The sequence below is a fragment of the Aeromonas diversa CDC 2478-85 genome (genome assembly GCF_000819805.1).
In the GTDB taxonomy this organism is placed as follows: Bacteria; Pseudomonadota; Gammaproteobacteria; order Enterobacterales; family Aeromonadaceae; genus Aeromonas; species Aeromonas diversa.
This window is the reverse complement of record NZ_CDCE01000027.1, coordinates 74,598-131,417: the sequence shown is the minus strand read 5'-3', so window position 1 is coordinate 131,417 and position 56,820 is coordinate 74,598. Positions and strand designations below refer to the sequence as shown.

General features: G+C 61.8%; 54 protein-coding genes, 1 tRNA gene and 1 pseudogene (1 of these 56 cut by a window edge). 34 read left to right on the top strand and 22 right to left on the bottom strand.

Annotated elements, in window-relative coordinates:
• The 4 genes in view from BN1121_RS19015 to BN1121_RS19005 are tightly spaced (at most 38 nt apart) and all read right to left on the bottom strand, a layout consistent with a single transcriptional unit that may run on beyond the window.
• Positions 1–683, bottom strand: partial view of a sensor histidine kinase, YfiR-like protein-associated gene (locus BN1121_RS19015; RefSeq protein WP_005351532.1) — the 5' end (the start) only. It extends 1,216 nt beyond the left edge of the window; the window shows 683 of its 1,899 coding nt (coding positions 1–683); the start codon lies at positions 681–683; its stop codon lies beyond the left edge, outside the window.
• Positions 680–1,213, bottom strand: a complete 534-nt coding sequence (locus tag BN1121_RS09140) for a TOL_0243 family YfiR-like periplasmic protein (RefSeq protein ID WP_043157386.1) — start codon at positions 1,211–1,213, stop codon at positions 680–682. The genes BN1121_RS19015 and BN1121_RS09140 overlap by 4 nt, the downstream gene beginning before the upstream one ends.
• Before the next feature lie 9 nt (positions 1,214–1,222).
• Entirely contained in the window at positions 1,223–2,245 is a 1,023-nt protein-coding gene (locus BN1121_RS19010) for a TonB-dependent receptor plug domain-containing protein (protein ID WP_161624297.1), read from the bottom strand.
• 38 nt (positions 2,246–2,283) lie between these two features.
• Positions 2,284–3,063 (bottom strand): TonB-dependent receptor plug domain-containing protein, encoded by a 780-nt coding sequence (locus BN1121_RS19005; protein ID WP_161624296.1) that lies wholly within the window; start codon positions 3,061–3,063, stop codon positions 2,284–2,286.
• Positions 3,064–3,386: 323 nt separating this feature from the next.
• On the opposite strand from BN1121_RS19005, the gene mioC reads away from it, so the two are divergent.
• The 15 genes from mioC (at position 3,387) to glmU (ending at position 17,140) form a co-directional block, all read left to right on the top strand.
• A complete protein-coding gene (mioC, locus tag BN1121_RS09130; protein WP_005351527.1) occupies positions 3,387–3,836 on the top strand; it encodes an FMN-binding protein MioC in 450 nt (149 codons plus the stop codon).
• Between the two features lie 510 nt (positions 3,837–4,346).
• Positions 4,347–6,236, top strand: a complete 1,890-nt coding sequence (gene mnmG / locus BN1121_RS09125) for a tRNA uridine-5-carboxymethylaminomethyl(34) synthesis enzyme MnmG (protein ID WP_005351524.1) — start codon at positions 4,347–4,349, stop codon at positions 6,234–6,236.
• Between the two features lie 8 nt (positions 6,237–6,244).
• Complete coding sequence (gene rsmG, locus BN1121_RS09120; RefSeq protein ID WP_005351521.1) at positions 6,245–6,868, top strand: 16S rRNA (guanine(527)-N(7))-methyltransferase RsmG; 624 nt, start codon at positions 6,245–6,247, stop codon at positions 6,866–6,868.
• Between the two features lie 28 nt (positions 6,869–6,896).
• The gene (locus BN1121_RS09115) at positions 6,897–7,700 is read left to right on the top strand and encodes a ParA family protein (protein ID WP_005351518.1); all 804 of its coding nucleotides are present in this window, start codon (positions 6,897–6,899) and stop codon (positions 7,698–7,700) included.
• On the top strand, positions 7,697–8,608 hold the full coding sequence (locus BN1121_RS09110; protein WP_005351515.1) for a ParB/RepB/Spo0J family partition protein: 912 nt from the start codon (positions 7,697–7,699) through the stop codon (positions 8,606–8,608). The genes BN1121_RS09115 and BN1121_RS09110 overlap by 4 nt, the downstream gene beginning before the upstream one ends.
• Positions 8,609–8,812: 204 nt before the next feature.
• Positions 8,813–9,205, top strand: coding sequence for an ATP synthase subunit I (locus BN1121_RS09105; RefSeq protein WP_005351514.1), 393 nt, complete (start codon positions 8,813–8,815; stop codon positions 9,203–9,205).
• A gap of 8 nt (positions 9,206–9,213) precedes the next feature.
• Positions 9,214–9,993 (top strand): F0F1 ATP synthase subunit A, encoded by a 780-nt coding sequence (gene atpB / locus BN1121_RS09100; RefSeq protein ID WP_005351512.1) that lies wholly within the window; start codon positions 9,214–9,216, stop codon positions 9,991–9,993.
• Between the two features lie 46 nt (positions 9,994–10,039).
• Positions 10,040–10,267 carry a F0F1 ATP synthase subunit C gene (gene atpE / locus BN1121_RS09095; protein WP_407921509.1) on the top strand — a complete coding sequence of 76 codons (228 nt, stop codon included), beginning with the start codon at positions 10,040–10,042 and terminating at the stop codon, positions 10,265–10,267.
• 62 nt (positions 10,268–10,329) lie between these two features.
• On the top strand, positions 10,330–10,800 hold the full coding sequence (gene atpF / locus BN1121_RS09090) for a F0F1 ATP synthase subunit B (RefSeq protein WP_005351507.1): 471 nt from the start codon (positions 10,330–10,332) through the stop codon (positions 10,798–10,800).
• Positions 10,801–10,813: 13 nt separating this feature from the next.
• Positions 10,814–11,347, top strand: a complete 534-nt coding sequence (atpH, locus tag BN1121_RS09085; protein WP_005351504.1) for a F0F1 ATP synthase subunit delta — start codon at positions 10,814–10,816, stop codon at positions 11,345–11,347.
• A 15-nt stretch (positions 11,348–11,362) separates the two neighbouring features.
• Positions 11,363–12,904, top strand: coding sequence for a F0F1 ATP synthase subunit alpha (gene atpA / locus BN1121_RS09080; RefSeq protein ID WP_005351502.1), 1,542 nt, complete (start codon positions 11,363–11,365; stop codon positions 12,902–12,904).
• A gap of 45 nt (positions 12,905–12,949) precedes the next feature.
• Positions 12,950–13,816 carry a F0F1 ATP synthase subunit gamma gene (gene atpG / locus BN1121_RS09075; RefSeq protein WP_005351500.1) on the top strand — a complete coding sequence of 289 codons (867 nt, stop codon included), beginning with the start codon at positions 12,950–12,952 and terminating at the stop codon, positions 13,814–13,816.
• A gap of 34 nt (positions 13,817–13,850) precedes the next feature.
• Positions 13,851–15,239: a F0F1 ATP synthase subunit beta gene (atpD, locus tag BN1121_RS09070; protein ID WP_005351498.1), complete on the top strand. Its 1,389-nt coding sequence runs from the start codon at positions 13,851–13,853 to the stop codon at positions 15,237–15,239.
• 18 nt (positions 15,240–15,257) lie between these two features.
• Positions 15,258–15,683, top strand: a complete 426-nt coding sequence (locus tag BN1121_RS09065) for a F0F1 ATP synthase subunit epsilon (RefSeq protein WP_005351496.1) — start codon at positions 15,258–15,260, stop codon at positions 15,681–15,683.
• 95 nt (positions 15,684–15,778) lie between these two features.
• Positions 15,779–17,140 (top strand): bifunctional UDP-N-acetylglucosamine diphosphorylase/glucosamine-1-phosphate N-acetyltransferase GlmU, encoded by a 1,362-nt coding sequence (glmU, locus tag BN1121_RS09060; protein WP_005351493.1) that lies wholly within the window; start codon positions 15,779–15,781, stop codon positions 17,138–17,140.
• Positions 17,141–17,195: 55 nt separating this feature from the next.
• On the opposite strand, the gene BN1121_RS09055 is transcribed toward glmU, so the two are convergent.
• The 9 genes and pseudogenes from BN1121_RS09055 to BN1121_RS09015 all read right to left on the bottom strand — a co-directional run bounded on the left by BN1121_RS09055 (position 17,196) and on the right by BN1121_RS09015 (position 25,731).
• Positions 17,196–17,969, bottom strand: coding sequence for a glycosyltransferase family 2 protein (locus BN1121_RS09055; protein WP_005351490.1), 774 nt, complete (start codon positions 17,967–17,969; stop codon positions 17,196–17,198).
• A gap of 83 nt (positions 17,970–18,052) precedes the next feature.
• A complete protein-coding gene (malZ, locus tag BN1121_RS09050; protein ID WP_005351487.1) occupies positions 18,053–19,879 on the bottom strand; it encodes a maltodextrin glucosidase in 1,827 nt (608 codons plus the stop codon).
• 2 nt (positions 19,880–19,881) lie between these two features.
• Complete coding sequence (locus tag BN1121_RS09045; RefSeq protein ID WP_005351484.1) at positions 19,882–20,712, bottom strand: HDOD domain-containing protein; 831 nt, start codon at positions 20,710–20,712, stop codon at positions 19,882–19,884.
• 197 nt (positions 20,713–20,909) lie between these two features.
• A complete protein-coding gene (locus BN1121_RS09040; protein WP_005351481.1) occupies positions 20,910–21,323 on the bottom strand; it encodes an META domain-containing protein in 414 nt (137 codons plus the stop codon).
• Positions 21,324–21,417: 94 nt separating this feature from the next.
• A complete protein-coding gene (gene yegD / locus BN1121_RS09035; protein WP_005351478.1) occupies positions 21,418–22,776 on the bottom strand; it encodes a molecular chaperone in 1,359 nt (452 codons plus the stop codon).
• Between the two features lie 65 nt (positions 22,777–22,841).
• Positions 22,842–23,831 carry a 2-hydroxyacid dehydrogenase gene (locus tag BN1121_RS09030; protein WP_005351476.1) on the bottom strand — a complete coding sequence of 330 codons (990 nt, stop codon included), beginning with the start codon at positions 23,829–23,831 and terminating at the stop codon, positions 22,842–22,844.
• Positions 23,832–23,908: 77 nt separating this feature from the next.
• Positions 23,909–24,366 (bottom strand): annotated as a pseudogene (locus BN1121_RS09025) (CreA family protein).
• Between the two features lie 78 nt (positions 24,367–24,444).
• Positions 24,445–25,299, bottom strand: a complete 855-nt coding sequence (locus BN1121_RS09020) for a hypothetical protein (RefSeq protein WP_005351470.1) — start codon at positions 25,297–25,299, stop codon at positions 24,445–24,447.
• Between the two features lie 45 nt (positions 25,300–25,344).
• Positions 25,345–25,731 carry a TraR/DksA family transcriptional regulator gene (locus tag BN1121_RS09015; protein ID WP_005351467.1) on the bottom strand — a complete coding sequence of 129 codons (387 nt, stop codon included), beginning with the start codon at positions 25,729–25,731 and terminating at the stop codon, positions 25,345–25,347.
• Between the two features lie 406 nt (positions 25,732–26,137).
• On the opposite strand from BN1121_RS09015, the gene BN1121_RS09010 reads away from it, so the two are divergent.
• The 9 genes from BN1121_RS09010 (at position 26,138) to BN1121_RS08970 (ending at position 35,126) form a co-directional block, all read left to right on the top strand.
• Positions 26,138–27,469, top strand: a complete 1,332-nt coding sequence (locus BN1121_RS09010; protein ID WP_005351463.1) for a glutamine synthetase family protein — start codon at positions 26,138–26,140, stop codon at positions 27,467–27,469.
• A 71-nt stretch (positions 27,470–27,540) separates the two neighbouring features.
• Entirely contained in the window at positions 27,541–28,899 is a 1,359-nt protein-coding gene (locus tag BN1121_RS09005) for an aspartate aminotransferase family protein (RefSeq protein ID WP_005351458.1), read from the top strand.
• A gap of 46 nt (positions 28,900–28,945) precedes the next feature.
• Positions 28,946–30,043, top strand: coding sequence for a polyamine ABC transporter substrate-binding protein (locus BN1121_RS09000; protein WP_152424664.1), 1,098 nt, complete (start codon positions 28,946–28,948; stop codon positions 30,041–30,043).
• A gap of 75 nt (positions 30,044–30,118) precedes the next feature.
• Positions 30,119–31,210: a polyamine ABC transporter substrate-binding protein gene (locus BN1121_RS08995; protein WP_005351455.1), complete on the top strand. Its 1,092-nt coding sequence runs from the start codon at positions 30,119–30,121 to the stop codon at positions 31,208–31,210.
• 93 nt (positions 31,211–31,303) lie between these two features.
• Entirely contained in the window at positions 31,304–32,458 is a 1,155-nt protein-coding gene (locus BN1121_RS08990) for an ABC transporter ATP-binding protein (RefSeq protein WP_005351454.1), read from the top strand.
• Positions 32,455–33,351 (top strand): ABC transporter permease subunit, encoded by an 897-nt coding sequence (locus tag BN1121_RS08985; protein WP_005351453.1) that lies wholly within the window; start codon positions 32,455–32,457, stop codon positions 33,349–33,351. The genes BN1121_RS08990 and BN1121_RS08985 overlap by 4 nt, the downstream gene beginning before the upstream one ends.
• The gene (locus BN1121_RS08980; RefSeq protein WP_005351452.1) at positions 33,348–34,199 is read left to right on the top strand and encodes an ABC transporter permease subunit; all 852 of its coding nucleotides are present in this window, start codon (positions 33,348–33,350) and stop codon (positions 34,197–34,199) included. The genes BN1121_RS08985 and BN1121_RS08980 overlap by 4 nt, the downstream gene beginning before the upstream one ends.
• A 40-nt stretch (positions 34,200–34,239) precedes the next feature.
• Positions 34,240–34,938 carry an MOSC domain-containing protein gene (locus tag BN1121_RS08975; protein ID WP_005351449.1) on the top strand — a complete coding sequence of 233 codons (699 nt, stop codon included), beginning with the start codon at positions 34,240–34,242 and terminating at the stop codon, positions 34,936–34,938.
• 111 nt (positions 34,939–35,049) lie between these two features.
• Positions 35,050–35,126, top strand: a tRNA-Pro gene (locus BN1121_RS08970).
• Positions 35,127–35,174: 48 nt separating this feature from the next.
• Here BN1121_RS08970 and BN1121_RS08965 read toward each other — a convergent pair.
• Complete coding sequence (locus BN1121_RS08965) at positions 35,175–36,083, bottom strand: LysR family transcriptional regulator (RefSeq protein WP_005351447.1); 909 nt, start codon at positions 36,081–36,083, stop codon at positions 35,175–35,177.
• Between the two features lie 274 nt (positions 36,084–36,357).
• Between BN1121_RS08965 and BN1121_RS08960 the strand changes: the two genes are divergently transcribed.
• Entirely contained in the window at positions 36,358–39,663 is a 3,306-nt protein-coding gene (locus tag BN1121_RS08960) for an alpha-L-rhamnosidase-related protein (RefSeq protein ID WP_005351445.1), read from the top strand.
• A 51-nt stretch (positions 39,664–39,714) separates the two neighbouring features.
• Here BN1121_RS08960 and BN1121_RS08955 read toward each other — a convergent pair whose 3' ends face one another.
• The 4 genes from BN1121_RS08955 to kefF form a co-directional block, all read right to left on the bottom strand.
• Positions 39,715–40,692 (bottom strand): helix-turn-helix transcriptional regulator, encoded by a 978-nt coding sequence (locus BN1121_RS08955; RefSeq protein WP_043597701.1) that lies wholly within the window; start codon positions 40,690–40,692, stop codon positions 39,715–39,717.
• A 194-nt stretch (positions 40,693–40,886) separates the two neighbouring features.
• Entirely contained in the window at positions 40,887–41,273 is a 387-nt protein-coding gene (locus tag BN1121_RS08950) for a SirB2 family protein (RefSeq protein ID WP_005349295.1), read from the bottom strand.
• Complete coding sequence (locus BN1121_RS08945; protein ID WP_005349297.1) at positions 41,270–43,126, bottom strand: monovalent cation:proton antiporter-2 (CPA2) family protein; 1,857 nt, start codon at positions 43,124–43,126, stop codon at positions 41,270–41,272. The genes BN1121_RS08950 and BN1121_RS08945 overlap by 4 nt, the downstream gene beginning before the upstream one ends.
• Positions 43,126–43,722 carry a glutathione-regulated potassium-efflux system oxidoreductase KefF gene (gene kefF, locus BN1121_RS08940; RefSeq protein WP_005349299.1) on the bottom strand — a complete coding sequence of 199 codons (597 nt, stop codon included), beginning with the start codon at positions 43,720–43,722 and terminating at the stop codon, positions 43,126–43,128. Before kefF ends, BN1121_RS08945 begins: the two co-directional genes overlap by 1 nt.
• Positions 43,723–43,857: 135 nt before the next feature.
• Here kefF and BN1121_RS08935 point away from each other — a divergent pair, with 135 nt between their 5' ends.
• The 3 genes from BN1121_RS08935 to BN1121_RS08925 all read left to right on the top strand — a co-directional run bounded on the left by BN1121_RS08935 (position 43,858) and on the right by BN1121_RS08925 (position 47,006).
• Positions 43,858–44,181 (top strand): hypothetical protein, encoded by a 324-nt coding sequence (locus tag BN1121_RS08935; protein ID WP_005349301.1) that lies wholly within the window; start codon positions 43,858–43,860, stop codon positions 44,179–44,181.
• 56 nt (positions 44,182–44,237) lie between these two features.
• Positions 44,238–44,672, top strand: a complete 435-nt coding sequence (locus BN1121_RS08930; RefSeq protein ID WP_005349302.1) for a DUF411 domain-containing protein — start codon at positions 44,238–44,240, stop codon at positions 44,670–44,672.
• A 210-nt stretch (positions 44,673–44,882) separates the two neighbouring features.
• On the top strand, positions 44,883–47,006 hold the full coding sequence (locus tag BN1121_RS08925) for a S9 family peptidase (RefSeq protein ID WP_005349304.1): 2,124 nt from the start codon (positions 44,883–44,885) through the stop codon (positions 47,004–47,006).
• 51 nt (positions 47,007–47,057) lie between these two features.
• On the opposite strand, the gene BN1121_RS08920 is transcribed toward BN1121_RS08925, so the two are convergent.
• Positions 47,058–47,405, bottom strand: a complete 348-nt coding sequence (locus BN1121_RS08920) for a RidA family protein (RefSeq protein ID WP_005349306.1) — start codon at positions 47,403–47,405, stop codon at positions 47,058–47,060.
• Between the two features lie 15 nt (positions 47,406–47,420).
• Positions 47,421–47,666, bottom strand: coding sequence for a sulfurtransferase TusA (tusA, locus tag BN1121_RS08915; RefSeq protein WP_005349308.1), 246 nt, complete (start codon positions 47,664–47,666; stop codon positions 47,421–47,423).
• A gap of 171 nt (positions 47,667–47,837) precedes the next feature.
• Here tusA and BN1121_RS08910 point away from each other — a divergent pair, with 171 nt between their 5' ends.
• Positions 47,838–48,023: a hypothetical protein gene (locus tag BN1121_RS08910; RefSeq protein WP_005349310.1), complete on the top strand. Its 186-nt coding sequence runs from the start codon at positions 47,838–47,840 to the stop codon at positions 48,021–48,023.
• A 24-nt stretch (positions 48,024–48,047) separates the two neighbouring features.
• On the opposite strand, the gene BN1121_RS08905 is transcribed toward BN1121_RS08910, so the two are convergent.
• Positions 48,048–48,248: a hypothetical protein gene (locus tag BN1121_RS08905; RefSeq protein WP_005349312.1), complete on the bottom strand. Its 201-nt coding sequence runs from the start codon at positions 48,246–48,248 to the stop codon at positions 48,048–48,050.
• 149 nt (positions 48,249–48,397) lie between these two features.
• On the opposite strand from BN1121_RS08905, the gene BN1121_RS08900 reads away from it, so the two are divergent.
• Positions 48,398–49,243, top strand: coding sequence for a substrate-binding periplasmic protein (locus BN1121_RS08900; RefSeq protein WP_005349313.1), 846 nt, complete (start codon positions 48,398–48,400; stop codon positions 49,241–49,243).
• Here the strand turns inward: BN1121_RS08900 and ilvY are convergent.
• The gene (gene ilvY, locus BN1121_RS08895) at positions 49,240–50,124 is read right to left on the bottom strand and encodes an HTH-type transcriptional activator IlvY (protein WP_005349314.1); all 885 of its coding nucleotides are present in this window, start codon (positions 50,122–50,124) and stop codon (positions 49,240–49,242) included. The two genes, BN1121_RS08900 and ilvY, sit on opposite strands and share 4 nt — an antisense overlap.
• 121 nt (positions 50,125–50,245) lie before the next feature.
• Between ilvY and ilvC the strand changes: the two genes are divergently transcribed.
• From ilvC to BN1121_RS08875, 4 genes are all read left to right on the top strand, one after another.
• Positions 50,246–51,724, top strand: coding sequence for a ketol-acid reductoisomerase (ilvC, locus tag BN1121_RS08890; RefSeq protein ID WP_005349316.1), 1,479 nt, complete (start codon positions 50,246–50,248; stop codon positions 51,722–51,724).
• A gap of 126 nt (positions 51,725–51,850) precedes the next feature.
• Positions 51,851–52,222, top strand: coding sequence for a hypothetical protein (locus tag BN1121_RS08885; RefSeq protein ID WP_043597699.1), 372 nt, complete (start codon positions 51,851–51,853; stop codon positions 52,220–52,222).
• 69 nt (positions 52,223–52,291) lie between these two features.
• Entirely contained in the window at positions 52,292–53,761 is a 1,470-nt protein-coding gene (locus BN1121_RS08880) for an efflux RND transporter periplasmic adaptor subunit (protein ID WP_005349320.1), read from the top strand.
• A gap of 2 nt (positions 53,762–53,763) precedes the next feature.
• Positions 53,764–56,820: efflux RND transporter permease subunit (locus BN1121_RS08875; RefSeq protein ID WP_043597696.1), on the top strand; the 3,057-nt coding region annotated here is incomplete at its 3' end.

Below are 56,820 nucleotides of genomic sequence, written 5' to 3'. Positions count from 1 at the left end.
GACAACATGTTATTGAAGGCATCGACCAAGTAGCCTATCTCGTCGCTGGTCGTTTTCTCGGCGCGCAGTCCATAGTCGTGACGTTCGATCACTTGGCGTGCCAACTCAGTCACCTCCAGGACGGGACGAGTAATTCTGGACTGGATCCAGAAAGAGAGGACTGTGGAAGCCACCAGAGCCAGCACTGTGACACCGAAGGCTATCATCACCACTTGAGCGGCCCGCTCCTCCAGACCCGACTCGGCGGCGATGAAGACGGTTCCCTGGATCTCGCCGTTCGAGCGAACTCGCTGGAACAGCCGGATTTTATCGCGCTCGATCAGCAGGCTGTCCGGCGACGGGGAATCAGGTAACTCATCGGCATGGCGATCACTATTGAAATAGCGGGCAAAGGGCTTGCCTTGGGCATCATAGATAACGGCGGCATCTATCTCAGGACGCAGTCGCAGCAGAGACAGGGTGTCGTTGGCGGCTTCGGAGTCCTGAAATTGCAGGGCCGCCACACTCCCTTGACCGATCAGCTTGGCCTGGGTGATCAATTCCGTCGATACCCGGGTTTGGTAGTTATCCAGATCGTTGGCGATAAAGCTAAAGCCCGAGATGAACAAGGCCATCACCGTCGTCATGAGCATGCCAATCATCAGCTTGTGACGAATGGAGCGCACGCCTAGCGCCATGATCATCTTGCTGCCTCCTTAACTTGGCGAGCGACCGCCAACAAGCGTGAACTAATCTTGAGCCGGTTTGCCTCGGCGGCAGCCAGCGAAATATCGAAACGAACCCGGTTGTCATCAAGGCTAAAGTTGATACTGCTGCCTTGGCTGAGACCATCTGGGTTATCCGAAATAATCAAGACGGGCGTCCCCTTGAGACGCTGCGACAACCCTCTGTGGGCATAGTCCGCAGGACCCAGGTAGAGAACATGAACCCGCTCTGGAACCTGCGCTGCCGAGAACTCGTGAACCTCGATGGGGCGCTCGACAACGCGGCGCCCCTCGACAGTCTCTCGAAGCCGCCTGATCATGTCGGGATCGCTGTCGATGGCCCCGATTACAATGGGGCTGTCCGAGGTGGGAAAGGTGCCGGGTGGCCACTCCACATAGCTACAAAACTTATACATAAAGGCGGCTTTGACACTCAGGGCCAGATCATCGGCGCGAACAAAACCCGGCGCCAGCATGACCAACGCAATAGACAGGAGCCAGGCTCTCATCATTCCCCCTTAGAACCGATAGCGCGACTGCAGATACAGGCTGCGCCCGAACTCGCTGCAGCTCCCCTGGGTGCCAAACTCGCAGTGTCCCGGCCCCACCAGATTGCGCCCCACGAGTGAAAGATCAAACGCATCGAAGGGGCGCCAGTTCAGATTCATATCCAGTGTGGTATAGGCAGGAATGTCAGGAGTGGAGAGAGCCCCAACATGCCGTAGGGAAAGATCCAGATCGTGAGTGGGGCTTAAAGCCCCACTCACGCGCAACTGCCACTGCCAACCGGGATCGTTGACACCTCCTGTTCCCTTTCCTGCGTCGGCACTGTCCGGCTTCAGGCGAAGATCCTCATCCATCAGCAGCCCCCCTGTCATCAGTTGCCAGTCTTGGGTGAGTCTATATTGGGTCCAGGCCTCAACTCCCTTGATGGTCGCCTCCATCCCGTTGCTTATCACCAATGCGCCGTTTCTGGGCTCAGTGGTACGCAGATCGTCATACTCGCTGTAGAAGAGGCTCAAGGAGTAGCTGGCCCGACTGCCGGCCTGCCCCCTGTATCCCAGTTCCATGGTATTTACCGTCTCGGAAGAAAAATCGGCACCACCGTCCAACAGGTGAGGTATATAAAATTCCCGGTCCAGACGCGAAGGGGTGCGGACTCCACGCGCCAATGAGGCCCACCAGAGATGCTCTTCATCCAGGTGCCATGCCAATCTGGCACTGGGCATCCACTCCATTCCGGTGTAGGTGTTATCCTCCAGACGCATTCCAAGAGTCAGACGCCAGGTCGGCGAGAGCAGGATCTCATCCTGGACGAACAGACTGCTCCAATGCAGGCGACGATCCGCGGGCAGAAACTGTAGTAGTGGTCCATTTTCGACCGAATCCCATGCCATCCGCTGCCCGACACCCCAAACAATCGCCTGCCGCTCACCCCATCCCAGATTGTGTTGGAGTTCGATGTCCAGTATGTCCAGCGCTTCCTCGAACAATCCGGGCAACTCCCGTTCGCGGCGATCGTAATAGGCTTGCAGTTGCAACCGGGAATCCTCAGTCAGAGTGTGCTGCCAGCGCCCCATCAGATTGACCCCCCGAATGCGACCATCGTCCAGCCCCCCCTATCCAGTCGTCCCTGGTAGGCACCGCCCAGCATAGTCAAAGAGCCCGTATCCACCCGAAAGCCAGCCCGACCTGAGCGCCAGGCATCTCCCCTGTCGTCTCCACTCTCTCTTTGAGTCTGATTCTGATGGGCTCCCTCACCATAGACACGGTAATAGCCATCCGACACTGACCCTCCATACCTCAGCGCGGCCCCCTGCTCTTCTCCCCCCCCACCCGCCATGAGCAGACCGCCCTGGGTTGCCGCAGCGGAGCGGGTAATCACATTGATAACTCCGTTCACCGCATTGCTCCCCCAGAGAGTCGCGTTGGCACCTCCGATAACCTCGATGCGTTCGACGTCCTCCAGCAGCAGATCGTGGGTGTCCCAGAACACGCCAGAGTAAAGGGGGGTGTAGGCGATACGCCCGTCGATCAATACTTGCAACTTATTGGCGATATTGGAATTGAAGCCGCGGGCACTGATGGCGTAAGTCTGGGCGTCGATGCGGGCAACCTGCAGATTGGGGGCCAATCGCAACGCCTCAGGCAGCGTTGTCGCCCCGCTACGGCGGATGGCTTCCCCCGTGATCACATAGACACTCGCTGGCGTGTCACGAAGGCGCTCCGTCTTTCGTGAGACACCGCTGACTTCAATGTCAGCCAGCTGCTCCAGACTAAGCTCAGCCAGATCTTCATGCCCATAATCATCAGCCCAACAAGATGACGAGGCGGAGCAACCCGCCAGCGCCAGCAGCAAGAGATGCCTTCGATGCCGGATTGTCATGAACCATTCAGCTCCAGAGGTTGCTGTCGATGGCAGAAGTATAGATAGAAGGGTTCAAGAAGCCATTCGGCACCACCCCGTATGACCAGGGTGCTGTCGATGCCATTTTGCTGCGAGTATCGGCGCTCACTCCTTTCCCATTCTGCCCAGCAACCTCATTTTTGAAGCGATGGCTCGAATCATTCCATTTTGCAGAAAATCACATGCACCATCCTTTCTCCCCAGACTTTATCCATATTTATCCACATGAGTAGGGAGTAGAATTCGCCCACACTCACTGTAAACAGGATCTACCCATGGCTCATGTCCATCTGGTGATCGGCTCCATGCTGGGGGCTGCCGAGTATGTCGCGGAACATGTATGCGGCTTGCTGGAAGAGGCCGGACACCAGGCCACCGAGCACAATCCGGCTCGGCTCGACGAGGTGCTCGCCGATCCCGACGGCATTCTTCTCGTGGTCACCTCCACCCACGGTGCTGGAGACGTCCCCGACAACCTGCAGCCCTTCACCGAGGATCTTTCCCTTAAAAAACCGGATCTTGCTGGTCGTCGTTACGGCGTGATCGCGCTTGGAGACAGTAGCTACGATACCTTCTGCGGCGCCGGCCGAACGCTGGACACCCTCTTGTCGAGCTGCGGTGCCAGCCGGATCGGCGAGCGCTTGGAGATCGATGTGACCCAACACGAGATCCCCGAAGACGCCGCCGAGATCTGGATCCGCGACTGGATAACACTGATCGCATGATCAGTGGTTGGGGATCGCCCGTTTTGGCGCGATCCCCACCGTGCCCCCGCCGATCCACTGTCCACTCAGTTATCAACAGATCCGCTGCGGATCAGTTTTCATATGTTTACCCACAACAAAACCCACATATGTGGATAACCATGATGTAAACCTCTTAAAAACCTATAGTTATCCTATGATGAACTCGATGGACGGATTTGCCATGTGCATAAAATGGCAGGTTGTCCCCTGCTCCCCCCCTCTTGGATCCAAGCTTTTCCACAGCTCACGATCGCGCTTAACGCAATGATCTTTCTGATCAAAAAGCCCTTATCAACAGATCTCGTCGGATCTAATAAAAGATCCAATAAAAGATCGATCTAAAGATCCTTTAAGATCTATTCGACGGATCCTGGATCTATATTGGACACCAAGTAGACGTTCCCCTGAGGCATCGAAACGGCTAGAATGTCCCGCCTTTTTAACCGGGCAGAACAACGATCTTCAGGCGTGCAGATCAAGGTGATCCAGATGCAATACCATGAACAATTTGATGTGATCGTCGTCGGTGGCGGTCACGCCGGCACCGAGGCGGCCACTGCGGCAGCCCGTATGGGGATGAATACCCTGCTGCTGACCCACAATATCGATACCCTCGGCCATATGTCGTGCAACCCGGCAGTGGGTGGGATCGGTAAAGGACACCTGGTCAAGGAGATCGACGCACTCGGCGGGATCATGGCGCGCGCCATCGATCTTGGCGGGATCCAGTTCCGCACCCTCAACTCATCGAAGGGACCTGCGGTACGTGCCACTCGCGCCCAGGCGGATCGTCTGCTCTACAAGGCAGCGGTGCGCCAGATGCTGGAGAACCAGCCGAATCTGAAGATCTTCCAGCAGGCCTGCGACGATCTCATCATGGACGGCGACCGAGTGGTGGGGGTAGTCACCCAGACCGGGATCCGCTTTACCGCCAAGGCGGTGGTGCTGACCGTTGGCACCTTCCTGAACGGCCTGATCCACGTTGGCCTCGAGAACTACCGCGGTGGTCGCGCCGGTGATCCTCCCTCGATCGCCCTGGCTCAACGTCTGCGCGAACTGCCACTGCGCATCGATCGCCTCAAGACCGGCACGCCGCCACGCATCGATGCCCGCAGTGTCGACTTCTCCGTGATGCAGGAGCAGCCTGGTGACACGCCGACCCCGGTCTTCTCCTTCATCGGTGACGCCAGCCAGCACCCGCGTCAGATCTCCTGCTTCGTGACTCACACCAACGAGCAGACCCACGACGTGATCCGCGGCAACCTGGATCGCAGCCCCATGTACGCCGGGGTTATCGAGGGGATCGGCCCCCGTTACTGCCCCTCTATCGAAGACAAGATCATGCGGTTTGCCGACAAGACGTCGCATCAGATCTTCGTCGAGCCCGAGGGGCTGACTACTCACGAACTCTATCCGAACGGCATCTCTACCAGCCTGCCGTTCGATGTGCAGGTACAGATCGTTCGCTCGATCCGTGGCTTCGAGAACGCCCACATCACTCGCCCTGGCTACGCTATCGAGTACGACTTCTTCGATCCGCGGGATCTCAAGGCCAACATGGAAAGCAAGTTCATCCCGAACCTGTTCTTCGCCGGCCAGATCAACGGTACCACCGGCTACGAAGAAGCCGGTGCCCAGGGGCTGCTGGCCGGTCTTAACGCAGCCCTGCGCGCCCAGGGCAAGGATCCCTGGCATCCTCGTCGGGATCAGGCCTACATGGGCGTGATGATGGACGATCTCTCCACCCTGGGAACCCGCGAACCCTATCGCATGTTCACCAGCCGTGCCGAGTACCGCCTGCTGCTGCGTGAAGATAACGCGGATCTGCGCCTCACCCCGGCCGGCCGCGAGCTGGGCCTGGTCGATGACGAACGCTGGGCCAAGTTCAACGAGAAGCTGGAACAGGTCGAACAGGAGCGTCAGCGCCTGCGCAGCACCTGGATCCACCCGCAGCACCCGTCGCTGGCGGCGATCAACGAGCTGGTTAACACCCCGCTGTCACGCGAACACTCGCTCGAAGAGCTGATGCGTCGCCCCGAGGTCACCTACGACGGCCTGATGGCCATCGAGGGGGTTGGTCCCGGTCTCGAGCACGCCCAGGCCGCCGAGCAGGTGGAAATCCAGATCAAGTACGCCGGCTATATCGAGCGTCAGCAGGACGAGGTGGAGAAACAGCTGCGTAACGAGCACACCTTGCTGCCGCTGGATCTCGACTATCGCGATGTGAACGGCCTCTCCAACGAGGTGGTGGCCAAGCTCAACGATGCCAAGCCGCAGACCATAGGCCAAGCCTCGCGCATCTCCGGCATCACGCCGGCGGCCATCTCGATTCTGCTGGTTCACCTGAAAAAACACGGTCTGCTGCGCAAGACCGCCTGAGGATGCCCATGCTGGAAAGATTGAACGGCCTGCTCGTGCAGGCCGGTATTGTTATTACCGATCAACAGAAGAGCCAACTGGTTCAGTTGGTTGAGTTGCTGCACAAGTGGAACAAGGCTTACAATCTGACCTCGGTGCGCGAGCCCGAGGCCATGCTGGTCAAGCACATCATGGACAGCCTGGTGGTCAGCCCCCATCTGCAAGGGGAGCGTTTCATCGACGTGGGAACGGGTCCGGGGTTGCCTGGGTTACCGCTGGCCATCATCAATCCGGACAAGCAGTTTGTACTGCTCGATAGCCTGGGAAAGCGGATCCGCTTTATTCGCCAGGTGATCCTGGAGTTGGGGTTGACCAATGTCACACCGGTGCAGTCTCGGGTTGAGGATTACCATCCCGAGCAGGGATTCGACGGGGTGCTGAGTCGTGCCTTCGCCTCCCTGGAGGACATGCTGACCTGGTGCCACCACCTGCCCGCCACCGATGGCCGCTTCCTGGCTCTCAAGGGGATTTACCCCGCCGAGGAGTTGGCCAGTCTGCCAGCCGGCGTCTCTCTCATCGCCTCTCATGCCCTCAAGGTGCCTGAGCTGGAAGGGGAGCGCCACCTGCTGGAGTTTAATGTCACCCGTCCCTAGTGGGCACACTATCGAGTTAGGGGAGAGCGTGGGAAAAGTCATCGCCATAGCCAACCAGAAGGGAGGCGTAGGGAAGACCACCACCTGTGTCAATCTGGCCGCATCGCTGGCTGCCACCCGACGCAAGGTGCTGGTGATCGATCTGGATCCCCAGGGCAATGCCACCATGGGTAGCGGGGTCGACAAGTACGACGTCGAGCGTACCGCCTATGAGCTCCTCATCGAAGAGGCGCCGGTCGGCGAGGTGATCATCCGTGAGACCACGGGTGGCTATCACCTGATCGCCGCCAATGCGGACGTGACCGCGGCCGAGATCCGCCTGATGGAGTTCTTCGCCCGCGAGATCCGGCTGCGTAATGCCTTGGCATCGGTGCGGGACAAGTACGATTACATCTTCATCGACTGTCCCCCTTCCCTCAACATGCTCACCGTCAACGCCATGGCCGCCGCCGATTCGGTGCTGGTGCCCATGCAGTGCGAGTACTACGCGCTGGAGGGGCTCACCGCCCTGGTCGACACCATCAGCAAGCTGGCCGCCGTGGTCAACCCGGACCTGCGGATCGAAGGGGTGCTGCGCACCATGTTCGATCATCGCAATCGTCTGGCCAATGATGTGTCCGATCAGCTGAAACAGCACTTTGGCGACAAGGTCTACCGCACTATCATTCCCCGCAACGTCCGGTTGGCCGAGGCTCCCAGCTTCGGAGCGCCGGCCATGCACTATGACAAATCTTCGGTAGGGGCCAAGGCCTACCTGGCGTTGGCCGGCGAGATGCTGCGTCGTCAGGAACAAGAGCGACAGGCCGCTGCTATAGAACGAGAAACCCTATGACCCCGAAGAAACGTGGCCTCGGCAAGGGCCTCGATGCCCTGCTGAGCACCAGTTCTGCGGCCCGCCAGAAACAGGTTCAGAGCGATCTGCGTACCGAACAGGCGATGCAACCTGTCATCCCCCAAGGGGAGCTGCGCAAGCTGCCGGTAGAGTGGCTGCAATCCGGCAAGTATCAACCGCGCAAGGACATGTCTCAGGAGGCGCTCGAAGAGCTGGCCAGTTCAATCCGTGCGCAAGGGGTGATCCAGCCCATAGTGGTCCGCACCCTGGGGGAGCAGCACTTCGAGATCATCGCCGGTGAGCGCCGCTGGCGTGCCGCCCAGCTGGCCCGCCTCGAGGTGGTGCCCTGCCTGGTCAAGGACGTACCGGACGAGGCCGCGGTCGCCATCGCGCTCATCGAGAACATCCAGCGTGAGGATCTCAACGCCATCGAGGAAGCGGTGGCACTGCAGCGCCTGCTGACCGAGTTCGAGCTGACCCACCAGCAGGTGGCCGATGCGGTTGGCAAGTCCCGTACCACGGTCACCAACCTGCTGCGTCTGAACCAGCTCAATGACGACGTAAAGCGTCTGGTGGAGCATGGCGATCTCGATATGGGCCACGCCCGCGCCCTGCTGGCGCTGAGTGGCGAGGCCCAGTCAGAGCTGGCCCGTACCGTGGTTCAGAAGGGCCTGACGGTGCGCGAGACGGAGCGTCTGGTGCAAAAGAGCCAGGAGCCTGTCGTGGCCAAGGAGACCCGTGCCGCCGATCCCCAGTTGGAATACCTGGAGCGCCAACTGGCCGAGGCGATTGGTTCCAGAGTCCAGATCCAGACCGGTAAAAAAGATAGCGGCAAGTTAGTGATAAGTTACGGAAGCTTGATGGAATTGGACAAGATATTGGGCCATTTTGGCGTGTCTGGATCGTGATTTTTGCGCTTTTTGTAGTAATAAAACATGCATTACATTGCATATGAAAGGAAGCTGAATATGCGCCTCAACACCGCAGAAAATAAGGCTTTCTGTCGTGTTGCAATGGCCCTCTTCACGGGTATAATTTGACCGGCTTTTAAGCTGTGTGAATAGGGGGGTAAACCTCCTTTTTTTACAGTTTAGCTACATTCGGGGAGTTTGATGGTTACAGTAAAACAGACTTGGCAGGGGCTACGGCTCGGCTTGGTCCTCCTTGTTATCCATCTCTTCCTGATACTGGTGAGCGGTGCTGTCTGGTACCATTTTTCGGGACTGCTCGCCGGGTATTCCGCCCTCATAGGGGGAGGAATATTCTGGTTCCCGCAGTTGCTCTACAGCCTCTGGGTCTTGGGACGGGATGCTTCTCGAACCAGCCCGGGCGTGGTGCTGTGGGACTTCTACGTTGGAGCAGGGATTAAGCTTCTCTGTACCGTGATGCTGTTTGTCATGGTGCTGGTTGAAATGGAGACGGATCACCTTCCTCTCTACGTCACCTATGCCCTATCTCTGTTTTTCCAATGGGTCATTACGATCATTCTCAATAACCGCTACTAGGAAAACTCATGGCTGCAACCGGAGAAGCCCTGACTACTCAGGGGTACATCTCCCACCACCTGCACCATCTGCAAGTGGGTTCGGGGTTCTGGGCGGTAAATATCGACTCCATGATATTTTCCGTTGTCCTCGGCGCGCTGTTTATCTGGATCTTCCGTAAGGTTGCCGTTTCGGCTACCAGCGGCGTTCCGGGTAAGCTGCAGTGTTTTGTAGAGATGGTTGTCGAGTTTGTGGATGGAACCGTCAAAGGGATCTTTCACGGCAAGAGCCGCCTGATTGCCCCTCTGGCCCTGACAGTTTTCATCTGGGTATTCCTGATGAACCTGATGGACCTCATCCCGGTCGACTATCTGCCCTACACAGCACAAGCGTTGGGTATCCCCTACTTGCGAGTAGTTCCTTCCGCCGACGTTAACATCACCATGTCCATGGCCCTGGGTGTCTTCGCCTTGATCATCATTTACAGCATCAAGATGAAGGGTGTCTCCGGGTTTGTGAAGGAGTTGACTCTTCAACCCTTCAACCACTGGGCACTGATCCCCGTTAACTTCGTGCTGGAGTTGGTTACCCTGCTGTCCAAGCCCATCTCCCTGGGTCTGCGACTGTTCGGTAACATGTATGCTGGTGAACTGGTCTTTATCCTGATCGCCGGCCTGCTGCCGTGGTGGTCCCAATGGCTCCTTAGCGTGCCTTGGGCGCTGTTCCACATTCTGGTAATTACTCTGCAAGCCTTTATCTTCATGGTTCTGACCATCGTATATCTCTCGATGGCTAGTGAAGATCATTGATTTTATTAAATTTTTTATCAACTGCCTCTGTTTGGAGATCTTAAAGATGGAAATGATTTACTTCGCCGCTGCAATCATGCTGGGTATGGCCGCCGTAGGTGCCTCTATCGGCATCTCCCTGCTGGGTGGCAAGTTCCTGGAAGGCGCTGCTCGTCAGCCGGACCTGATGCCGATCCTGCGCACCAACTTCTTCATCGTTATGGGTCTGGTTGATGCTATCCCGATGATCGTTGTGGGTATGGGTCTGTACCTGATCTTCGGTGTTTCCGCCTAACTCTCGAGTGACTGTTCAGCGAACACCACTTTTTTTGAACTTCACATAGAGAGGAACTGGTTGTGGATATCAACGCCACCCTCCTTGGCCAGACACTTGCCTTCGTCATCTTCGTCTGGTGCTGCATGAAGTTTGTATGGCCGCCGCTCATGGCTGCCATCGAGGCTCGCCAGAAAGCAATTACTGACGGCCTCTCTTCTGCAGAACGCGCGAAGAAGGATCTGGAACTGGCCCAGGCTAATGCTTCCGATCGTCTGAAAGAGGCTAAACAGCAGGCTGCTGAAATCATTGAACAGGCCAACAAGCGTAAGGCCCAGATCATTGACGAAGCGACCACTGCTGCCCAGGCCGAGCGGGAGAAAATCCTGACTCAAGGCCGTGCCGAGATCGAAGCCGAACGTCATCGTGCTAAAGAAGAGCTGCGCAAGCAGGTTGCTGCCCTCGCCATCGCCGGCGCAGAGAAGATCCTGGAGCGTCACATCGATCAGGCTGCCAACAACGACATCGTCGACAAGCTGGTAGCGGAACTGTAACGGGAATGGGGCCATGTCTGAACTGACTACCATTGCTCGCCCCTACGCCAAGGCTGCTTTCGACTTTGCCGTCGAGCAAAAGGCGATCGCCCAGTGGCAGGAGATGTTGGAGTTTGCGGCCTTGGTGGCCGAAAACGACACCGTCGCCGCCCTGATCAGCGGCGCCATGGCTGCCGACCAGCTGGCAAACGTGTTTGTCGGTGTCTGCGGTGAGCAACTCAACGAGCACGGCCAGAACCTGATCCGGGTGATGGCCGAGAATGGTCGCTTGAGTGTACTGCCGGCTGTGGTTGCCGAATTCCACCTCCTCAAGGCCGAACTCGAGAAGAGTATCGAGGCCGAGTTGGTATCGGCGGTCGAGCTGACCGAACAGCAGAAAGCCAACCTTCAGGCTTCTCTGGAAAAACGTCTCGCGCGCAAAGTGAAGCTGAATTGCAGCACAGATGCGTCCTTGATGGCCGGAGTGCTCATCAAGGCCGGCGACCTGGTTATCGACGGTTCCCTCCGCGGTAAGCTGGATCGGATGGCCGACGCGCTGCAATCTTGATTGGGGTATTAGAGCATGCAACTGAATTCCACTGAAATCGCCGAGCTGATCAAGCAGCGCATTGCGCAGTTTGAGATCAAGAGCGAAGCGCACAACGAAGGTACTATCGTCTCCGTGAGCGACGGTATCATTCGTATCCACGGCCTGGCCAACGCCATGCAAGGTGAGATGATCGAGCTGCCGGGCAACCGCTACGCTCTGGCATTGAACCTGGAGCGTGACTCCGTCGGTGCCGTGGTCATGGGTCCCTACGCCGATCTGGCCGAAGGGATGAAGGTCAAGGGTACCGGTCGTATCCTGGAAGTGCCGGTCGGCCGTGGTCTGCTGGGCCGGGTGGTCAACACCCTGGGTCAACCTATCGATGGTAAAGGCCCGCTTGAGCACGATGGCTTCTCTCCGGTAGAAGTGATCGCTCCGGGTGTTATCGATCGTAAGTCTGTTGACCAGCCTGTCCAGACCGGTCTGAAAGCCATCGACGCCATGATCCCCATCGGTCGTGGCCAGCGTGAGCTGATCATCGGTGACCGTCAGGTGGGTAAGACCGCCATCGCCATCGACACCATCATCAACCAGAAAGACTCCGGCATTAAGTGTGTCTACGTTGCGATTGGCCAGAAGGCCTCCACCATCGCCAACGTGGTGCGCAAGCTGGAAGAGCACGGCGCCCTGGCCAACACCGTCGTGGTCGTGGCTTCTGCCTCCGAAGCGGCTGCCCTGCAGTTCCTGGCTCCCTATGCCGGTTGCTCCATGGGTGAGTACTTCCGTGACCGTGGTGAAGACGCGCTGATCATCTATGATGACCTGTCCAAGCAGGCCGTTGCCTATCGTCAGATCTCCCTGCTGCTGCGTCGTCCGCCTGGACGTGAAGCCTACCCGGGTGACGTCTTCTATCTGCACTCCCGTCTGCTCGAGCGTGCTGCTCGTGTCAACGTCGAGTACGTTGAGAAGTTCACCAATGGCGCCGTCAAGGGCCAGACCGGTTCGCTGACCGCCCTGCCGATCATCGAAACCCAGGCCGGTGACGTATCCGCGTTCGTTCCGACCAACGTGATCTCCATCACCGACGGCCAGATCTTCCTGACTACCCAGCTGTTCAACTCCGGTATCCGTCCGGCCGTTGACCCGGGTATCTCCGTATCCCGTGTGGGTGGTGCGGCTCAGACCAAGATCATCAAGAAGCTGTCCGGTGGTATCCGTACCGCGCTGGCCCAGTACCGCGAGCTGGCTGCGTTCGCCCAGTTCTCCTCCGACCTGGATGACGCGACCCGCAAGCAGCTGGATCACGGCCAGAAGGTAACCGAGCTGATGAAACAGAAGCAGTATGCCCCGATGAGCGTTGCTCACCAGGCGCTGGTGCTGTTCGCAGCCGAGAAGGGTTACCTCAACGATGTCGACCTGAGCAAGGTAGTCGACTTCGAAGCCGCTCTGGTCTCCTACGCCAATACCCAGCATGGCGAGCTGATGGCTGAAATCAATGCCAAGGCCGACTACAACGACGCGATCGTTGGCAAGCTGACTGCGTTGCTCGATACCTTCAAGGCAACCCAGACCTGGTAAGCGTGTGTGTGGCAGCCCCAGGCTGCCACCTGATGGAGAATAGAGATGGCCGGCGCAAAAGAGATACGTACCAAGATCGGGAGTGTGAAGAACACTCAGAAGATCACCAGCGCTATGGAAATGGTGGCAGCGAGCAAGATGCGCCGTGCGCAGGATCGCATGTCTGCCAGCCGTCCATACGCTGAAACCATGCGCAAGGTGATCGGCCACATCGCTCAGGGTAACTTGGAATACAAGCACCCCTACCTCATCGAACGTGAGGTCAAGCGTGTGGGCTATATCGTCATCTCCACCGACCGTGGCCTGTGTGGCGGCCTGAACATCAACCTGTTCAAGGCAGCCATCAACGACATGAAGCAATGGAGCCAGCAAGGCGCCAAGATTGATTTGGCCCTGATTGGCAACAAGGCGTCCGGCTTCTTCCAGAAGTACGGCGCCAAGGTCGTTGCCCAAGTGTCCGGCCTCGGGGATGCCCCGAGTGTCAATGACCTGATCGGTTCCGTGAAGGTCATGCTGAAGGCCTATGACAACGGTGAGATTGACCGTCTGTATCTGGTGTACAACAAGTTTGTGAACACCATGGTGCAACAGCCCAAGGTCGATCAACTTCTGCCTTTGCCCATTACAGAAGACAGCAAGCTCGCCAAGAAACACCACTGGGATTACCTCTATGAGCCGGATCCCAAGCAACTGCTCAACACCCTGCTGGTTCGCTACGTCGAATCCCAGGTGTACCAGGGCGTGGTGGAAAACTTGGCTAGTGAACAGGCAGCCCGAATGGTTGCCATGAAAGCCGCGACTGACAACGCCGGCAACCTGATTAACGATCTGCAACTGGTGTACAACAAGGCCCGTCAGGCCAGTATCACCCAGGAGCTTAACGAGATCGTGTCCGGTGCTGCCGCGGTGTAAGGCAAGGGTTACCTAAAGGTTTAGAGGATTTGACATGAGTAATGGTTTCATCGTCCAAATCATCGGCGCTGTGGTGGACATCGAGTTCCCGCAGAATGCCGTGCCCCAAGTGTACGATGCACTGCAAATCATCAGCGAGGGTCAAGGCCAGGGTCTGGTGCTGGAAGTTCAGCAACAGATCGGTGGCGGGATCGTTCGTTGTATCGCCATGGGTTCCTCCGACGGCCTGCGCCGTGGGATGGAAGTGACCAACACCGGCAAACCGATCCAGGTGCCGGTCGGCAAGGCCACTCTGGGCCGTATCATGAACGTGCTGGGTGAGCCGGTTGACGAAGCCGGTCCCATCGGTGAAGAAGAGCGTTGGGCTATCCACCGCGAAGCCCCGAGCTACGAAGAGCAATCCGGTTCGACCGATCTGCTGGAAACCGGCATCAAGGTTATCGACCTGGTATGCCCGTTCGCCAAGGGTGGTAAGGTCGGTCTGTTCGGTGGTGCCGGTGTAGGCAAAACCGTAAACATGATGGAGCTGATCCGTAACATCGCGATCGAGCACTCCGGCTACTCGGTATTTGCCGGCGTGGGTGAGCGTACTCGTGAGGGTAACGACTTCTACCACGAGATGAAGGACTCCAACGTACTGGACAAGGTTGCTCTGGTGTACGGTCAGATGAACGAACCGCCCGGAAACCGTCTGCGCGTGGCCCTGACCGGTCTGACCATGGCCGAGAAGTTCCGTGACGAAGGTAAAGACGTTCTGCTGTTCGTCGACAACATCTATCGTTATACCCTGGCCGGTACTGAAGTATCCGCACTGCTGGGCCGTATGCCCTCCGCAGTAGGTTACCAGCCGACCCTGGCCGAGGAGATGGGCGTTCTGCAGGAGCGTATCACCTCCACCAAGACCGGCTCCATCACCTCTGTACAGGCCGTATACGTGCCTGCGGATGACTTGACCGACCCGTCCCCGGCGACCACCTTCGCCCACTTGGACGCGACCGTGGTACTGTCCCGTCAGATCGCCGCCCTGGGTATCTACCCGGCCGTTGATCCGCTGGACTCCACCTCCCGTCAGCTGGATCCGCTGGTGGTTGGCAAGGAGCACTACGAGACCGCTCGTGGCGTGCAGACCGTTCTGCAGCGCTACAAGGAGCTGAAGGACATCATCGCCATCCTGGGTATGGATGAACTGTCAGAAGAAGACAAACTGACCGTTGCCCGTGCCCGTAAGATCGAGCGTTTCCTGTCCCAGCCCTTCTTCGTGGCCGAAGTATTTACCGGTTCTCCGGGCAAGTACGTGCCGCTGAAGGAGACCATTCGTGGCTTCCAGGGCATCCTGAAAGGCGAGTATGACGATCTGCCCGAGCAGGCGTTCTACATGGTTGGCGGCATCGACGAAGTCGTCGAGAAGTCCAAGAAACTGTAAGCCTCGATAGGAGGGCTCATGGCTGAGATATCCTTTCACCTGGACGTCGTAAGCGCCGAAGGCAAGCTGTTCTCCGGTCGCGTTCAGAGTGTCGCGGTGACAGGTGCGGAAGGTGAGCTGGGTATTCATCATGGTCACACGCCGCTGCTGACCTCCATCAAACCGGGCCTGGTCCGACTGGTGAAGCAGCAGGGTGGCGAAGAGGTGATGTACATCTCCGGCGGCATGCTGGAAGTACAACCCGAAACCGTGACCGTGCTGGCGGATACCGCCATTCGTGCCGACGATCTGGACGAGGCGAAAGCCCTCGAAGCCAAGCGTCGTGCCGAGGCGAGGATCCACAGCTCCCACGGCGATATCGACTATGCCCAGGCCTCTGCCGAGCTGGCCAAGGCATTGGCCCAGCTGCGGGTCATCGACATCGTCAAGAAGCACTACCGCTGATAACGGTGATGTAAAAAGCGACCTTCGGGTCGCTTTTTTTTGGCCTGTTGGATAGACTCCGCCGGGTATTTCCACACGAATTCAAGGCAGAAATCATGTCTCTCAACGTCGTCATCCTGGCTGCGGGCAAAGGCACCCGCATGCGCTCTCCCCTGCCCAAGGTGCTACATCCGGTTGCCGGCAAGGCCATGGTCTCCCACGTCATCGACACCGCTCGTCAGGTGGGAGCCGGCAAGGTGCATCTGGTGTATGGCCATGGTGGCGAGCTGCTCAAAGAGCTCATCCAGGCGGACGACCTGAGCTGGGTGTTGCAGGCGCAGCAGCTGGGGACCGGTCATGCTGTGGCTCAGGCGAGCCCGTACTGGAACGACGAAGACGACGTGCTGGTGCTGTACGGCGACACTCCGCTGATCCAGCCCGAGACTCTGCAGCGGCTGCTGGCCGCCAAGCCGGCCGATGGCATGGCGCTGCTGACCGTGATACTGGACAACCCCACGGGTTACGGCCGCATAGTGCGCGATCAGGGACGAGTGGTCGGCATCGTCGAGCAGAAGGATGCGAATGCCGATCAGCTGGCGATTTGCGAGGTAAACACAGGCGTGCTGGTGGCCATGGGGGCCCATCTGCGCGGCTGGTTGTCGCGTTTGGATAACAAGAACGCCCAGGGCGAATTCTATCTCACCGACGTCATCGCCATGGCCCATGCCGATGGTTGCCCCATCGTCGCCGTTCACCCCGATTCTGCCGCCGAGGTGGAGGGGGCCAACAACCGGGTACAACTGGCGGCGCTCGAGCGCAGCTACCAGAAGATGCAGGCCGAGAAGCTGATGATCGCCGGGGTGAGCATGATGGACCCGGCCCGCTTCGATCTGCGCGGTGAGTTGAGCGTCGGGGAAGAGGTGGTGATCGACGTCAACGTCATCATCGAGGGCAAGGTCACCCTGGGCAACCGGGTGGTGGTGGGCGCCGGCGCCATTCTCAAGGATTGCACCATAGGCGACGACACCGAGATCAAGCCCTACACCGTGGTGGAAGGGGCCCAGGTGGCTGAGCAGTGCTCGGTCGGCCCGTTTGCCCGTCTGCGTCCGGGTGCCGTGCTGGAGCAGGACGCTCACGTCGGCAACTTCGTCGAGATGAAGAAGGCGCGCCTCGGGGTTGGCTCCAAGTGCGGTCATCTGACCTATCTCGGGGATGCGGAAGTGGGTGCCAAAGTGAATATCGGGGCCGGCACCATCACGTGTAATTACGACGGGGTGAACAAGTTCCAGACCATCATCGAGGATGATGTCTTCGTCGGCTCCGATACCCAGCTGGTGGCGCCGGTGCGCATCGGCAAGGGCGCCACGCTGGGGGCCGGCTCCACCATTACCAAGGACGTGGCCGAGAACGAGCTGGTCATCACCCGGGTGCCCCAGCGCCACATCAAGAACTGGGCCCGTCCGGTGAAGAAGAAGTGATAACCGATCAACCATAACGACAAGGCCCCTTGATGGGGCCTTGTGCTTTCTGGCGTTACTCGGGGCGCCCCGGCTGGTGACGGATCCAGAGATCGGCGTACTTGATGAAGGTCGAGTGGGCCGAGAGGATGGCCAGCAACAGCCCCTGACGACCGTCGAGGAAGCCGGCCTTGAGCAGGTACATCTTCACGAAACAGCCGATCGCATGCAGCAGCCCCTGACTCAGGGAGCTCTTCTTGCCGCGAGCCTGACGCTGATCGGCCCAGGCGCGGCCGTAGCCGGCCGATTTCACCAGATAGTGCTCGAGATCCCGATAGGTGTAGTGGAGCAGATCCCCCTTGAGATCCACCACCTTCATGTTGGCACGTACCTCTACCTTCTCGTGCACCAGGGCGTCGTTGTAACCGGTCAGCGCCCTGGGGTAGAGACGCAGCACCCGATCCGGGTACCAGCCGCTGTGGCGGATGAAACGGCCAAACACCCAGGAGAGGCGCGGCAAGGTGTAGAGGGTATCTACCGGTGGGTTCTCCAGCACGTCGCGGATGTTGTGGGCCAGCTCAGGGGTGAGCCGCTCGTCGGCGTCCAGCCACAGCACCCAGTCGGAGCGAACGTGAGACTGGGCGAGCTGACGCTGGCGACCAAACCCGGGCCATTGGTTATTCACGAAGAAGCGGGCGCCAAACTCGGCGGCGATGGCGGCGGTCTCGTCCTGGCTGCCGGAGTCCAGGATGACGATCTCGTCGACCACTCCCTGCAATGTGGCCAGGCAGGCTCTCAGGTTTTCGGCCTCGTTCTTGACGATCAGCACGGCGGCCAGAGTCGGTTTCATGGGTCTTTCCATCGGGAATTACAGGGTCCCCATTCTAGTGAGATGAGGGGGCAGGCGCCACCGCAGCGAGGCGCCTGCCTGACTCAGGTCGCGATCAGTACTCGGGCGCTGCAGGGGGGCAGGGTCAGCTGCAGCTCCCCCTGAACCAACTCGAAGCGCTCACCGGTGAGGGCGTCGCAGAAGCGGCTGGCCGGGGCGCCGGTCTGCCACAGAGGAAGGGTGAGGCTGCGCGGGTTGTCCGGGTGGCGGTTGCAGGCCACCACCACCTGATCCCGCTCCAGGGTGCGGACATAGGCCAGCGTGTGTTCACCGGCATAGAGGGTCAGCAGATCCCCCCGGCGCAGGGCCGGACGCTGGCGACGCAGCCGAATTAGGCGGCGGTAGTGGTCGTGCAGGGCGTGATCCCACTGGGTGCTCTCCCAGGGGAAGCAGCGGCGGCAATCCGGGTCGTTACCGCCGCGCATCCCCACCTCGTCGCCGTAATAGACGCAAGGGGCGCCGATGTAGGTCATCAGCAGGGTGACGGCCAGGCTCATGCGCTCCCGGTTTCCCCCCAGCAGCTCGAGGAAGCGGGCGGTATCGTGGCTGTCGAGCAGGTTGAATTGGGCCAGCTGGTTGGCAAACGGGATGTGGGCGCGGGCCAGCCGCAGCCAGCGGTCCAGCTCGGCGGCGCTGATCCGGATCGGTTGGTAGGCGATGTCCTGACCGGCTAGGAAGGCGCGCACCGGGTGGGCGAAGCCGTAGTAGTTCATGGCGCCGTCTTCCTGATCGCCCTGCAACCATTGGCTGGCCTCGAAGAAGTGCTCGCCAAGCACGTAGGCGTCCGGATTCTCTTGCTTGACCGCGCCGCGCAGGGCGCGCACGTGGTGACGGTTACCGCTCGCCGATCCCTGCTCTCCCAGCATGTGGATGACGTCGAAGCGCCAACCATCGATCTGGTAGGGAGGACGCATCCAGTGGCGCACTATGGCGTCGTCGGCACGATAGATGGTGTCCTGCACCTTGGGGCTGGCGAAGTCGAGCTTGGGCAGGCTGCGGATCCCCTTCCAGCTCACGTAGTCCCCGTCTTCACCGAAGGTGTAGAAGCTGCGCCAGGGGGAGTCCGGGTTACCCTGGGCCCCCTCGGGAGGGGCAAACCAGGGGTGCTCGGTAGAGGTGTGGTTGACCACGGCGTCGAGCACGATGCGCATGCCGCGCTGACGCAGGTTGCGGGTCAGTTGGGCAAATTGCTCGTTGCTGCCGAAGTGGGGATCGACCCGGTAGTAGTCCTGGGTGTCGTACTTGTGGTTGCTCGGCGAGGCGAAGATAGGGTTGAGATAGAGCGCCGTCACCCCGAGGGAGTGCAGGTAGTGCAGCTTCTGATCGATGCCGGCCAGATCGCCGCCATAGAACTCGCTCGCCTCGTCACCGCTGCCACGCTGGCTGACCGGCTCGCCCCAGGCCTTGCTCAGCACGGGGCGGCCACGATAGTCGTACTCCCCCTCTTGCACGCTCAGGCTGGGATCACCATTGCAGAAGCGGTCCGGGAAGATCTGGTAGAAGACCTGATCCTGCACCCAGGCGGGCGGCTGGTGCTGGGGGTTATAGCGAAAATGGGTGGCACGGGGTGGCATGCTGGAGTCTATGCCACCCCCGTGCAGCCACCACTGGGTCTCAGCGGTGAGCCCCTTGAAGCAGTAGAGGATCGGCTCATGAGTGCGCGGCAGGGGCAGGGTGAACTGCCAGATCTGCAGGCGGTCGCGAGCTTCGACCAGGGTCATGGGGTGCAGCTCCTCCTCATTGTCGGGTTCGATACGCAGTAGCACCTGATTCAGGTTGGCGGCGCGATCGACAAAGAGGGTGAGCAGCAGTGCATCGTGGGTCGCCCTGAACCAGGGCGACGCTTGGGGGTGAAACAGGAAGGGGATCATCTTTATCCAGTCAGGATCTCGGCCAGGGCATTGCCCTGATCGTGCAGGGATTCGAGTTGCGTGGCGAGCTGCTCCGGCTGCAGGCCGAGGTGGCTCGCCAGGGGTTTGGGGAAGCGGGCTATGATCGCCTGGGCCGGCACACCGGCATTCCAGGCGAAAGAGACAAACATGGCGAGGCGGATCAGCACCGCCTCCTTGCTCACCGGCTCGTGTTCCAGCGGGTCGAGCTGCTGGGCGATAGCGATGACGAAGGTCTCGGCCAGGCTCCAGCGTCGGGCCAGCTCGGCGCCGAGCTGGGCATAGTCGTAGCCAAGCATCTCGCGCTGGGCCTCGACCCGGCTCGCCCCTTTGGCCATCGCCAGACTGATGAGCTCGGCCTCTTCCGGCAGAGTGCTCTGGATGAGCAGCTCGCCGATGTTGTGGATCAGGGCGCAGGTGAAGGCGGTCTCGGGATCGACGGTGCCACACTGCTGGGCCAGCGTCTTGGCGATGGTGGCGACCTGGAAGGTCTCGGTCCAGAACTTGTTCTTGTCGAAGCTGGGAGGCGCCTTGAAGCTGCCGATGATGCCGGAGGCCACCACCACGGAGCGCAAGCGGTTAAAGCCGAGGCGGATCACCGCCTGCTCGATGGAGGTGACATCCTGACCGCGTCGGAAGGCCGCCGAGTTGGCCATGCGCAGCACCTTGACGCTGATCACCTGATCCATGGCGATCTTGCGGGCGATCTCGTCGATGCGGGCATTCTCGTCGTTGAAGCTTTCCATCAGCTCGTGCAGCAGCTTGGGGATGGTGGGGAGCTGCTTAATCTTGTCAAACAGGCGATCCATCGACATGGCAGTGGTGGCCTCCCTGGTCCTTACTCCTGTTTATTGTGCCACAGGGGCGGGGGGTGTGCCTGCAAATATGCCTGCCGTGTTCATAAGGGGTTCACTCTGCGGGTGACACTCTAAGTCCCAGTAGAGCTCTCGCTCTCTCAGCACTGTGTGGAACACCTGTTGTTTCTTTTGACCGGCTTTACCAGCCGGTCTTTTTATTTCCAGTCCTCCAACCGGTAGCGCAGGGTGTGCCGTTTTCCTGCCAGATGCAGGGCTTCGGGCGTCAGCGTCAGGCTGGCCCCCTCTTGCAGGGTCAGGAGCACCGCCTGCTCTATCTCGCCAAGGGGCTCCAGGCACGCCATCTCCGTATTGCCCATGCTGGTGACCCAGAAGCGCCCGGCCTCCAGATTGCCCATGCCGAAGTAGCGGTTGCAGCCGGCGATGCCGTTGACCGTGAAGTTTTCCCCGATTTCCAGATCTGGCTCCTGTCCGCGCTCCGCCTGCACGGGACGGCCGTCCAGGCTCTCCAGGACCCAGTGGTGGTGCATCAGATCGCTCTGGTTAGGATGGATGCTGCTACAGGCGGTCAGCAGCAAGAGGCTGGCGAGGGTCATGATCGGGCGGTTCATCGCTATGGCTCCTTGGTTGAGGCCAAGGATAGAGGCTAGCCATACCCGATGACAGGGCACGGGGGCGGCCAACCGACCGCCCCTGTCGCTTCGCTTAGCCGAACAGGCGCTCGGCGTAGCGGGCGAGTCCCGAGGCCACCGAGCCGAGATCGTCCCCTCCCGCTACGGGAACCCCGGGCAGGCGCGCCCGGATAAACTGGCCGATCAGGGGGGACTTGGCACTCCCCCCCGTGATGAAGACCCGATCCGGTTGACAGCCGGCCTGGGCGATGGCCTCGTCCATCAGCTCGCCAATCTTCTCGAGCAGCGGGGCGGCGGCGTTGGCCAGTTGGGGGCGGGTGAGGGGGGCGACCAGCTCCCGTTCCAGCTCACCGAGGGGCTGCACCGCGCTCTCCTGGCTGGAGAGGGCGATCTTGCCCTGCTCGGCGCGCCACACCACCTGATGACTCAGCTTGTGCTCGCGCAGGCGGATCAGCCGGGTGAGATGGCTGCCGCTCGGGCAGTCGAGCAGCATGTCCTGCAGCTGACGACCGGTGGCCAGGCTGTAGAAGCGACTCTGGGCGGCCACGTCGTTGATGGCGGCGGCGTCCCAGAACAGGGGGTGGGGCAGGGGCTTGCCGGTCTTGAGCCGCTCGTGCATGCCGAGCAGGGGCATGATCCCTTCCACCGTCAGGCGGATGTCGAAGTCGTTGCCACCGATGCGCTGGCCACTGTGGCCCAGCATCTGGGCGCTGCGATCGAGCAGGGCGCGGTAGCTTGGCCCCATGCGCAGCATGGAGCAGTCGGTGGTGCCGCCGCCGATGTCGACCACCAGCACGGTGCAGTCCTCGTCGAGGCGCGCTTCGAACTCGAAGCCGGCGGCCACCGGCTCATAGAGAAACTCCACCTGCTCGAAACCGGCCAGACCGGCCGCTTCGGTCAAGATGGCGATCGCCTGGCGGTTGCTCTCCTCCCCGGCCAGTCCCTGGAAGTTGACCGGCCGGCCGATCACCGCCTTGTCGATGGGGGCGCCGGTGAGCGCCTCGGCGCGCCGCTTCACCAGCAGCATCATGGCGCAGACGATGTCCTCGAACAGGGCAATCTGGGGCGGCTTGAGGCCGAAGGCGCCGAGGAAGGACTTGGGCGACTTGATGTAGTAGCCCTCTTCCGGCTCCTCCAGGTAGGCGCTGAGGGCGGCCTCGCCGATGGCGAGGGCGTCGTCGAGCCCCTCTTCGCGCAGCTCGCGGCGCAGGCTCTGGGCCCGTTGCACCTGGGCGGCACGCAGCCCCAGGTAGCGGGCGCGTTGGGATTCGGGCAGCAGCTCGGCGAGCAGGCCGGGAATGGCGTCACGATGGGGGGCGTGCAGGGTGGAGGGGAGGTAGGCACCCCCGCTCAGGGGTAACAGGCGCGGCACCCCCTGCTCCATCACGGCGATGGCACAGTTGGAGGTGCCGTAATCGAAACCGACGTACATGGGCAGGTTCTCCCGGCAAAAAGGGAGAGCCTACCCAAAGCGCCGGCCAGGCTCAAGCGGCGGGTTTATTCCACCTCGTTGCCGCTGGTGTGTCCCTCGCGCACCGCCTTGACGTTGGCCAGGGTGGTGTCGGCGATGGCGTGCAGGGCCTCACGGGTGAGGAAGGCCTGGTGGCCGGTGAACAGCACGTTGTGACAGGCCGACAGGCGGCGGAACACGTCATCGGTGATCACCTCGTTGGACTTGTCCTCGAAGAAGAGCTCCTCCTCCTCCTCGTAGACGTCGAGGCCCAGGGCGCCGATGCGTCCACTCTTGAGTGCCTCGATGGCGGCGTTGGCATCGAGCAGGCCACCCCGGCTGGTGTTGATGATCATCACCCCGTTCTTCATCTTGGCGAAGGCGGCACCGTTGAGCAGGTGGTAGTTCTCCTGGAACAGCGGGCAGTGCAGGGAGATCACATCGGACTCGCGATACAGGGTGTCGAGGTCCACGTACTCGGCACCGAGATCCTGGGCTGCCTGGTTCGGGTACGGGTCGCTCACCAGCAGGCGCATGCCAAACCCCTTGAGGATACGCAGGGTGGCGATGCCGATCTTGCCGGTGCCGATGACGCCGGCGGTGCGGCCGAACATGTTGAAGCCAACCAGACCCTCGAGGGAGAAGTTGGCGTCCCGGGTGCGTTGGTAGGCCTTATGGATGCGGCGGTTGAGGGTCATCATCAGCCCCACCGCGTGCTCGGCCACCGCCTCGGGCGAGTAGGCGGGCACCCGCACCACTGTCAGCCCCAGCTCCTTGGCGGCGGCCAGATCCACGTTGTTGTAGCCGGCGCAGCGCAGGGCGATCACCTTGGTGCCGAACTGGGCCAGCTCGGTCAGGATGGCGCGGTCGGCCTCGTCGTTGACGAACAGGCAGACCACGGGAAAGCCGTGGGCCAGCCGCAGTGTCTTGGCCTCGAGGCGCACGTCGAAGAACTCCAGCTCGAAGCCGTAATTGGCATTGGCCTGCTGGAAATACTCCTTGTCGTAACTCTTGCTGCTGAAGAGGGCAATTTTCATGGTGTGAACTCTTGATGATGCGTGGTCACACCTTACACCAAAGCGTAATCCCTATCACCCTCGCCTGACCGTGGGCATTAGCCCCAGGGCATGATGGGGACGGCACTCATCGCACTCTTGTAGGAGCCGTCGACCAGCCGGGTGCTGTAGGTGAGGTAGACCAGGGCGTTGCGCTTCTTGTCGTAGAAGCGCACCACTCGCTGCTCCTTGAAGACCAGGGAGGTGCTGACGTCGAACACCTCCTCACCCCCTTGAGTTCGGCCGGTACCCTGATGGGGCCCACCTGATGGCAGGAGAGGGTGGCATGGGAGGGATCTTCGGCCAACCCCAACCCGCCCTTGATGCCGCCGGTCTTGGGTCTGGCCAGGTAACAGGTGACCCCGTCGATGCGGGGATCGTCGAACGCCTCGATCACTATCTTGTGGTTGGGGCCAAGCAGCTTGAAGGCGGTGCTCACCTCGCCGATCCGGTCGGCGCCCGTGGCCTGAGCGAAGGCCGTCAGCAGGGGCAGGGTGAGCAGCAGGGCATATTTCATGAAAACCTCGTATCAATGGGGAGTGAGTGGGGGCGGCCAGGGGGCGTTACGGTTATCAGATCGTGATGGCGCCCCGAGTCAGGGCTGTGGCGACTCCCAATAGGCAGCAGGGACTGCCTTGAGTGCGGGGGTCAGATCTGGGTTGACCAGATCAAGAGTGACCTGTGGGGTCAGGCTGGTCTGCGCCAGGGCCTCGCGCACCAGGGGATTGTCCCGAAAGAAGCGCAGAAAGCTGCCATCGGCATAGAGTCGCTCCAGCCCGGTCCGCAGTGCCTCGGCCAGCGCCTTCTGGTCGTGGCCCACGAAGAAGAACTGGGCGTAGGGATAACGCAGTTGCAGATGGGGAACGATCATCAGATTGGGGTACTGCGCGGCCAGCTCCCGCTGCTCCGCATAGGCCTCTATCATCCCGCGCGGGAAGAAGTCGACCTCTCTGTGGTCGTTGATGAGATGAAACAGGGTGTGAAAGCGTCCCGCATAGGTGGGAATACCTGCGGTTTCGAGAACCCGGTTATCACCCCAGCCCACCCCCTGTGCGGCCTTGCGCTGGCGCAGCTCATCCAGATTCTTGATGCGGGTGAAGGCCTCCTGATCATCGCGATGAATGATGGCCACCCGCACTCCCTCCAATCCCCTGAACAGGGGGATGGGGATAGCGGTGAGGCGCCGCTCCAGATCGCTCGAGGTCCCCATCCAGAACAGGTTAAACAGCTTGCCATTTTCGAGCTCGCGGCTGATGGAGTCCTGGGTGAGAGTGGTGGGAACCTGGATTATCTTGAAGGGGATCCCTGACTTCTCCAGCGCCATCCTGAGCAGGGGCAGCTGGTACTGTTCGGCCATCTGGTTGACCGGCAGGCGGGGGACCTTGATCGTGAGCGTCTGTGCCTGTACCAGCAGGGGAAGGTACAGGCACAACCAACCTAGCCATCTCATGGGACCGGACTCCGTATAGAATCTGGCCCGATTCTAACAGAAATGTCAGGCGACGCGGCGATAGACGTGGGTGTCGTTGAATTCCTTGGTGCTCTGACACTCGACGCAGAAGCGTGACTCGGGGCGTGCCTGCAGGCGCTTGATGGCGATCTCGTCACCACAGGACTCGCAGTAGCCGAAGTCCCCTTCGACGATGCGCTTGAGGGCGGCCTTGAGCTTGCGCAGGTGGAGTTTATCGTGCTCGATGCGGTTGAGTTCGAGGCGACGCGCCTCTTCGACGCTGGCGCGATCGATCTCGTCGGCCATCTCGTTGGTATCGGTGGCGATGGCCTGGCTGGCCTGAGAGCTCAGACGCTCCTCGATCTCGGCGATCTGGTTTTCTATCTGGCTTTTGTAGAAGCTCAGTTGGTCTTCAGTCATAAAGTCACACATGTGTTACTACCCGTGTATTCAAACCCGAATTATCAGTATGGATAGGGGCGGTCTGTGACCAGACCAATTCCCGGTGCTCTGTCTCGTGTGTTAGCACGAAATCAGGGCCGGCCTTTTATCAGATATTGTTCGGATAGCAAAGGGGATGGTCGTTAATTTGTGCACTTCTTCGGGAAAAGGTGGGTTCCAAGTGAGTTTTTGCGTCTATTTTGGCCTCATTGAGCCTGGTGCCACCCCTCGAATGGAGTGTTTAATATTTGCTATCGCAAAGCTGTTTTTTGGGTGAATCTTTTTATTTTTTTAAACACCCTCCCTTGACAGTCCTTCCTATAACCGGCTTAGATGGTGACAAGTTACATTTCGGTAACATCGCTCCGGACGGGGCTGATTCACAGTCGGGGTTAACATGGATCGCATCAAGGGTTGGATGGATGCCAACCGTATCACTGAGGTGGAGTGCCTGATTCCGGACTTCACGGGTAATGCCAGGGGCAAGATTCTTCCCGCCAGCAAGTTCCTGCGCGAGGGGGGGATGCGGCTGCCCGAGGTCATCTTCATTCAGACGGTCACCGGGGACTATCCGGATGACGACAGCATGGTCGATCCCCTGGAGCGGGACATGCTGCTCTACCCCGACCCCAACACCATCCGCTTCGTACCCTGGGCCCTGGAGCCGACCGCCCAGGTGATCCACGACTGCTTCGATGCTCATGGCCAGCTGGTGGACATAGCGCCCCGCTCCGTGCTGCGCCGGGTGCTCTCCTTCTATGATAAGCAGGGCTGGAAGCCGGTGGTGGCGCCCGAGCTGGAGTTCTATCTGGTCAAGCGCAACGAGGATGCCGATTATCCCCTGGCGCCGCCCATTGGTCGCAACGGGCGTCCCGAGACCGCCCGCCAGTCGTTCAGCATCGATGCGGTCAACGAGTTTGATCCCATCTTCGAGGACATGTACGACTACTGCGAGGCTCAGGAGCTCGAGGTGGATACTCTGATCCATGAGTCCGGCGCCGCCCAGATGGAGATCAACTTCCTGCACGGGGATGCCATCGATCTGGCCGATCAGGTGTTCCTGTTCAAGCGCACCATGCGTGAAGCCGCTCACCGTCACGGCATCTACGCCACCTTCATGGCCAAGCCCATGAGCAACGAGCCCGGTTCGGCCATGCACATCCACCAGAGCCTGGAGGATAGCGAGGGGAACAACCTGTTCGGGACCGATAATGGCGGCCATACCCAGCTCTTCATGCATTTCATCGCCGGGTTGCAGAAGTACACGCCGGCGGTCACCGCCCTGCTGGCCCCCAACGTCAACTCCTATCGCCGTCTCACCTTCGGCGAGAGTGCGCCGCGCAACGTGCAATGGGGGGTGGAGAACCGAACCTGCGGACTGCGCGTGCCCCACTCGGATGCCTCTGCCCGGCGAGTCGAGAACCGCTTCGCCGGCGCCGATGCCAACCCCTATCTGGCGCTGGCCGCCACCCTGGCGTGCGGCTTCCTCGGCATTCAGGAGAAGCTGGAACCCCTGCCCGAGATGAAACACAGTGCCTATGAGCTGCCATACAGCCTGCCGCGTACCCTGGAGGAGGCACTGAGCCACCTCGAGCACTGCGAGCCCATCAAGGAGATGCTGGGTGAGCGCTTCATCCGCGCCTTCGTGGCGGTCAAGCGCAAGGAGTATGAGACCTACTTCGGCGTCATCAGCTCCTGGGAGCGGGAGTTTCTGCTGCTTAATGTCTGATCCTGACGGGCCGCAGCGTGGCGGCCCTTTCCCACTGAGGGCGGCGTGTCCGTCCGCGCAAGGAGCGAAAGATGCAATTCGATACCCGTGAGTGGCAGCGTCTGGATGCGAGCCACCACCTGCACCCCTTTACCGATCATCAGCAGCTGCGTCAGAAGGGGTCCCGTATCATCACCCGGGGCGAGGGGGTCTACCTCATCGATTCCGAGGGCAGGCGTATCCTCGACGGCATGGCAGGGTTGTGGTGCGTCAACATGGGTTATGGCCGCGAGGAGCTGATCGAGGCGGCCGAGCGCCAGATGCGCGAGCTTCCCTACTACAACCTCTTCTTCCAGACCGCTCACCCGCCCGCCATCGAACTGGCCAGCCTGCTGGCCGAGGTGACGCCGGCAGGCATGAACCAGGCCTTCTTTACCGGCTCGGGTTCCGAGTGCAACGACACAGTGCTGCGCATGGTGCGTCACTACTGGGCCAGCCAGGGCAAGCCGGAGCGCCAGGTGATCATCAGTCGCCACAACGCCTATCACGGCTCAACCGTGGCCGGTGCCAGCCTGGGGGGCATGAGCGGGATGCACGAGCAGGGCTCCCTGCCGATCCCGGGTATCGTCCACATCGACCAGCCCTACTACTTCGGCGAGGGGCAGGGCATGAGTCCCCACGAGTTTGGTCTGGAGCGGGCACGCCAGCTCGAGAAGAAGATCCTCGAGCTGGGGCCGGAGAAGGTCGCCGCCTTCATCGGCGAGCCGATCCAGGGGGCCGGCGGGGTCATCATACCGCCCGAGAGCTACTGGCCCGAGATCCAGCGCATCTGCGATCACTACGGCATCCTGCTCATCGCCGACGAGGTGATCTGCGGCTTTGGCCGTACCGGCTCCTGGTTTGGCTGCGATACCTTCGGCATTCGTCCCGACTTCATGTGTCTGGCCAAGGGGATCACCTCGGGTTATGTGCCACTCGGTGCCGTGATGGTGAGCGATCGGGTGGCTCGGGTGGTCGAGAAGGGGGGCGAATTTGCGCACGGCTTCACCTACTCAGGCCATCCGGTCGCTTGCGCCGTAGCGATCGCTAACATAAAGCTTATGCAAAAAGAGAGCATAGTTAATCGAGTGCATGATAGAATCGCCCCCTATCTTCAGCGGCGCTGGTCGGAGCTCTCCGATCTGCCTATCGTCGGCGAGACCCGGGGAAAGGGCATGGTGGCCGCGCTCGAGATAGTTCAAAACAAGCAGGACAAACGCCGTTTCCCGACTGCCGCCAAAGCGGGTCTGACATGCCGGGAGTTCTGCTTTAACAATGGCTTGGTGATGCGTGCGGTAGGGGATACGATGATCATATCCCCGCCCTTGGTCATCACCGAGACGGAGGTGGATAACTTGGTCAACTTGGCCAGACGGAGTCTGGAGCTGACCGCCGAAGGCCTGCTCGGCTGAGTCTGTTGCCCGGTTGACGTATGCAAACTTGAAGGAGACAAGGATGATGTCTTTTAAGAAGGGTGTGCTCGCCGCCTGTGTGGTGTCCGCCATGCTGGCCACCAATGCGGTCGCCGCAGACAAGGTGCTGCATGTCTACAACTGGTCTGACTATATCGCCCCGGACACCATCGCCAAGTTCGAAAAAGAGACGGGCATCAAGGTGGTGTACGACGTGTTCGATAGCAACGAGGTGCTGGAAGCCAAGTTGCTGGCGGGCAAGTCGGGCTATGACGTGGTCGTCCCCTCCAACCCCTTCCTGGCCAAGCAGATCAAGGCTGGCGTCTTCCAGAAGCTGGACAAGTCCAAGCTACCCAACTGGAAGAACCTGGATACCGATCTGCTCAAGGCACTGGAGCCGAGCGATCCGGGCAACCTCTACTCCCTGCCTTACATGTGGGGCACCATCGGCTACGCCTACAACGTGGACAAGGTGAAGGCCGTGCTGGGTGACAAGGCGCCGGTCGATTCCTGGGATCTGGTGTTCAAGCCGGAAAACATGACCAAGCTCAAGGAGTGCGGTGTCTCCTTCCTGGATTCCCCGACCGAGATGCTGCCGGCAGCCATGCACTATCAGGGCCTGCCCAGCAACTCCGAGAAGGCTGCGGACCTGAAGAAGGCCGAGGCGCTGTTCCTCTCCATTCGCCCCTATACCGCCTACTTCCATTCGTCCAAGTACATCGGCGACCTGGCGAACGGCAACCTCTGTGTGGCCGTGGGCTACTCCGGCGATCTGCAGCAGTCCAAGTCCCGTGCCGTCGAGGCGAAGAATGGGGTGAATATCGTTTACACCATTCCCAAAGAGGGGGCGGGCAGCTTCTTTGACATGCTGGCCGTACCGGCCGATGCCAAGAATGTGGAGGAGGCCCACGCCTTCCTCAACTTCCTGATGAAGCCGGAGATCATTGCCGAGATCACCAACGCCGTGCAGTTCCCCAACGGCAACAAGGCCGCCACTCCGCTGGTGGATGAGGCGATCCGTACCGATCCGGGTATCTACCCGACTGCGGACACCCTCAAGAAGATCTACACCTTCCCGGATCTCCCGGCCAAGGTGCAGCGGGCCATGACCCGCAGCTGGACCAAGATCAAGTCCGGTAAGTAATGCCGTATCGCCCCTCCGGTTCGCCGGAGGGGAATTCGCCGGAGTGTGAGGGGTTCTCTAACCCAAGATACGAGGATGGATTCTGTGCATAGCAAACTGTTGACCGCGACCCTGCTGCTGGGAGCCTCTTCCCTGCTTCAGGCTGCTCCGACCGTACACATCTACAACTGGTCCGATTATATCGGTGAAGAGACCTTGCCCTCTTTCCAGAAGGTGACCGGGATTCGACCCGTCTATGACGTGTTCGATTCCAACGAGACTCTGGAGGGGAAACTGCTCACCGGTAATACCGGTTATGACGTGGTGGTGCCCTCCAACAACTTCCTCGGCAAGCAGATCAAGGCCGGTGCCTTCCAGAAGCTGGACCGTAGCCTGCTGCCCAATTGGAACAATCTCGACCCCACGTTGCTCAAGCAGCTGGAGGTCAACGATCCCGGCAACCAGTACGCGGTTCCCTACCTGTGGGGGACCAACGGCATTGGCTACAACGTCGAGAAGGTGAAGGCGGTGCTGGGGGTGGATCACATCGACTCCTGGGCGGTCATCTTCGAGCCACAGAATATCCAGAAGCTCGCCAAATGCGGCGTCGCTCTGCTCGATTCGGGGGATGAGATGCTGCCTCTGGCGGCCCTCTACCTTGGGCTCGATCCCAACAGCAAGGACCCGGAGACCTTCAAGCAGGCCGAGGCGCGTCTGATGACGATCCGCCCCTATGTCACCTATTTCCACTCCTCCAAGTACATCGGCGATCTGGCCAACGGCGACATCTGCGTGGCGGTCGGCTATTCGGGTGACGTGATGCAGGCTGCCGCCCGTGCAAAAGAGGCGGGCAAGGGGATCGAGATCGCCTACTCCATCCCCAAGGAGGGGAGCAATCTCTGGTTTGACATGATGGCCATCCCGGTGGACTCCAAGAACGTCAAGGAGGCCCACGCCTATATCAATTATCTGCTCGATCCCCAGGTCATTGCCGGGGTCAGCAAGTACGTGGGGTACGCCAATCCCAATACCAGGGCGGTGCCCTATATGGATGAGGAGATGCTCACCGACAAGAGCATCTACCCCGCTAAGGAGGTACTTGGCCGGCTCTATATTGCCGCCGAGCGTACCCCAAAAATCCAGCGACAATTCACGCGCAGCTGGAGCCGGGTCAAGACCGGAAAATAACGAAAGTGAGGCAAGGCCGGCAGGCCTGCCTCTTTGTCTCAGTAGCCAGGACACGGCCGTGAGGGGCAGTGTGCATTGTTTGGGAGTTTGGTGATGGCAATAGCCTCCAGTGCCTACAAGAAAGCCCTAGAAGGGAGCCAGCAGCCGAAAGAGGTGCTGGTCAAGATTGACAGGGTGAGTAAACAGTTTGACGAGACCCTGGCGGTCGACAACGTCTCCCTCAACATCAACAAGGGCGAGATCTTCGCCCTGCTCGGTGGTTCGGGCTCGGGTAAATCGACCCTGCTGCGGATGCTGGCCGGGTTTGAGCGCCCGACCGAAGGGCGCATCTTCCTCGACGGGGTGGACATCACCGATATGCCCCCCTATGAGCGCCCCATCAACATGATGTTCCAGTCTTACGCCCTCTTCCCGCACATGACGGTGGCCCAGAACATCGCCTTTGGCCTCAAGCAGGATGGTCTGCCCAGGGCGGAGGTCGATGCCAGGGTCGAGGAGATGCTCAAACTGGTACAGATGACCCAGTATGCCAAGCGCAAGCCGCACCAGCTCTCCGGCGGCCAGCGTCAGCGGGTGGCCCTGGCCCGTTCTCTGGCCAAGCGTCCCAAGCTGCTGCTGCTCGACGAGCCCATGGGGGCGCTCGACAAGAAGCTGCGCTCCCAGATGCAGCTCGAGCTGGTCGAGATCATCGAGCGGGTCGGCGTGACCTGCGTCATGGTGACCCACGATCAGGAAGAGGCCATGACCATGGCCGAGCGCATCGCCATCATGCACCTGGGTTGCATTGAGCAGATCGGCAGCCCGATGGACATCTATGAGACCCCGGCCAGCCGCCTGGTGTGCGAATTTATCGGCAACGTTAACCTGTTTGACGGCGTGCTGGTGGAAGATGAGCTGGACCACGCGGTGATCGCCTGTCCCCATCTGGATTTGCCCATCATGGTGGGCCACGGCATCAGCACCCGGGCCGAAGACAAGCGCGTCACCTATGCCCTGCGCCCCGAGAAGCTGCTGATGAGTATCCAGAAGCCGGACGATCTGGAACACCCGAATCACAACGGCACCTGGGGCAAGGTGTATGACATCGCCTACCTGGGTGGTCACTCCGTCTACTTCATCGAGTTGCCTTCGGGCATGGTGGTTCAGGCCTTCATCGCCAATGCCGAGCGCCACGGCAAGCGGCCCACCTGGGACGATCAGGTGTTCCTCTACTGGGAAGATGACAGCGGCGTGGTGCTGCAATCATGAAGACGATGAATCTTGCCATCGGGCGCCGGTTGGTCATCGGTGTGCCTTTCATCTGGCTGTTCCTGTTCTTCCTGCTCCCCTTCATCATGGTGCTGAAGATCAGCTTCGCCGAGGCGGATGTGGCGATCCCGCCCTACACCGACGTGATGACCTGGGCCGACAATCAACTCACCATATTGCTCAACCTCGGCAACTACCTGTTGCTCGACGAGGATGAACTCTATCTGTCGGCCTATCTGGGCTCGCTCAAGATGGCGGCCATCAGCACCCTGCTCTGCCTGCTGATCGGCTACCCCATGGCCTATGCCATCTCGCGGGCCGAGAAGCACATGCAGACCGTCTACCTGCTGCTCATCATGATGCCCACCTGGACCGCCATCCTGATCCGGGTCTACGCCTGGATGGGCATCCTCAGTAACAACGGCCTGCTCAACAGCGTCTTGATGGGGATAGGTCTCATCGACCAGCCGCTGCAGATCCTCAACACCAACGTGGCTGTCTATATCGGCATCGTCTACTCCTACTTGCCGTTCATGGTGCTACCGCTCTATGCCAACCTGGCCAAACACGACGACAGCCTGCTCGAGGCCGCCTCGGATCTGGGGGCGCGCAACCTGACCCGTTTCTGGCAGATCACTGTGCCCCTCTCCAAGAACGGCATCATCGCCGGCTGCATGCTGGTGTTCATCCCTGTGGTGGGGGAGTTCGTCATTCCGGAGCTGCTCGGTGGCCCCGAGACCCTGATGATCGGCAAGGTGCTGTGGCAGGAGTTCTTCAACAACCGTGACTGGCCGGTGGCCTCGGCCCTGGCGGTGGTGATGCTGGCTATCCTGATCATCCCCATCATCCTGTTCAACCGTAACCAGGCCAAGGAACTCGAGGGCAAGGTATGAAACAGCACAACTTCTCCCGCATCATGCTGTGGGCCGGCCTGGCCTTCATCTACCTGCCCATGGTCATCATGGTGATCTACTCCTTTAACGCCTCCAAGCTGGTGACTGTGTGGGGGGGCTGGTCGCTCAAGTGGTACTTCGGGCTGCTGAAGAACACCCAGCTCATCAACTCTGTGCTGCGTTCGCTGGAGATCGCCTGCTACACGGCGATTGCCGCGGTGGCGCTCGGTACCCTGGCGGCCTTCGTGTTGACCCGGGTGCCCCGCTTCCGTGGCCGAACCCTGTTCGGTGGCATGGTGACCGCGCCCCTGGTGATGCCCGAGGTGATCACCGGTCTCTCCCTGCTGCTGCTGTTCGTGGCCATGGCCCAGCTGGTGGGCTGGCCGGCGGAGCGGGGCATGCTGACCATCTGGATAGCCCACACCACCTTCTGTTCGGCCTACGTGGCCATAGTGGTGTCGGCGCGCCTGCGTGAGCTGGATCTCTCCATCGAGGAGGCGGCCATGGATCTGGGGGCCCGTCCGTGGAAGGTGTTCTTTCTCATCACCATCCCGATGATCGCCCCCTCGCTGGCGGCCGGCGGCATGATGTCGTTCGCCCTGTCGCTGGACGATCTGGTGCTGGCCAGCTTCGTGGCGGGCCCTGGCTCGACCACCTTGCCGATGGAGGTCTTCTCCGCCGTACGTCTCGGCGTCAAGCCGGAGATCAACGCCATCGCCAGCCTGATCCTGCTCTCTGTGTCCCTGTTTACCTTCTTCAGCTGGTACTTCATGGCCAGGGCAGAGAAGCGCCGCAAGGCGGAGATCGCCCACATGCAGCAGATGCAATCGGTGCTCGACAGCCATTGATGATAAAATCCGCATTCTCTCGTCAATCAGGAGGATGAGAATGCGGATTTCCCTCTTTACCGGCAGCCAGGCTGCACTGTCCCCCCAGGTCGCTTCCGCCATCGCCAAGCAGCCGGCGACGGCACCGCTCTGGTGCGGTTCAACCGGATTACAGGGCGACCAGCAGGCCGATACTCGCCACCATGGCGGGGTGGAACGGGCGCTGCACCACTACCCGGCCGATCACTATCTCTTCTGGCACAGCTGGCAGCAGAGCCTGGGGTTACCCGATCCCGCCACTCCCTGGTTGCCCGGCGCCTTCGGTGAGAACCTCTCTACCCTGGGATTGACCGAGGAGCAGGTGCATGTCGGTGATCTGTTTCGCCTCGGCGAGGCCCTGGTGCAGGTGAGCCAGCCACGTTCTCCCTGCTTCAAGCTCAACCTGCGTTTCGGTTACCCCAACTTCTCTCTGACGATGCAACTGAGCGGCCGCTGCGGCTGGTTGCTGCGGGTGCTGGAAGAGGGGTGGGTGGCGCCGGATGCCGAGCTGACCCTGGTCGATCGCGGCTCGACCTTAAGCGTGAAGCGCTGCGCCGACATCCTCTACAACCAGCCGAGGGTGGAGCAGGACCTGCGCCTGCTGGCCGAGCTTTCCACCCTGTCGCCAAATTGGCGCAAGCATGCCAGCGACTGGCTGGAGCGAGGCACGCCGGCCAACTGGCGACATCGTCTGCTCGGGCCTGAGGACATTTCTGCCTAAAAAACCGGCATCTCGGTGATTGGGTGAACAGACACGCGTTTTTTCCAAAAAAAAGTGAAAAAAACCTTGTCATGGGGAAGGGGTTTAGGTAAATTCACGCCCCGTCGACATCGGTGTGTAGCGCAGCTTGGTAGCGCACTTCGTTCGGGACGAAGGGGTCGGAGGTTCGAATCCTCTCACACCGACCACATTTGAAAAGGCCGCTCAATGAGCGGCCTTTTTGCATTTGAGGCCACCTAGCGGTGGCGAGCGGCCTCCTGTTGCAGCAGCCGGACCACGGTCGTGCGCTCCATATCTTCCCCCAGTCGGTGATAAACCCCGACGATTCCCCTGTTGTACTCCTCACTCATCTTCAAGGGCACCAGACCCTGCGGTGCCAGGTATTCCCCCATCTGACGCGGGAAGGGCATGATCATGTTGCTCGCCAGCAGCAGGTCGATGGCCACCATCATGGAGTTGGTGGTATGGATGAATTTGTCGTCGATCCCCATGCGCTGTTTCTCTGCCTGCTTGGTGGTGAGGTCGTGCACCAGCCGGATGAAGCGGTTTTCATCGGGCGTGACCAGCAGGGTCGGGTAGCGGCCGAGATCCTCTCTGTTACTGACGCTGTTGGCCAGCGGGTGGTCTCGTCGGACGAAGAGCGCGTCTTCGGCCAGCAGCAGAGGCTCGAAATGGAGTTGGCTCTGCTCGGCCAGCCCATGGATCTCATGACCGATGAAGAGGTCTATCTCGTGATGTTCAAGCAGATCGAGCAGACGCAGATGATTACCCACCTGAATGTTGAGGGACGACGCTGGGTGGCATTCACAGTAACGGCTGACGACCGGCAGCAGCAGGGCGTGCCACCAGGCGTGGCCGGTGCCGATACGCAAGGCGCGTTGTTGGCGATCCCGGATGCGCTGCAGGCGTTGGTGGGTTTGCTGATAGAGCGCCTCTATCTCTTTGGCCTGCTCCAGCAGGCAGCGACCCGCCTCGGTCAGGGTGATGCCGGTGCTGCTACGTTGATAGAGAGTGACCCCGAGTGACGCCTCGAGGCGCCGCATGTTGTGAGTGAGGGTCGGTTGGGTGACCCCAAGCCGGCGGGCTGCCTGGCTCAGGTTACGGCAGGTGGCGACCTGAATGAACTGTTGTAGCTGTCGATTCACGATGTGGGGCGGGTTGGTAAAGGCAGGTCACCTTAGCCCCCGTTTGGTCGGGTGGCAAGGCGCGGGAGGCGACAGAGGGAGCCCTGTCACGATCACAATTTCGGAGAATCGAAATAGCCGGTTCGGCCCCGGCAATGGCGCCCCGATCACGCTTTTCGGATGCGTTATAGATAACCCCTATCGGTACTGCGGTTGGGGTCTATTTCTAACCCCATGATCCTCTTCCCTAAAATGGCGCGGCACACCGTTACTCATAAAAAATAAAGGGAAAATCATGAAGCTCCATCCTGTCGCCATGGCCGTTGCCCTCTGCAGCAGCGGCCTGCTGCTCAGCGCCTGCAACCAAAACGACTCATCGACGCCAGCCAACCCCGAGGCAAAGACGCCCCCCTGGTCGTTCGATCTCTACATGGTCGGGGAGTTCAGTGGCTGGAATCGCGATAACAAGTTCAAGTTTGTCTATCGCGACGGCGCCTATCACCTGGATAACCTGCGCCTGAACAGCGGCATGCCCCCCTTCAAGGTCGCTGGCCCCGAGTGGGGTACCTATCCGGACTTTGCCGCCGACACCCAGAAAGAGACCGCCATTCAACCGGGTCATGCCTATCCTATGTACTATCTGGACGGGGGACAAAACAACCGGCTGGTGGTGGAGCGCAAGGGGCTGTTCGACATCAGGGTCGAGGTGAATCGCGCCGACCTGGCGGCCCCCGGCATCACCTTCACCATGGAGCGGGATGATCCTGTGTACCCCGAGACCCTCTATCTGCTCGGCATCGAGGGGAGCCGCGAGCCGGTTCTCTCCCTCACCTATCTGGGAGACGGGCGCTACGTCACCGTGGCCCGTCTGGCGGCCGGTGACCACAAGTTGGAGATAGGCTCGGCCGGCGGTGAGCTTGGCCTGTCGAGCCAGGGTGCGCAGGCCAAACCCAGCGAGAGCCTGCCGCTGGCGCGCTGTGATGGCGCCTGTACCCCGTTCAGTCTCACGCTGGCTCAGGAGGGGTTCTACCGATTCGAGCTGGATGCGAGCCGGACCGATGCCCCCCGCCTGACCGTGACCGCGGCGAGTAGCGAGGATCTGACCCTGGTCAACCCGCACCAGGGGCATGAGGCGGTCGAGAAGCTCCCCTTCGAGACCTATCAAACCGGGGTGAAGGAGGAGGTGACCTTCTCGGTGCTTAAGCGCGATGCCGCGCTGCGCGAATACGCCCAGTCCACCACCCAGGAGTTGCGCGATCCTGTCGAAAACTATGTCAGCTACCGGGAGGAGGCCGATCTGCCCAGGGTGCGCACCGGCAGCCTGGCCTTCGACGCCCTGTTTGCCCTGGCTAACCACGAGATGCGCCTCAACAGCGTGTCAGAGGTGAAGGATGGCAGCTACAACGGTGGCCGTGCCATCCCGTGCGACTGCTTCGAGACGGGGGCTAAGTGGCACTACGTCTGGACCCGGGATCTCTCCTATGCGACCGATCTGGGGCTCGGCACCCTGGATCCCCAGCGCGCCCGCAACTCGCTGCAGTTCAAGCTCTCCCCGTTCAGGTCATCCTTGCAGGGGGATCTCTCGCCCCGCATCCCTGAGGGGGCGCAGATAGTGCAGGACACAGGGACAGGCGGCAGCTGGCCCATCAGCACGGATCGGGTGACCTGGGCCATGGGGGCCGAGGCAGTGCTCGACAGTCTGAGTGACGCGGAGCGGCTCGTCTTCGCCCGCCAGGTTTATGGCGGGCTCAAGGCCACCCTGGAGAGCGACCGGCTGGCCGCCTTCGATCCGGCCGACGGCCTCTACACGGGGGAGCAGTCCTACCTGGACTGGCGTGAACAGACCTATGCCAGGTGGATTACCGGTGACATCGCCCATATCGGCATGAGCAAGGCCCTCTCGACCAACGTGAACCACTACCGGGCGCTGCGCCTGGCGGCCCGCCTGGCGGACCAGCAGGGAGAGAGCGAGGCGGCCAGCCGCTATGAGGGGTGGGCCCGGGATCTGAAGCTGGCCATCAACCGTGGCTTCTGGATGCCGGAGCAGGGCATGTATGCCAGCCTCATCTATGGTGCGACCGACGCCAGCCAGGGCTATCGCTTCGACATGCTGGGGGAGGCTCTGGCCATCGTCAGCGGCATTGCCGATGAGCAGCAGGCCAGATCGATCGTCAGCCGCTACCCCTTCGGCCCCTTCGGCGCGCCTGTCTACTTCCCGCAGCAACCCGATGTGCCCGTCTATCACAACCGCTCCATCTGGCCCTTCGTCACCGCCTACGCCCTCAAGGCAGCGGTGCAGGTGAAGAGCGTGGCGGCGGTCGATCGTCACGTGGACACCCTGATGCGCGGCGCGGCCCTCAACCTATCCAACATGGAGAACCTGGAGTGGCTATCCGGTCAGCCCTCCCTGATGGATCTGGACCACCCCGAGCTGAGTGGCCCCGTGATCAACTCCCAGCGCCAACTCTGGTCCGTGGGGGGATATCTCGGCATGGTGACGAGTGACATTTTCGGCTACCGGGTGGAAGAGGGAGGCATACGCCTCAAACCCTTCGTCACCACAAGGCTGCACCGCCTCATGGGGGGCAGTGACAGCGTGACCCTGGAGGGGCTCAACTATCGGGGCAAGACGATCAGCATAGTGCTGCAACTGCCCGCACAGGGGGCGGCCGGTGGTTACTATCCGGTGGCGGGAATCCGCCTCAACGGCAACGAGGTGAGTGGCGATCGTATCGACGCCAGCCAGCTGCAAGGGAGCAACCGCATCGAGATCCGGTTCGGCGCCGCTCAGGCTGATGAGCAGCCGGTGACTCTGATCGAGGGGGTCGATCCCCGCTCGGTGGATGACCCCAGCGTCTTTGCCCCCCGGGAGCCGCAGATGGTCGCCGTGACCCGCCGGGGTGACGGGGTGGCCGTCGAGTTCAGTGATAGGGCCAATCGCGGCGGCGTCACCTACAACCTCTATCGTAACGGGCAACGGGTGGCCAGCGGCCTGACCGAGCCGCGCTGGCTGGATGCTAGCCTGCCTGCGACCGATGGGGCCTGCTACAGCGCCGAGGCGGTCTACGGGACCAGTGGCCATCGCTCCCATCACGCCAAGCCCTTGTGCCTGAATGCGGTGCAGGAGCGCATCCCGGTCACCGATGCCAGGGTACGCCACGATGGCAGCCTGGTGACGGGCGAGGGGATTGAGGTCGCCTATCTCAAGGATTGGGGGGCGCCGGGTGAGCAGCTGCTGATCGGGGATCTGCCCATCGAGGGCAAGCGGATGATCCGGCTCGAGTACTTCAACGGCCATCACGCCATCAACCTGGGGGTAACCAACGGGGTCAAGCTGGTCGAGGTCATGAACCCGGATGGCGCCGTGGTGGCAAGCGGTGTGGTGCAGATGCCCCACGTCATGAAGGAGGGGGAGAAGAAGCCCCTGCGCGAGTCGACACCGCTGGCGGTCGATCTGCCGGCCGGTCGCTACAGCGTCCGGGTCAGCGACTTCTATAACATGAGCTATCTGGGCTCTAATGAGAGTTACAACGACGCGGGTGGACGGGAGGGGCCGGTCAACCGGGTCGATCTGGCCGCCCTGCTGCTGACGGATCGTTAATGGCCTGCAATGCAAACGCCGCTCGAGAGAGCGGCGTTTTTTTAGGCGTTATCAGCTGAGGCGAGAGGGATAGACCTTCTTCAGAGACTCAGGGGCCAGCACCTCGACGTGCCCGTCGATATTGTGCAGCCAGCTGCGAAACTCGGGAGTGTCAGCCACCTCTGTCTCGACCACCACGCTGCGCTTGTCATAGCGGGTCATGCGCTGGTTGCGCCCGGGAATGTCGCTCTCGCGCAGGGCCTGGCTGCTCTCGTCGATGCGGCCGACGAAGCGGATAGTGCTGTTGGCGTCCTGATAGCTCTGCTCGCGCACCAGCTTCTGGAGGTTGAAGTCCTTCGGCTGGGTCGTGCTGTGGTTGGTCAGCTCTATCTCGCGAATATGGTCGAAGGCGATGCCGTAGACCTTGGGATCCAGCTCGGAGAGGGTACAGAGCAGCACCGGGCCCTCCTCCTGATTCAGGATGCCAAGCGGATTGATCAGATCGTAACGCAACCAGACGGTGCGCTCCTTGATCACCCGCTGCACGTCGGCGCTGAACTTGCGACCACGCCACAGGGCGTCGCGGATCAGGGTGCTGCGGCGGATGTCCGGGTTGCCGGCGAAGGGGCGCGGTGACTGGTGCACGCTTTCGAGCCAGCGTTGGGCCGGTTCGCTCTGGCTGTCCTGGATCACCTGGCAGGCCTTGTCCACCAGGGGGTTGAGTTCGGTCAGCACACTCGCCGGCAGCAGTTGGCTGGCCTGGTCGCTCCAGGTCTTCAGGGCCACCGCCAGAGAGAGGGGCATGATGTTGGCGAAGTCGCTCAGGCCGTTGCGCTCGAAGCACCAACCGTGAGGCTTGCTGCGCTCATCGGAGGTGAGGTCGAACAGACCCATGCCGGACATCTCCTCCAGGTCGCGCTGGACGGTACGCAGGCTGACACGGATCCCCTCTTCTTCGAGTTTCACCTGCAGTTGGCTGGCGGTCAGCTTGTAGGGACGGTGCGGAATGCAACGTGCCAGCGTCAGTTGTCTTAACAGCTTCTTGCTCATGGTGAATGCCTTTGCTGATGGGCTATGTCGCTATCCTAGACAGTGCTTGCGACAGTATCTGTCGCATTTTTTGCTGCGACAAGTGTCGCCATTTACATACAAAACTCCATATCCAATTGAAAATAATCGTTTTTTCCAAAAGAAAGGGCCCTGTGTGGGGCCCTGAAGAGTTCTGTCGCAGCGGTTTTTCTTGCCTAGCCGAACCAGGAGAGAGGGCTCTTGAGGATGGCGGCGCCCACCATGTAGCCAAACAGCCCCAGCGCGGCCACACCGGCCACCGCACGCGGGAGCGGTTGTCGGCTCTTGAGGGCCACCATGCCGGCGGCGATATAGCCGACCAGGGCGATCAGCTTGGCCAGCAGCCAGGGTTGGCTGCCCGGGGAGAGGTGCAGCAGCACGGCCAGCCAGAGGCCGGCCCCGAGCAACAGGGTGTCGTTGATGTGGGGCAGAATCTTGAGCCACTTGCGGTTCAGTGCCGGGCTCGCCTTCATGGCCAGCACCCAGCGACCGAGAAACAGCAGCAGGCTGATCATGGCCAGCAGCATGTGCAGATGCTTTATCAATGGGTAGTAGGTGATCATCTTGCTTCCTTGGGAGATTCATCGGCGGGCAGGCCGCTGTCCCAATCGTGGTGACGGGTACGCTCCTGCTCCTCCTCGTCATCTTGCAACAAGTCGGCCAGGATGTCGCGATATTGCAGGCTCTTGTTGATATAGGTGTGTTCGTCGTCGAGATAGTGGAGTTGCTCGTGCAGCAGGCGGTTGTCGTGCTGCTTGAAGGTCTGGCCGGCACGCCACGCCTGGTTGGCCCGAAAGCCGAGCAGGGTGAGGGCCTCGACCCCGAGATCGACCGCCGAGCCCAGGGTCTCGCGATAGACCCTCTCGACCCCGTGGCGCAACAGATCGTGGGCGTGGGGGCGGTCCTGGGCGCGGGCCAGTATGCCGAGATGGGGGAAGTGTCTGCGCGCCGTCTCTATGATGGCCAGGGTCATGGCCGGGTCGTTGACCGCCACCACCAGCAGCCTGGCCTGGTGCGCCCCGGCCGCATGCAGCAGATCGAGCCTGGCCGCATCCCCGTAGAAGACCTGATAGCCGAACTTGCGCAGCATCTCGATCTGACTCGGGTCCTGCTCGAGTATGGTGGTGCCGATACCGTGGCCGTGCAGCATGCGCCCCACCATCTGCCCGAAGCGGCCGAAGCCGGCGATGATGACAGGGTTGTCGGCCGGCTCGGGGTTGGCGTGCTCCCTGGCCGGGGCCTGATAGTCGAAGTGGGGCTGGATCAGGCGATCGTTGAGGATAAGCAGCAGGGGGCCGAGTGCCATGGAGAGGGTCACCACCAGGGTAAGCAGGCTGGTGAGCTCCTCATCGAGCACTCGGGCCTGGCCGGCGAAGGAGAAGAGGACGAAGGCGAACTCTCCCCCCTGGGCCAGCGCCAGGGCGAAGGTCCAGTTTTGGTTCGGGCTCATCCGCAGCACCCGGCCCAGTCCCATCAGCACGGCCCACTTCACCGCCACCAGCACTATCACCAGCAGAGGGATCAGCAGGGGGTGTTCGGCGAACAGGCTAAAGTCGATGCCGGCCCCCACCGACATGAAGAAGAGGCCGAGCAGCAGGCCTTTGAAGGGCGCCATGTCCGCCTCCAGCTCGTGGCGGTACTCGCTCTCGGCCAGTACCACGCCGGCCAGGAAGGAGCCGAGGGCTGGCGAGAGGCCCACCGATTCCATCAGCACGGCGATCCCCACCACCAGCAGCAGGGCCGCGGCGACGAAGATCTCGCGCAGATGGGCCTGGGCGATGGCACGAAAGATGGGACGCATCAGGAAGTGGCCTCCCAGCACTATGCCACTGATGGCGGCGGCTACCACCATGCCCTGCTGCCAGCCGCTGAGGCCGCTGCTCTCGCCGAGGGTGGTGGGCTGCAGGGCCAGCAGGGGGAGCAAGGAGAGGATGGGGATGACGGCGATGTCCTGCAGCAGCAACACGGCGAACGCACTGCGACCGCTCTCGCTCTGCATCTGACGACGCTCCTGCAGGCTCTGCAGGGCGATGGCGGTGGAGGAGAGCGCCAGGATCAGACCGATGGCCAGCGCACTCTGCCAACCGAGAGAGAAGAGTAACCCCACCCCGGTGAGGGCGGCCGTGGTGAGCGCCATCTGCAGTCCGCCCGTGCCGAGGATGGGTCCCTTGAGCTGCCACAGCAGGGCGGGTTTGAGCTCCAGCCCCACCAGAAACAACATCAGCACCACTCCGAACTCGGCAAAGTGCATCACCTCCTTCTGATCCCCCACCAGGCCGAGCAGGTAGGGGCCAATCACTATGCCCGCCAGCAGGTAGCCGAGCACCGATCCCAGGCCGAAGCGCTTGGCCAGCGGCACCGCGATGACGGCGGCCCCCAGATAGATGAGGGCGTTGTGCAGCAGTCCCTGTTCCATCACAGCACCTCCAGCAGATCGCGCAGGTAGTCGTGGCTGGCCAGCTGGGTCTGTGCCAGCCGATCGTCGCGCAGGGCCTCGAGCAGGCGGCGATACTCCTGGCCGCAGCGGGTGAAGGCTCCCGGTTCGCTCAGCTTGTGGAAGGAGTGCAGCACGAAGGGGGGCAGCCAGGTCATGCCGCACAGCAGGGCCGTCTGTTGAAATGGCAGCAGGAAGTCGAGCAGGGGGCGGCGGTTGTAGCCCGCCTCGCTATACGATTCGGGCGCCCCCCCGGTGGTGATGGCCGAGAGCCACTGCTTGCCGTGCAGGGCTGTGCCCCCCTGGCCATAGGCATAGCCATACTCGAGCACCAGATCGCACCACTCCTTGAGGATGGCGGGGCAGGAGTACCAGTAGAAGGGGTGCTGGAAGACGATGAGGTCGTGCTCGGCCAACAGGGCCTGCTCCCGTTTCACATCGATCAGCTGATCCGGGTAGGTCTGGTAGAGGTCGTGCAGGGTGACCCCTTCCAGATCGGCGATGGCCTGTAACAGGCTGCGGTTGGCCCGCGACTTCTGCAGGGCGGGGTGGGCAAACAGCACCAGGATGCGTTTCATGGGGTCCTCGGTTTGGCCTGTCGGGGTGATCCATTCTCGGCCCGGGCATCGATGGCGTCCAGCCCGGCAGACGAGCCTTGACCCTGACCCCGAGGGTAGGGTTAGGATATGACCCTGCACTCAACGAGGTCTCGTATGCTCTCCCTTGCCCGTCCCCGACTCAGCGCCGGCCGCTGGATACCCCTGTGGTGTCTGCTGCTGGTACTCATGTCATTCGGGACCCGGGCGGCGACGGATCTCTGTACCTTTACCAGTCACTGCGGATCCATGGAGCGCCACCTGGAGAAGGCGATGCCTTGCGGCAGCTTCACCACGGCACTCGGCATGGCGGTTGTGGCCGATGCCAGACTCGGGGTGGCCTGTCTGGCCCCCGATCGCCCCTGTTTCCCCGAGCCAAACCGCTTCGTGCCCGTTGCACCGGTGGAGCGGCTGGAGCGCCCTCCTATCCTTATCGTCTGACCCGTCGCCGTCTTCCCTCGTGGAAGGCACAACCCTAGTCAAACGAGGATAACCCGATGAAACGCATATCCCGTCTGCTGGCCATGATGGCCGGTGTGGCTGCCTTCTCCGCCGTCGCGGGGCAGAGCATGACCATTTATGAATCCCCCTACTGCGGTTGCTGCAAGGGGTGGGTCAAACACATGGAGGAGAATGGCTTCGACGTGAAGGTGGTCGAGACCAATGATCTCGCCACCATCAAGGCCAGGTACGGCATCCGTCCCGAGCTCTCCTCCTGCCACACCGGCATAGTGGAAGGGTATGTGGTGGAAGGGCATGTCCCCGCCGCCGATGTCAAGCGCCTGCTCAAGGAGAAACCGGCGATCCAGGGGCTGACCATTCCCGGCATGCCCCAGAGCGCCCCCGGGATGGACATCCCAGGTCACCCCTATGAGGTGCTGAGCATGGACAAAGAGGGCAAGACGGCCCGCTGGTCAGCCTATCCGGGCTGACCCCAGGTCGCAGTGGTGGGCTCCTTTCATCCCATGTGAGGCACACCTGGTCGACTGCCGAGCCGCCACTGTGATCGACCGCCACCCCCGGGTGGCGGTTTTTTTATAGGGATCGCCTTGTCATCGCGTCTGGATGGGGGCAGATTGGTGCCGCCAGGAGAGCGGCCGGAGCCGCTCGACAGACCGAAAGAAGATCGCAGAGGACGCGACATGTTACTAAAACCCCATTGGCTGCTCTGGTTGGGACTCCTGACCGGGGCCGCCCAAGCCGCGAGTGATGCCACCATGACCCAGCCCACGCCCCCCCAGGCCGCCCGCCACCCCCACGTGCTTCAGACCCATGGTGACGAGCGTATCGACAACTACTACTGGCTGCGTGACGACGCTCGCCAGGAGCCGGCCGTGCTCGACTACCTCAAGGCCGAGAATGCCTACACAGACGCCATGCTGGCCCCCTCCAAGGGGCTGCGCGCCACCCTCTACAAGGAGATGGTGGCGCGCATTCCCCAGCGCGACGAGTCGGTGCCCTACGTCAAGAATGGCTACCGCTACCAGACCCGTTACGAGCCGGGCAAGGAGTACGCCGTCTACACTCGCCAGGCCCTGAGCGGTGACGCCAAGCCCCAGCTGCTGCTGGACGGTAACCAGCGTGCCGAGGGGCACGACTACTACGCCACCGGCGATCTCGAGGTGAGCCGGGATAACCGGCTGCTGGCGGTGACTGAAGATCTGGTGTCGCGCCGTCAATATCAGGTTCGCTTCTTCGACATCGAGCGCGGTCAGTGGCTGCCCGACACCATAGCGAACACCTCGGGCAATATCGTCTGGGCTGCCGACAACAAGACTCTCTTCTATGTGCGCAAGCACCCGCAGACCCTGCTGCCCTATCAGGTCTATCGCCACGTGCTGGGTACGGATCCGGCCAAGGATGAGCTGGTCTATGAGGAGAAAGACGACACCTTCTACGTCAGCCTCTATGCCACCACCTCGGAAGAGTTCATCGTCATCAGTGTCTCCAGTACCACCACGGGCGAGGCCCTGCTGCTCGATCCCCAGCATCCGCAGCGTCCTCCCAAGGTGTTCCTGCCACGCCGGGTGAACCACGAGTACGGCATCGACCACTACCGTGGCTACTTCTATGTGCGCTCCAACAAGGACGGCAAAAACTTCGGCCTGTACGAGACCCGCGAGGCCTCCGAGGCGCGCTGGAAGGCCGTGGTGGCGCCGCGCCCTGACACCCTGCTCGAGAACTACGCCCTGCTGCGCGACTGGCTGGTGGTGGAGGAGCGGGAAGGGGGACTGACCCGGCTGCGCCAGATCCGCTGGAAGGATGGGGAGCAGAAGGCGATCGCCTTCGACGATCCCGCCTACGTGACCTGGCTCGGTTATAACCCCGAACCCGACACCGATCGCCTGCGCTATGGCTACTCGTCGCTAACCACCCCGAGCTCTACCTACGAGGTGAACCTCGATAGCGGCGAGCGCACCCTGCTCAAGCAGCAGGCGGTGGCCGGCTTCAAGAGTGAGGACTACGCCAGCGCCCGGCTCTGGGTGAGCGCCCGCGATGGCGTCAAGGTGCCGGTCTCTCTGGTGTGGCGCAAAGACAAGTTCAAGCAAGACGGCAGCAACCCGCTGCTGGTCTACGGCTATGGGTCATACGGTTCCAGCATGGATCCGGACTTCGGCAGCGCCCGCCTGAGCCTGCTCGATCGCGGCTTCGTCTACGCCATCGCCCACATTCGCGGTGGCGAGGAGCTGGGGCGTGACTGGTATGAACAGGGAAAACTGCTCAACAAGCAGAACACCTTCAACGACTTCGTGGATGTGACCCGGGCCCTGGTCGAGCAGAAGTATGCGGCCGCCGATCGGGTCTATGCCATGGGCGGCAGCGCCGGCGGCCTGCTGATGGGGGCTGTCATCAACCAGGCCCCCGAGCTCTATCGCGGCGTAGTGGCCGCCGTGCCCTTCGTCGATGTGGTGACCAGCATGCTTGACGAGTCGATCCCGCTCACTACAGGTGAGTACGACGAGTGGGGTAACCCCAACGACAAGGCCTACTACGACTACATGAAGTCCTACAGCCCCTACGATCAGGTCAAGGCTCAGGCCTATCCCAACCTGTTGGTGACCACTGGGCTGCACGACTCTCAGGTCCAGTACTGGGAGCCGGCCAAGTGGGTCGCCAAGCTGCGTGAGCTCAAGACAGATCACAATCTGTTGCTGCTCAACACCGACATGGAGTCGGGGCACGGTGGCAAATCCGGCCGTTTCAAGGCCTACGAGGACATAGCCATGGAGTTCGCCTTCCTGCTCCAGATCGACAAGAAGGCGTAAGCCATCCAACAAAAAGAGCGCCGAAAGGCGCTCTTTTTCATCCCGTCGCAGTCACACCGCGGCGATCAGCTGGATCTCGACCTTGTAGTCGTCGTGGGCCATGCGTGCCTGCACGCAGCAGCGCACCGGGGCCGTGCCGACCGGCAACCAGGCGTCCCACACGGCATTGAAGGCGGCGATGTCGCCGACGTCCTTCAGATAGATGGTGGCCATCAGTATCTTGTCGACGCCGGAGCCGTTCTCCTCGAGCAGCCGGGTCAGGCTCGCCAGCACCTCGCGGCTCTGGGTCTGGAGGTCGGCCTCTAGGGTGGCGGGGACTTCCACCACATAGAGGGTGCCGTTATGGATGACGACGTCGGACCAACGGGCCGTGGTGCCGATGCGGGTGATCTGGGACATGAAGATTCCTTGCGATTACAGACCCTTGCGGATCAGATAGCGGTAGGGGGCGGCCTCTATCTCGCTGGCCACCAGAGTGTGGTCCATGAAACGGCAGAAGCTCGGGATGTCGCGGGTGGTGGAGGGATCGTCGGCGCGAACCAGCAGGGTCTCACCGTCGGCCATGTTGCGTACCACCTTGCGCACCATCATCACCGGCTCGGGACAACGGAGTCCAATTGCATCCAGTTCATGGGTTGCCTTGCAGAATAAATCACTCATTAACTTGAAACCCCTAACCAATTCGGCTGCCAATAATACTCTCGGACAAAAAATAATCAAACCGGGTCGGCGTAGAACAGAAGATGTAACCAAATTGTTTCGTCTTGCTTTCCACTCTGCCTATCATGGGTAATATAAAAAAAGACCCATATTCAACAAGGAGGTGTGAATATGATCCAGTCATACGACAGACTGAAGGTCTACGCCGCCATGGGGTTTTTGGCCTTCTCAATGTTGGCGCTGGGTACGCCCATTGGCAATGCCGGTACCTGGTTTGGTGCCCTGGTGATGATAGGGCTGGGACTCTGGGTCGAGATCAGCGATTTCGACGAGGATGAGGACGACAGGGATCAGTAACGAAGGCGGGCCATTGGCCCGCCTTCACTCTTTCTGCCCGTCGGTGAGGGCGCTGGCCCTGAGGTAGTAGCGCAACTCCCCCTGAACCCGCCGTATGGCGGCCAGGTGGCGCTCCTGCAGGTAGATCTCCCCCTCTTGTCCCAGATGGGGGTGAGTGACGCCCATGCTGCGAAGATACTCCTCAAACAACACAGGGCTGCCGATCTCGATAAAGCGCGTATCCATGACCATTTTTCCTGAGTAACGAGTAAATAGCATAGTCTTCCGGCTCCCTGGTCGTCTGCCCATTGTCAGATCTGACACTGGCCCAATCGGGTTTGCCGTGCCAAGGGGCGCGTTATAGTTGAGAGGGATGTTCCTGCTGGAGTCATGTGATGCGGCGACTGGCCCTGTGCCTCTTCCTGTTTTGCTGTGTGCCGTGGACAGCCGCCGAGCCGCTGGTGGTCTGGAATCGCCTGCTCGATCACCCCAATCCCGCCGTGGCCGGCCTGCTGCGTCTGGCGCTCGATCTCACCAGCGATGAATACGGTCCCTATACCCTGAAATCCAGCGTGGAGATGGAACAGGGACGGGCGGTGCGGGAGCTGCAGTCGGGGCAGATGGATGTGGCTGTGTTTGCCCCCGATAAAGAGCGCGAGCGCACCCTGATCGGCGTCTATGTGCCGCTCGCCAGGGGGTTGTTGGGGTGGCGCGTCTGCCTGATCCGCCCCGGCGAGGAGGGCCGCTTCGCCGCGATCGACAGCCTGGCGCGCTGGCAGAGCAGCGGCTTGCTGATCGGGCAGCACCAATCCTGGCCCGACACCAGGCTGCTCCAGGCCAATGGGCTGAGAGTCGAGTTGGGTTTTCGCTATGAGGGGTTGTTTCGAATGCTGCGCAAGGGGCGCTTCGACTGCTTTCTGCGCTCGGTGATCGAGGTGGAGGATGAGCAGAAGGCCAACCCGGATCTCGCCATCGAGCCTCACCTGGTGTTTCGCTATCCCCTGGCACTGATGTTCTTCGTGTCGCCCAGACGGCCGGATCTGGCCCGCCGCATCGAGGCCGGATTGCTGCGGGCACGGGCCAACGGCGCCTATGACCGGCTGTTTGAGCAGGGGTTTGACGGCACCATACGCCGCCTGGGGCTGGAGCGGCGGACGGTACTGGATCTGCAAAACCCCGATCTTCCCGAACGCAGCCGCCTGATGCTGGCCGATCCGGCCCTGACCTTCCCGCGTCCCTAGCGGCCGCCGCGGGCCGTGTCCCAGAAGGCGCGTACCAATGGATCCTCGAGCCGCTTCTTGAGCACGGCCACGCCCACATCGAAGGGCTTGAAGGGGGGGGCGAGATCGACGATGCGCACCTTCTCCCCCATGGGGCTATGGTCGATCACCGCATCGGGCACCAATCCGACCCCGCAGCCGAGCGCCACCATGGCAACGATCCCCTCGTTGCCAGCCACCTCGGCGTAGAGGTTGGGGGCGATCCCCTTGTTGCGAAACCACTGATCGCTGCGTTTGCGGGCTAGCCCCTGCTCCGAGAGGATCACCGGCAGCCGCTCCCAGTCCGGCTCGCCACCCGGGAACCACTGGGCCAGCTGGGGGCCGCTCCTGGGGGCGATGAACACCAGGGGCACCTGGCGCAGGCTGGCAAACTCCAGCTTGGCGGGCAGGGCGTCGGGGCGGGCGGCGATGGCGAGATCCGCCTCGTCCCCCAGCAGCTTGTCCACCGCCAGGGCCGGATCGCCGGTCTCGAGCTTGATCTCGAGGCGCGGGTGGCGGCGGCGAAAGCGCTCGAGCACCTCGGGCAGCAGGAAGTAGCTGGCAGTGACCGAGCAGAAGACCCGCAGCCGCCCCTGCAGGGGCTCGTCGCTGCGGCGCAGCTCCTGGCGCAGGTGGCGCCACTCCTGCACCAGGCCGCCGCCAAACTCGCGCAGCCTCTCCCCGGCCGGGGTGAGACGCACGCTGCGGTTGTCCCGCTCGAACAGGGCGCAGCCGGTCTCTTGCTCCAGGCGCTGGATGGCACGGCTTAAGGTGGAGGGGCTGACCGCCATGGCATCGGCGGTTTTGCCGAAGTGAAGGCTGTCGGCGAGGTGGAGAAACAGCTCCAGGTGACGCAGTTCCATATTTCATTATCCGCAACATGATGTTTCAAATATATCAGTTACGGCAACACCTGTCCCACGCTATAGTGGTTCGAACTCGAGCCGCATCGCGGCATGGAATCAACCGGACGGAGCAACCACCATGGCCAACTACTTCAATACCCTGAACCTGCGCCAGCAGCTCGCCCAACTGGGCAAATGCCGTTTCATGAAGCGCGATGAATTCAGTGACGGCTGCGCCGTGCTTAAGGGCAAGAAGGTGGTGATCGTCGGCTGTGGTGCCCAGGGTCTGAACCAGGGTCTCAACATGCGCGACTCCGGCCTGGATATCGCTTATGCCCTGCGCAAGGCCGCCATCGAAGAGAAACGCGCCTCCTGGAAGAAGGCCACCGAGAACGGCTTCGTGGTCGGCACCTATGAAGATCTGATCCCCACCGCCGATCTGGTGCTGAACCTGACCCCGGACAAGCAGCACTCCGACGTAGTCAAGACCGTGATGCCGCTGATGAAGCAGGGCGCCGCCCTGGGCTACTCCCACGGCTTCAACGTGGTCGAGGAAGGCCAGCAGATCCGCGCCGACATCACGGTCGTCATGGTGGCGCCGAAGTGCCCGGGTACCGAGGTGCGTGAGGAGTACAAGCGTGGCTTCGGCGTGCCGACCCTGATCGCCGTTCACCCGGAGAACGATCCCAAGGGCGAGGGCATGGCCATTGCCAAGGCGTGGGCCTCCGCCACCGGCGGCGACCGTGCCGGGGTGCTGGAGTCCTCCTTCGTGGCCGAGGTGAAATCCGATCTGATGGGCGAGCAGACCATCCTGTGCGGCATGCTGCAGGCCGGCTCCCTGCTCTGCTACGACAAGCTGGTGGCCGAAGGCACCGACGCCGGTTACGCCGGCAAGCTGATCCAGTTCGGCTGGGAGACCATCACCGAGGCCCTCAAGCAGGGTGGCATCAGCCTGATGATGGACCGCCTGTCCAACCCGGCCAAACTGCGTGCCTTCGAGCTCTCCGAGCAGCTCAAGGTGCTGATGCGCCCCCTGTTCGAGAAGCACATGGATGACATCATCGCCGGCGACTTCTCCCGTGGCATGATGGCCGACTGGGCCGAAGACGACATCAAGCTGCTGACCTGGCGCGAAGAGACCGGCAAGTCCGCCTTCGAAAACGCCCCGGCGTTTGACGGCAAGATCGCCGAGCAGGAGTACTTCGACAAGGGGCTGGTCATGGTGGCCATGGTCAAGGCCGGGGTCGAGCTGGCGTTCGAAACCATGGTGGCCTCCGGCATCTACGAAGAGTCCGCCTACTACGAGTCCCTGCACGAGCTGCCGCTCATCGCCAACACGGTCGCCCGCAAGCGCCTGTACGAGATGAACGTAGTCATCTCCGACACCGCCGAATACGGTAACTACCTGTTCGCCAACGCCGCCGTACCGCTGCTGCGCGAGCACTTCATGCCGACCCTCAAGGCGGGCGATCTGGGCCAGCTGCTGGCGGGTAACGAGGTGGACAACGCCGCCCTGATCCGCGCCAACGAGGCGATCCGCAACCACCCCATCGAGGCCATCGGCCAGGTGCTGCGCGGTTACATGAAGGACATGAAACGCATCGCCGTCGGCGGCTAAGCCAGGGGATGTCAGAGAGGGGAGCCAGCGGCTCCCCTCTTTCGTTGGGGCTGGCGCCTTGACCTTCCCATCATGGCAGGGTTTAGGGTGATGAAGAGCGCCACTGTGTGGCCAGAGGGAGAGCCCATGCTTGCAAACAGATTGCCCACGAGCCTGATAGCCCGGCTGATGCTGGTGCTGCTGCTCGCCTGCAATCTGACCTTCTGCCTCGCCGCCCACCAGGCCAGCGCCGCTGTGGACCAGATGGCCCTCAGCTGCCACGCCGAAGAGAGCCAGCCCAGCAGCGACTGCCCCATGCCTTCTGGCCTCGCCGGCTCTCTGGCCCAGCTGGCGGCCGGCCTGCCCTGGCTGCTGCTGCCACTGCTGCTCTGCCTCAGCCTGTTTGCCCCCCCCCTGCTGCTGGCCGCCCGCTCGGGCTGGCGGGTCGGCCGTGAACGGGGGGCCCCGCCGCCCTCCTGGCCAAGGCGACACCTGGAGCTCTGCGTCCTGCGCCATTGATTTTTCCCTTGCCGTTTCAGCGGCCGGCCTCGTGCCGGCGTGTCTTCGTTTTCGTGCAAGAGAGTGATCATGGAATCCAACACCTCATCCCAGCGCCCCTTGAAGGGGATCTTGCTGCTGGCCGCCCTGGCCGGCAGCGCCGCCGCCGGCTACTGGCTGGCGAGTCATCACGCCGCCCCGGCCAGCGCCGAGAAGCAGCCCCTCTACTGGGTCAACCCCATGGACCCGGCCGACAAGCGCCCGGGCCCCGCCAAGGACTCCATGGGAATGGACTTCATTCCCGTCTATGAAGAGAAACAGGACGGCTCCCCCGGCACCGTCACCATAGCCCCCGAGATCCAGCAGAACATGGGGGTGCGCCTGGCCGAGGTGACCCGGGCCCCCTGGTTGCAGCGCATCGATACGGTGGGATATGTGGGCTATGACGAGGAGCGCCTCGAGACGGTGACCGCCCGCCTGAGCGGCTGGATCCGCCGTCTCTACGTCAAGAGTGAGGGGCAGACGGTGCGCGCCGGCGAGCCCCTGTTCGACCTCTACTCGCCGGATCTGGTCAACGCCCAGAAGGAGTTTCTTCTGGCGCTGGGCAGCGGCAACCCGCTGATTATCAAGGCTGCCGAGGGCAAGCTGCGCGCCCTCGAGGTGCCCCAAAGCCAGATAGATCAGGTGCGCCAGAGCCGCCGGGTCCAGGAGACCATACGGGTGCCGGCGCCGCGCAGCGGCTACCTGGTCGATCTCAAGGTGCGTGAGGGTCAATACGTCGACCCGGCCAACCCTCTCTTCTCCCTGGCCGCCCTCGATCGGGTATGGGTGAGCGCCGAGCTGTTCGAGCGCCAGGCCGCCGCCGTGCAGCCGGGCATGCCGGCCACCATGACCCTGGACTATGCCCCCGGGCGCAGCTGGCAGGGGCGGGTCGATTACGTCTATCCCACCCTGGATGCGGCCACCCGCACCCTCAAGGTGCGCCTGCGCTTTGCCAACCCGGATGGCTTCCTCAGGCCCAACATGTTTGCGGCCGTTCGCATCGAGCAGGCCCGCGCCCCCGTGTTGCAGGTGCCGGCCGAGGCGGTGATCCGCACCGGTCGCCAGGACCGGGTGGTGCTGGCCCTCGGCGACGGCCGTTTCAAATCGGTGGCGGTGCGCCTCGGTGAGCGCGACGGCGAGCGTCAGGCGATCCTCGAGGGGGTCGAGGCAGGGGACAAGGTGGTCAGCTCGGCCCAGTTCCTCATCGACTCGGAGTCGAGCCTGGGCTCGGACTTCCAGCGCATGACGGCGTTTCGTCCCGAGTCGGTCTGGAGCCAGGGCACGGTGACCGCCCTGAGTGAGGGGCGGGTGACGCTCTCTCATGAGGCGGTGCCCGAGTGGCAGTGGCCCGCCATGGAGATGGAGTTCGCGCTGGGCGACGGTGTCGATGCCAGCGCCCTCAAGGTGGGCGGGGCCCTGCACTTCGAGATGCGCCAGCAGGGGGATGACTACCTCATCACCGCCATCCATGTTATGGACGGCGCCGCGACCACCACCACTGGGCACGGGGGGCACTGAGCATGATCGCAGCCATCATTCGCTGGTCGCTGGGCAACCGCTTCCTGGTGCTGCTGGTGACCCTGCTGGTGACCGCCTGGGGCATCTGGTCGGTACGCCAGACCCCGGTCGACGCTCTGCCGGATCTCTCGGACGTGCAGGTGATCATCAAGACCAGCTACCCGGGGCAGGCGCCCCAGGTGGTCGAGGATCAGGTCACCTATCCCCTCACCACTGCGCTGCTGGCGGTGCCCGGCGCCACCACGGTGCGCGGCTACTCCTTCTTTGGCGACTCCTTCGTCTATGTGCTGTTCGACGACAAGACCGATCTCTACTGGGCCCGCGCCCGGGTGCTGGAGTACCTGAGCCAGGTTGCCTCGCGCCTGCCTCCTGAGGCCAAGCCCGAGCTCGGTCCCGACGCCACCGGGGTGGGCTGGGTCTATCAGTACGCCCTGGTCGACAAGAGCGGCAAGCACGATCTGGCTCAGCTCACCTCGCTGCAGAACTGGTTTCTCAAGTATGAGCTGCAGACGGTGCCCGGTGTCTCCGAGGTGGCGACCGTCGGGGGCATGGTCAAGCAGTATCAGGTGCGGGTTGACCCCGACAAGCTGCGCGCCTACGGGGTGCCGCTCTCGCTTATCAAGAGTGCCATCGAGGCGGGCAACCAGGAGACGGGGGCGTCGGTCATCGAGATGGCCGAGGCCGAGTACATGGTGCGCTCCAATGGCTACCTCAAGGGGGTGGAGGACTTGCGCCTCATCCCGCTCGGCACCCGGGTGCGCGGCACCCCCCTCACCCTGGGGGACGTGGCCGAGATAGGCACGGGCCCGCAGATGCGGCGCGGGGTGGCCGAGCTCAACGGCGAGGGGGAGGTGGTCGGCGGCATCATCGTCATGCGCTACGGCGAGAACGCCCAGCAGACCATAGACGGGGTCAAGGCCCGCCTGGCCGATTTGCAGTCCAGCCTGCCCGAGGGGGTGGAGCTGGTCACCGTCTATGACCGCTCGGATCTCATCCAGCGCGCCATCGACAACCTCTCCGGCAAGCTGGTGGAGGAGTTCGTGGTGGTGGTGCTGGTTTGTCTCGCCTTCCTGTTCCACCTGCGCTCCTCTCTGGTGGTGGTGGTGAGCCTGCCCATCGCCATCCTGGTCGCCTTCATCGTTATGCACCTGCAGGGGATCAACGCCAACATCATGTCGCTGGGCGGCATCGCCATCGCCATCGGCGCCATGGTGGATGGCGCCATCGTGATGATCGAGAACGTCCACAAGCACATGGAGCGCACCACCCTCACCGACCAGAACCGCTGGCAGGTGATTCAGCAGGCGAGCATAGAGGTGGGGCCCGCCATCTTCTTCTCCCTGCTCATCATCACCATGAGCTTCCTGCCGGTCTTTACCCTGGAGGCCCAGGAGGGGCGCATGTTCGCCCCGCTCGCCTACACCAAGACCTATGCCATGGCGGCGGCCTCGGCCCTGGCCATTACCCTGGTGCCCGTGCTGATGGGGTACTTCATCCGTGGCCGGGTGCTGGCCGAGCAGGCCAACCCACTCAACCGCACCCTGTCGCGCGCTTACATCCCCCTGCTCAATACGGTGCTGGCCTGGCCCAAGACCACCCTGGCGCTGGCCCTGCTGGTGACCGTGGGGGGGCTCTACCCGCTCAAGCACCTGGGGTCGGAGTTCGTGCCCCAGCTCGACGAGGGGGATCTGATGTACATGCCCACCACCTACGCCAATCTCTCGGTGGGCAAGGCGCGCGAGCTGCTGCAGCAGACCGACAAGCTCATTCGCACCGTGCCCGAGGTGCAGAACGTGTTCGGCAAGGCGGGGCGGGCCGACAGCGCCACCGACCCGGCCGATCTGGTGATGTTCGAGACCAGCATTCAGCTCAAGCCTCGCGACCAGTGGCGCCCCGGTATGACGCCACAGAAGCTGCGTGAGGAACTCGACTCCCTGATCCGCTTCCCCGGTCTCACCAACGCCTGGGTGCCGCCCATCAAGACCCGCATCGACATGCTGGCCACCGGCATCAAGACCCCGGTCGGCATCAAGATAGCCGGGCCCGATCTCAAGGTAATAGAGCGCATCGGCCGCGATATCGAAGGGATCCTCAAGACGGTGCCGGGTCTCTCGTCGGTCTATGCCGAGCGGGTCGCCGGCGGACGCTACGTCAAGGTGGATATCGATCGGGTGCGCGCCGCCCGCTACGGCCTCAACGTGGCCGATGTGCAGGCGGTGCTGGCCACCGCCGTCGGCGGCATGGAGATAGGCCAGACCATAGAGGGGCGCGAGCGTTACCCCATCAACCTGCGCTATCCCCAGGACTATCGCGACTCCCCCGAGGCCCTGGCCCTGCTGCCCCTGGTGACCGCCGACGGGGCGCGCATTGCGCTGGGCGATGTGGCGCGGGTCTACCTCTCCGACGAGGCCCCCATGCTGCGCAGCGAGAACGCCCGCCTCAACGGCTGGGTCTATGTGGATATCGACGGGCGCGACATCGGCTCCTTCGTGGCTGAGGCGCGTGCCAGGGTGGAGCAGGGTCTCAGGCTCGCCCCCGGCTACTCCCTGACCTGGTCCGGCCAATATGAATACATGGAGCGGGCCAAGGCACGCCTCACCTATGTGGTGCCGCTCACCCTGGCCATCATAGTGCTGCTGCTCTATCTGGCGTTTCGCCGCATGAGCGAGGTGCTGATCATCCTGGGCTCATTACCGCTCGCCGTGGTGGGCGGGGTCTGGGCCATCTGGTTGCTCGGCTTCAATCTCTCGGTGGCGGTCGGGGTGGGCTTTATCGCCCTGGCCGGGGTGGCGGTCGAGACCGGGGTGCTGATGCTGGTCTACCTCAACCACGCCTGGGAGGATCTCTGTGCCCGCGGCCGACCCGATCGCGCCGGTCTGCACGACGCCGTCATCGAGGGGGCCGCCCTGCGCCTGCGCCCCAAGATGATGACGGTGGTGACCATCATCGTCGGCCTGCTCCCCATCATGTGGAGTGAAGGGACCGGATCCGAGGTGATGCAGCGCATCGCCGCCCCCATGATAGGCGGTATGGTGACGGCCCTGCTGCTCACCCTGCTG

Bases quoted from the DNA above. Each gene is read 5' to 3' on its own strand.
- BN1121_RS09140 (WP_043157386.1), bottom strand. From the start codon at position 1,213: ATGAGAGCCTGGCTCCTGTCTATTGCGTTGGTCATGCTGGCGCCGGGT.
- mioC (WP_005351527.1), top strand. From the start codon at position 3,387: ATGGCTCATGTCCATCTGGTGATCGGCTCCATGCTGGGGGCTGCCGAG.
- mnmG (WP_005351524.1), top strand. From the start codon at position 4,347: ATGCAATACCATGAACAATTTGATGTGATCGTCGTCGGTGGCGGTCAC.
- rsmG (WP_005351521.1), top strand. From the start codon at position 6,245: ATGCTGGAAAGATTGAACGGCCTGCTCGTGCAGGCCGGTATTGTTATT.
- BN1121_RS09110 (WP_005351515.1), top strand. From the start codon at position 7,697: ATGACCCCGAAGAAACGTGGCCTCGGCAAGGGCCTCGATGCCCTGCTG.
- BN1121_RS09105 (WP_005351514.1), top strand. From the start codon at position 8,813: ATGGTTACAGTAAAACAGACTTGGCAGGGGCTACGGCTCGGCTTGGTC.
- atpB (WP_005351512.1), top strand. From the start codon at position 9,214: ATGGCTGCAACCGGAGAAGCCCTGACTACTCAGGGGTACATCTCCCAC.
- atpE (WP_407921509.1), top strand. From the start codon at position 10,040: ATGGAAATGATTTACTTCGCCGCTGCAATCATGCTGGGTATGGCCGCC.
- atpH (WP_005351504.1), top strand. From the start codon at position 10,814: ATGTCTGAACTGACTACCATTGCTCGCCCCTACGCCAAGGCTGCTTTC.
- atpA (WP_005351502.1), top strand. From the start codon at position 11,363: ATGCAACTGAATTCCACTGAAATCGCCGAGCTGATCAAGCAGCGCATT.
- atpG (WP_005351500.1), top strand. From the start codon at position 12,950: ATGGCCGGCGCAAAAGAGATACGTACCAAGATCGGGAGTGTGAAGAAC.
- atpD (WP_005351498.1), top strand. From the start codon at position 13,851: ATGAGTAATGGTTTCATCGTCCAAATCATCGGCGCTGTGGTGGACATC.
- BN1121_RS09065 (WP_005351496.1), top strand. From the start codon at position 15,258: ATGGCTGAGATATCCTTTCACCTGGACGTCGTAAGCGCCGAAGGCAAG.
- glmU (WP_005351493.1), top strand. From the start codon at position 15,779: ATGTCTCTCAACGTCGTCATCCTGGCTGCGGGCAAAGGCACCCGCATG.
- BN1121_RS09055 (WP_005351490.1), bottom strand. From the start codon at position 17,969: ATGAAACCGACTCTGGCCGCCGTGCTGATCGTCAAGAACGAGGCCGAA.
- malZ (WP_005351487.1), bottom strand. From the start codon at position 19,879: ATGATCCCCTTCCTGTTTCACCCCCAAGCGTCGCCCTGGTTCAGGGCG.
- BN1121_RS09045 (WP_005351484.1), bottom strand. From the start codon at position 20,712: ATGTCGATGGATCGCCTGTTTGACAAGATTAAGCAGCTCCCCACCATC.
- BN1121_RS09040 (WP_005351481.1), bottom strand. From the start codon at position 21,323: ATGAACCGCCCGATCATGACCCTCGCCAGCCTCTTGCTGCTGACCGCC.
- yegD (WP_005351478.1), bottom strand. From the start codon at position 22,776: ATGTACGTCGGTTTCGATTACGGCACCTCCAACTGTGCCATCGCCGTG.
- BN1121_RS09030 (WP_005351476.1), bottom strand. From the start codon at position 23,831: ATGAAAATTGCCCTCTTCAGCAGCAAGAGTTACGACAAGGAGTATTTC.
- BN1121_RS09020 (WP_005351470.1), bottom strand. From the start codon at position 25,299: ATGAGATGGCTAGGTTGGTTGTGCCTGTACCTTCCCCTGCTGGTACAG.
- BN1121_RS09015 (WP_005351467.1), bottom strand. From the start codon at position 25,731: ATGTGTGACTTTATGACTGAAGACCAACTGAGCTTCTACAAAAGCCAG.
- BN1121_RS09010 (WP_005351463.1), top strand. From the start codon at position 26,138: ATGGATCGCATCAAGGGTTGGATGGATGCCAACCGTATCACTGAGGTG.
- BN1121_RS09005 (WP_005351458.1), top strand. From the start codon at position 27,541: ATGCAATTCGATACCCGTGAGTGGCAGCGTCTGGATGCGAGCCACCAC.
- BN1121_RS09000 (WP_152424664.1), top strand. From the start codon at position 28,946: ATGTCTTTTAAGAAGGGTGTGCTCGCCGCCTGTGTGGTGTCCGCCATG.
- BN1121_RS08995 (WP_005351455.1), top strand. From the start codon at position 30,119: ATGGATTCTGTGCATAGCAAACTGTTGACCGCGACCCTGCTGCTGGGA.
- BN1121_RS08990 (WP_005351454.1), top strand. From the start codon at position 31,304: ATGGCAATAGCCTCCAGTGCCTACAAGAAAGCCCTAGAAGGGAGCCAG.
- BN1121_RS08985 (WP_005351453.1), top strand. From the start codon at position 32,455: ATGAAGACGATGAATCTTGCCATCGGGCGCCGGTTGGTCATCGGTGTG.
- BN1121_RS08980 (WP_005351452.1), top strand. From the start codon at position 33,348: ATGAAACAGCACAACTTCTCCCGCATCATGCTGTGGGCCGGCCTGGCC.
- BN1121_RS08975 (WP_005351449.1), top strand. From the start codon at position 34,240: ATGCGGATTTCCCTCTTTACCGGCAGCCAGGCTGCACTGTCCCCCCAG.
- BN1121_RS08960 (WP_005351445.1), top strand. From the start codon at position 36,358: ATGAAGCTCCATCCTGTCGCCATGGCCGTTGCCCTCTGCAGCAGCGGC.
- BN1121_RS08955 (WP_043597701.1), bottom strand. From the start codon at position 40,692: ATGAGCAAGAAGCTGTTAAGACAACTGACGCTGGCACGTTGCATTCCG.
- BN1121_RS08950 (WP_005349295.1), bottom strand. From the start codon at position 41,273: ATGATCACCTACTACCCATTGATAAAGCATCTGCACATGCTGCTGGCC.
- BN1121_RS08945 (WP_005349297.1), bottom strand. From the start codon at position 43,126: ATGGAACAGGGACTGCTGCACAACGCCCTCATCTATCTGGGGGCCGCC.
- kefF (WP_005349299.1), bottom strand. From the start codon at position 43,722: ATGAAACGCATCCTGGTGCTGTTTGCCCACCCCGCCCTGCAGAAGTCG.
- BN1121_RS08935 (WP_005349301.1), top strand. From the start codon at position 43,858: ATGCTCTCCCTTGCCCGTCCCCGACTCAGCGCCGGCCGCTGGATACCC.
- BN1121_RS08930 (WP_005349302.1), top strand. From the start codon at position 44,238: ATGAAACGCATATCCCGTCTGCTGGCCATGATGGCCGGTGTGGCTGCC.
- BN1121_RS08925 (WP_005349304.1), top strand. From the start codon at position 44,883: ATGTTACTAAAACCCCATTGGCTGCTCTGGTTGGGACTCCTGACCGGG.
- BN1121_RS08920 (WP_005349306.1), bottom strand. From the start codon at position 47,405: ATGTCCCAGATCACCCGCATCGGCACCACGGCCCGTTGGTCCGACGTC.
- tusA (WP_005349308.1), bottom strand. From the start codon at position 47,666: ATGAGTGATTTATTCTGCAAGGCAACCCATGAACTGGATGCAATTGGA.
- BN1121_RS08910 (WP_005349310.1), top strand. From the start codon at position 47,838: ATGATCCAGTCATACGACAGACTGAAGGTCTACGCCGCCATGGGGTTT.
- BN1121_RS08905 (WP_005349312.1), bottom strand. From the start codon at position 48,248: ATGGATACGCGCTTTATCGAGATCGGCAGCCCTGTGTTGTTTGAGGAG.
- BN1121_RS08900 (WP_005349313.1), top strand. From the start codon at position 48,398: ATGCGGCGACTGGCCCTGTGCCTCTTCCTGTTTTGCTGTGTGCCGTGG.
- ilvY (WP_005349314.1), bottom strand. From the start codon at position 50,124: ATGGAACTGCGTCACCTGGAGCTGTTTCTCCACCTCGCCGACAGCCTT.
- ilvC (WP_005349316.1), top strand. From the start codon at position 50,246: ATGGCCAACTACTTCAATACCCTGAACCTGCGCCAGCAGCTCGCCCAA.
- BN1121_RS08885 (WP_043597699.1), top strand. From the start codon at position 51,851: ATGCTTGCAAACAGATTGCCCACGAGCCTGATAGCCCGGCTGATGCTG.
- BN1121_RS08880 (WP_005349320.1), top strand. From the start codon at position 52,292: ATGGAATCCAACACCTCATCCCAGCGCCCCTTGAAGGGGATCTTGCTG.